Source organism: Streptosporangium canum (genome assembly GCF_900113865.1).
Taxonomy (GTDB): Bacteria; Actinomycetota; Actinomycetes; order Streptosporangiales; family Streptosporangiaceae; genus Streptosporangium; species Streptosporangium canum.
In genome coordinates, this window is sequence record NZ_FOQY01000050.1 from 1 (window position 1) to 48,121 (window position 48,121).

The 48,121-nt window shown below is 67.5% G+C and carries 56 protein-coding genes, 2 tRNA genes and 1 pseudogene; 33 read left to right on the forward strand and 26 right to left on the reverse strand.

The genetic code is table 11. From position 1 onward, the window contains the following. On the reverse strand, nt 1–261 hold a 261-nt coding region (locus BM085_RS39490; protein WP_143121285.1), incomplete at its 3' end, for a hypothetical protein. A 351-nt stretch (nt 262–612) separates the two neighbouring features. Between BM085_RS39490 and BM085_RS39495 the strand changes: the two genes are divergently transcribed. Further along, nucleotides 613–1,215, forward strand: coding sequence for a site-specific integrase (locus BM085_RS39495; protein ID WP_093891884.1), 603 nt, complete (start codon nt 613–615; stop codon nt 1,213–1,215). A gap of 115 nt (nt 1,216–1,330) precedes the next feature. Here BM085_RS39495 and BM085_RS39500 read toward each other — a convergent pair. Next, nucleotides 1,331–1,403, reverse strand: a tRNA-Arg gene (locus tag BM085_RS39500). Between the two features lie 746 nt (nt 1,404–2,149). After that, entirely contained in the window at nt 2,150–2,740 is a 591-nt protein-coding gene (locus BM085_RS39505) for a hypothetical protein (protein ID WP_093891927.1), read from the reverse strand. Between the two features lie 143 nt (nt 2,741–2,883). On the opposite strand from BM085_RS39505, the gene BM085_RS39510 reads away from it, so the two are divergent. Next, complete coding sequence (locus BM085_RS39510) at nt 2,884–4,014, forward strand: sensor histidine kinase (RefSeq protein ID WP_245789962.1); 1,131 nt, start codon at nt 2,884–2,886, stop codon at nt 4,012–4,014. Further along, nucleotides 4,011–4,652 (forward strand): response regulator, encoded by a 642-nt coding sequence (locus BM085_RS39515; protein WP_093891886.1) that lies wholly within the window; start codon nt 4,011–4,013, stop codon nt 4,650–4,652. The genes BM085_RS39510 and BM085_RS39515 overlap by 4 nt, the downstream gene beginning before the upstream one ends. On the opposite strand, the gene BM085_RS39520 is transcribed toward BM085_RS39515, so the two are convergent. From BM085_RS39520 to BM085_RS39530, 3 genes are read right to left on the reverse strand one after another with little or no spacing between them, the layout of a single operon-like run. Next, nucleotides 4,622–5,092: a MaoC family dehydratase gene (locus BM085_RS39520; protein WP_093891887.1), complete on the reverse strand. Its 471-nt coding sequence runs from the start codon at nt 5,090–5,092 to the stop codon at nt 4,622–4,624. The two genes, BM085_RS39515 and BM085_RS39520, sit on opposite strands and share 31 nt — an antisense overlap. Before the next feature lie 10 nt (nt 5,093–5,102). Next, entirely contained in the window at nt 5,103–6,584 is a 1,482-nt protein-coding gene (locus BM085_RS45030) for a hypothetical protein (protein WP_093891888.1), read from the reverse strand. After that, nucleotides 6,581–7,060, reverse strand: a complete 480-nt coding sequence (locus tag BM085_RS39530; protein ID WP_245789963.1) for a SigE family RNA polymerase sigma factor — start codon at nt 7,058–7,060, stop codon at nt 6,581–6,583. Before BM085_RS39530 ends, BM085_RS45030 begins: the two co-directional genes overlap by 4 nt. Nucleotides 7,061–7,884: 824 nt before the next feature. Between BM085_RS39530 and BM085_RS45570 the strand changes: the two genes are divergently transcribed. After that, nucleotides 7,885–8,058, forward strand: a complete 174-nt coding sequence (locus BM085_RS45570; RefSeq protein WP_218158964.1) for a hypothetical protein — start codon at nt 7,885–7,887, stop codon at nt 8,056–8,058. Between the two features lie 337 nt (nt 8,059–8,395). Beyond that, nucleotides 8,396–8,845, forward strand: coding sequence for a hypothetical protein (locus BM085_RS39540; RefSeq protein ID WP_143121286.1), 450 nt, complete (start codon nt 8,396–8,398; stop codon nt 8,843–8,845). Between the two features lie 48 nt (nt 8,846–8,893). On the opposite strand, the pseudogene BM085_RS47275 reads toward BM085_RS39540, so the two are convergent. Then, nucleotides 8,894–8,980, reverse strand: a pseudogene (locus BM085_RS47275) (VOC family protein); the annotation flags it as partial. A 48-nt stretch (nt 8,981–9,028) separates the two neighbouring features. On the opposite strand from BM085_RS47275, the gene BM085_RS39550 reads away from it, so the two are divergent. Together BM085_RS39550 and BM085_RS39555 are read left to right on the forward strand one after the other, a co-directional pair. After that, nucleotides 9,029–9,808 carry a MerR family transcriptional regulator gene (locus BM085_RS39550; protein WP_245789964.1) on the forward strand — a complete coding sequence of 260 codons (780 nt, stop codon included), beginning with the start codon at nt 9,029–9,031 and terminating at the stop codon, nt 9,806–9,808. After that, entirely contained in the window at nt 9,805–10,317 is a 513-nt protein-coding gene (locus BM085_RS39555; RefSeq protein ID WP_093891892.1) for a GyrI-like domain-containing protein, read from the forward strand. The genes BM085_RS39550 and BM085_RS39555 overlap by 4 nt, the downstream gene beginning before the upstream one ends. A gap of 214 nt (nt 10,318–10,531) precedes the next feature. Here the strand turns inward: BM085_RS39555 and BM085_RS39560 are convergent, their stop codons facing one another. The 4 genes from BM085_RS39560 to BM085_RS39575 form a co-directional block, all read right to left on the reverse strand. Then, on the reverse strand, nt 10,532–10,777 hold the full coding sequence (locus tag BM085_RS39560; RefSeq protein ID WP_093891893.1) for a hypothetical protein: 246 nt from the start codon (nt 10,775–10,777) through the stop codon (nt 10,532–10,534). Between the two features lie 252 nt (nt 10,778–11,029). Continuing rightward, on the reverse strand, nt 11,030–11,542 hold the full coding sequence (locus BM085_RS39565) for a DinB family protein (protein WP_093891929.1): 513 nt from the start codon (nt 11,540–11,542) through the stop codon (nt 11,030–11,032). 348 nt (nt 11,543–11,890) lie between these two features. Beyond that, nucleotides 11,891–12,436, reverse strand: a complete 546-nt coding sequence (locus tag BM085_RS39570) for a dihydrofolate reductase family protein (protein ID WP_093891894.1) — start codon at nt 12,434–12,436, stop codon at nt 11,891–11,893. Nucleotides 12,437–12,711: 275 nt separating this feature from the next. Then, nucleotides 12,712–13,329, reverse strand: coding sequence for a helix-turn-helix domain-containing protein (locus BM085_RS39575; RefSeq protein WP_218158965.1), 618 nt, complete (start codon nt 13,327–13,329; stop codon nt 12,712–12,714). Nucleotides 13,330–13,681: 352 nt separating this feature from the next. Between BM085_RS39575 and BM085_RS39580 the strand changes: the two genes are divergently transcribed. From BM085_RS39580 to BM085_RS39590, 3 genes are all read left to right on the forward strand, one after another. Beyond that, nucleotides 13,682–14,386 carry a class I SAM-dependent methyltransferase gene (locus tag BM085_RS39580; protein ID WP_093891896.1) on the forward strand — a complete coding sequence of 235 codons (705 nt, stop codon included), beginning with the start codon at nt 13,682–13,684 and terminating at the stop codon, nt 14,384–14,386. A 101-nt stretch (nt 14,387–14,487) separates the two neighbouring features. Next, nucleotides 14,488–14,940, forward strand: coding sequence for a hypothetical protein (locus BM085_RS39585; RefSeq protein ID WP_093891897.1), 453 nt, complete (start codon nt 14,488–14,490; stop codon nt 14,938–14,940). Further along, the gene (locus BM085_RS39590) at nt 14,927–15,436 is read left to right on the forward strand and encodes a DUF3995 domain-containing protein (protein WP_093891898.1); all 510 of its coding nucleotides are present in this window, start codon (nt 14,927–14,929) and stop codon (nt 15,434–15,436) included. Before BM085_RS39585 ends, BM085_RS39590 begins: the two co-directional genes overlap by 14 nt. Here the strand turns inward: BM085_RS39590 and BM085_RS39595 are convergent. Further along, nucleotides 15,431–16,630, reverse strand: a complete 1,200-nt coding sequence (locus tag BM085_RS39595) for an MFS transporter (RefSeq protein WP_093891930.1) — start codon at nt 16,628–16,630, stop codon at nt 15,431–15,433. The two genes, BM085_RS39590 and BM085_RS39595, sit on opposite strands and share 6 nt — an antisense overlap. Nucleotides 16,631–16,721: 91 nt before the next feature. Between BM085_RS39595 and BM085_RS39600 the strand changes: the two genes are divergently transcribed. Then, entirely contained in the window at nt 16,722–17,624 is a 903-nt protein-coding gene (locus BM085_RS39600; RefSeq protein ID WP_177245503.1) for a LysR family transcriptional regulator, read from the forward strand. Between the two features lie 549 nt (nt 17,625–18,173). Here BM085_RS39600 and BM085_RS39605 read toward each other — a convergent pair. The 3 genes from BM085_RS39605 to BM085_RS39615 all read right to left on the reverse strand — a co-directional run bounded on the left by BM085_RS39605 (nt 18,174) and on the right by BM085_RS39615 (nt 19,811). Then, entirely contained in the window at nt 18,174–18,419 is a 246-nt protein-coding gene (locus BM085_RS39605) for a hypothetical protein (protein WP_093891900.1), read from the reverse strand. A gap of 466 nt (nt 18,420–18,885) precedes the next feature. Further along, nucleotides 18,886–19,245, reverse strand: coding sequence for a hypothetical protein (locus BM085_RS39610; protein WP_093891901.1), 360 nt, complete (start codon nt 19,243–19,245; stop codon nt 18,886–18,888). Nucleotides 19,246–19,592: 347 nt separating this feature from the next. Further along, complete coding sequence (locus BM085_RS39615; protein WP_093891902.1) at nt 19,593–19,811, reverse strand: hypothetical protein; 219 nt, start codon at nt 19,809–19,811, stop codon at nt 19,593–19,595. A 346-nt stretch (nt 19,812–20,157) separates the two neighbouring features. Here BM085_RS39615 and cutA point away from each other — a divergent pair, with 346 nt between their 5' ends. Further along, nucleotides 20,158–20,421 carry a divalent-cation tolerance protein CutA gene (gene cutA / locus BM085_RS39620; RefSeq protein ID WP_245789965.1) on the forward strand — a complete coding sequence of 88 codons (264 nt, stop codon included), beginning with the start codon at nt 20,158–20,160 and terminating at the stop codon, nt 20,419–20,421. On the opposite strand, the gene BM085_RS39625 is transcribed toward cutA, so the two are convergent. Then, the gene (locus tag BM085_RS39625; RefSeq protein ID WP_483883307.1) at nt 20,387–20,917 is read right to left on the reverse strand and encodes an NsdA family TPR-like regulatory protein; all 531 of its coding nucleotides are present in this window, start codon (nt 20,915–20,917) and stop codon (nt 20,387–20,389) included. The two genes, cutA and BM085_RS39625, sit on opposite strands and share 35 nt — an antisense overlap. Before the next feature lie 224 nt (nt 20,918–21,141). On the opposite strand from BM085_RS39625, the gene BM085_RS39630 reads away from it, so the two are divergent. Beyond that, nucleotides 21,142–21,825, forward strand: coding sequence for a hypothetical protein (locus tag BM085_RS39630; RefSeq protein WP_218158966.1), 684 nt, complete (start codon nt 21,142–21,144; stop codon nt 21,823–21,825). 134 nt (nt 21,826–21,959) lie between these two features. Here BM085_RS39630 and BM085_RS43940 read toward each other — a convergent pair whose 3' ends face one another. The 3 genes from BM085_RS43940 to BM085_RS39645 form a co-directional block, all read right to left on the reverse strand. Beyond that, the gene (locus tag BM085_RS43940; protein ID WP_143121288.1) at nt 21,960–22,652 is read right to left on the reverse strand and encodes a DUF6461 domain-containing protein; all 693 of its coding nucleotides are present in this window, start codon (nt 22,650–22,652) and stop codon (nt 21,960–21,962) included. Between the two features lie 975 nt (nt 22,653–23,627). Then, nucleotides 23,628–23,717: transfer RNA gene (locus BM085_RS39640), tRNA-Ser, on the reverse strand. 267 nt (nt 23,718–23,984) lie between these two features. Then, nucleotides 23,985–24,548 carry a YceI family protein gene (locus BM085_RS39645; protein ID WP_093891906.1) on the reverse strand — a complete coding sequence of 188 codons (564 nt, stop codon included), beginning with the start codon at nt 24,546–24,548 and terminating at the stop codon, nt 23,985–23,987. Between the two features lie 101 nt (nt 24,549–24,649). On the opposite strand from BM085_RS39645, the gene BM085_RS39650 reads away from it, so the two are divergent. Beyond that, a complete protein-coding gene (locus BM085_RS39650) occupies nt 24,650–25,129 on the forward strand; it encodes a MarR family winged helix-turn-helix transcriptional regulator (RefSeq protein ID WP_245789967.1) in 480 nt (159 codons plus the stop codon). A 96-nt stretch (nt 25,130–25,225) separates the two neighbouring features. Here the strand turns inward: BM085_RS39650 and BM085_RS39655 are convergent, their stop codons facing one another. Then, on the reverse strand, nt 25,226–25,795 hold the full coding sequence (locus tag BM085_RS39655) for a SigE family RNA polymerase sigma factor (protein WP_399508371.1): 570 nt from the start codon (nt 25,793–25,795) through the stop codon (nt 25,226–25,228). A gap of 247 nt (nt 25,796–26,042) precedes the next feature. On the opposite strand from BM085_RS39655, the gene BM085_RS39660 reads away from it, so the two are divergent. Both BM085_RS39660 and BM085_RS39665 read left to right on the forward strand, forming a co-directional pair. Further along, nucleotides 26,043–26,993, forward strand: coding sequence for a hypothetical protein (locus tag BM085_RS39660; RefSeq protein ID WP_093891907.1), 951 nt, complete (start codon nt 26,043–26,045; stop codon nt 26,991–26,993). 5 nt (nt 26,994–26,998) lie between these two features. Next, entirely contained in the window at nt 26,999–27,838 is an 840-nt protein-coding gene (locus tag BM085_RS39665) for a MauE/DoxX family redox-associated membrane protein (RefSeq protein WP_093891908.1), read from the forward strand. Between the two features lie 121 nt (nt 27,839–27,959). On the opposite strand, the gene BM085_RS39670 is transcribed toward BM085_RS39665, so the two are convergent. Together BM085_RS39670 and BM085_RS46555 are read right to left on the reverse strand one after the other, a co-directional pair. Further along, a complete protein-coding gene (locus tag BM085_RS39670; protein WP_086573980.1) occupies nt 27,960–29,141 on the reverse strand; it encodes an ATP-binding protein in 1,182 nt (393 codons plus the stop codon). A gap of 541 nt (nt 29,142–29,682) precedes the next feature. Then, nucleotides 29,683–29,961: a hypothetical protein gene (locus BM085_RS46555; RefSeq protein ID WP_245789968.1), complete on the reverse strand. Its 279-nt coding sequence runs from the start codon at nt 29,959–29,961 to the stop codon at nt 29,683–29,685. 1 nt (nt 29,962) lies between these two features. Between BM085_RS46555 and BM085_RS39675 the strand changes: the two genes are divergently transcribed. From BM085_RS39675 to BM085_RS39690, 4 genes are all read left to right on the forward strand, one after another. After that, a complete protein-coding gene (locus tag BM085_RS39675; RefSeq protein WP_245789969.1) occupies nt 29,963–30,511 on the forward strand; it encodes a M15 family metallopeptidase in 549 nt (182 codons plus the stop codon). A 309-nt stretch (nt 30,512–30,820) separates the two neighbouring features. Continuing rightward, nucleotides 30,821–31,684, forward strand: a complete 864-nt coding sequence (locus tag BM085_RS39680; protein WP_093891909.1) for an NUDIX hydrolase — start codon at nt 30,821–30,823, stop codon at nt 31,682–31,684. 43 nt (nt 31,685–31,727) lie between these two features. Then, on the forward strand, nt 31,728–32,759 hold the full coding sequence (locus tag BM085_RS39685) for a permease (protein WP_093891910.1): 1,032 nt from the start codon (nt 31,728–31,730) through the stop codon (nt 32,757–32,759). Continuing rightward, nucleotides 32,744–33,544: a TIGR03943 family putative permease subunit gene (locus BM085_RS39690; protein ID WP_093891911.1), complete on the forward strand. Its 801-nt coding sequence runs from the start codon at nt 32,744–32,746 to the stop codon at nt 33,542–33,544. Before BM085_RS39685 ends, BM085_RS39690 begins: the two co-directional genes overlap by 16 nt. Before the next feature lie 118 nt (nt 33,545–33,662). Here the strand turns inward: BM085_RS39690 and BM085_RS39695 are convergent, their stop codons facing one another. Both BM085_RS39695 and BM085_RS39700 read right to left on the reverse strand, forming a co-directional pair. Then, on the reverse strand, nt 33,663–34,472 hold the full coding sequence (locus tag BM085_RS39695; RefSeq protein WP_093891912.1) for a PrsW family glutamic-type intramembrane protease: 810 nt from the start codon (nt 34,470–34,472) through the stop codon (nt 33,663–33,665). A gap of 52 nt (nt 34,473–34,524) precedes the next feature. Then, complete coding sequence (locus BM085_RS39700; RefSeq protein WP_245789970.1) at nt 34,525–34,773, reverse strand: cadmium resistance transporter; 249 nt, start codon at nt 34,771–34,773, stop codon at nt 34,525–34,527. A 133-nt stretch (nt 34,774–34,906) separates the two neighbouring features. Between BM085_RS39700 and BM085_RS39705 the strand changes: the two genes are divergently transcribed. The 4 genes from BM085_RS39705 to BM085_RS39715 all read left to right on the forward strand — a co-directional run bounded on the left by BM085_RS39705 (nt 34,907) and on the right by BM085_RS39715 (nt 37,215). After that, nucleotides 34,907–35,617 (forward strand): hypothetical protein, encoded by a 711-nt coding sequence (locus tag BM085_RS39705; RefSeq protein ID WP_093891913.1) that lies wholly within the window; start codon nt 34,907–34,909, stop codon nt 35,615–35,617. A 179-nt stretch (nt 35,618–35,796) separates the two neighbouring features. Next, complete coding sequence (locus BM085_RS43945) at nt 35,797–36,219, forward strand: hypothetical protein (protein ID WP_143121289.1); 423 nt, start codon at nt 35,797–35,799, stop codon at nt 36,217–36,219. 3 nt (nt 36,220–36,222) lie between these two features. After that, a complete protein-coding gene (locus BM085_RS39710; RefSeq protein ID WP_093891914.1) occupies nt 36,223–36,609 on the forward strand; it encodes a hypothetical protein in 387 nt (128 codons plus the stop codon). 102 nt (nt 36,610–36,711) lie between these two features. Beyond that, nucleotides 36,712–37,215 (forward strand): Pycsar system effector family protein, encoded by a 504-nt coding sequence (locus BM085_RS39715; RefSeq protein WP_093891915.1) that lies wholly within the window; start codon nt 36,712–36,714, stop codon nt 37,213–37,215. A 196-nt stretch (nt 37,216–37,411) separates the two neighbouring features. On the opposite strand, the gene BM085_RS39720 is transcribed toward BM085_RS39715, so the two are convergent. Beyond that, complete coding sequence (locus BM085_RS39720) at nt 37,412–38,389, reverse strand: helix-turn-helix transcriptional regulator (RefSeq protein WP_093891916.1); 978 nt, start codon at nt 38,387–38,389, stop codon at nt 37,412–37,414. A gap of 113 nt (nt 38,390–38,502) precedes the next feature. Here BM085_RS39720 and BM085_RS39725 point away from each other — a divergent pair, with 113 nt between their 5' ends. The 9 genes from BM085_RS39725 to BM085_RS39765 all read left to right on the forward strand — a co-directional run bounded on the left by BM085_RS39725 (nt 38,503) and on the right by BM085_RS39765 (nt 47,041). After that, nucleotides 38,503–38,910 carry a VOC family protein gene (locus tag BM085_RS39725; RefSeq protein WP_093891917.1) on the forward strand — a complete coding sequence of 136 codons (408 nt, stop codon included), beginning with the start codon at nt 38,503–38,505 and terminating at the stop codon, nt 38,908–38,910. Beyond that, a complete protein-coding gene (locus BM085_RS39730; protein WP_093891918.1) occupies nt 38,907–39,575 on the forward strand; it encodes a YdeI/OmpD-associated family protein in 669 nt (222 codons plus the stop codon). Before BM085_RS39725 ends, BM085_RS39730 begins: the two co-directional genes overlap by 4 nt. Further along, nucleotides 39,472–40,332, forward strand: a complete 861-nt coding sequence (locus BM085_RS39735; protein ID WP_093891919.1) for a 3-methyladenine DNA glycosylase — start codon at nt 39,472–39,474, stop codon at nt 40,330–40,332. The genes BM085_RS39730 and BM085_RS39735 overlap by 104 nt, the downstream gene beginning before the upstream one ends. A 112-nt stretch (nt 40,333–40,444) precedes the next feature. Further along, nucleotides 40,445–41,101 (forward strand): LysE family translocator, encoded by a 657-nt coding sequence (locus tag BM085_RS39740; protein WP_093891920.1) that lies wholly within the window; start codon nt 40,445–40,447, stop codon nt 41,099–41,101. 1,057 nt (nt 41,102–42,158) lie between these two features. Then, nucleotides 42,159–42,662 (forward strand): GNAT family N-acetyltransferase, encoded by a 504-nt coding sequence (locus BM085_RS39745; RefSeq protein ID WP_093891921.1) that lies wholly within the window; start codon nt 42,159–42,161, stop codon nt 42,660–42,662. A 280-nt stretch (nt 42,663–42,942) separates the two neighbouring features. Beyond that, nucleotides 42,943–43,488, forward strand: coding sequence for an SMI1/KNR4 family protein (locus tag BM085_RS39750; RefSeq protein ID WP_093891922.1), 546 nt, complete (start codon nt 42,943–42,945; stop codon nt 43,486–43,488). Nucleotides 43,489–43,855: 367 nt separating this feature from the next. Further along, nucleotides 43,856–44,161 carry an SCO4225 family membrane protein gene (locus tag BM085_RS39755; protein WP_093891923.1) on the forward strand — a complete coding sequence of 102 codons (306 nt, stop codon included), beginning with the start codon at nt 43,856–43,858 and terminating at the stop codon, nt 44,159–44,161. 377 nt (nt 44,162–44,538) lie between these two features. After that, nucleotides 44,539–45,057: a hypothetical protein gene (locus tag BM085_RS39760; protein ID WP_093891924.1), complete on the forward strand. Its 519-nt coding sequence runs from the start codon at nt 44,539–44,541 to the stop codon at nt 45,055–45,057. 565 nt (nt 45,058–45,622) lie between these two features. Continuing rightward, a complete protein-coding gene (locus BM085_RS39765) occupies nt 45,623–47,041 on the forward strand; it encodes a WD40 repeat domain-containing protein (protein WP_177245505.1) in 1,419 nt (472 codons plus the stop codon). Between the two features lie 385 nt (nt 47,042–47,426). Here BM085_RS39765 and BM085_RS39770 read toward each other — a convergent pair whose 3' ends face one another. After that, nucleotides 47,427–47,690 (reverse strand): DUF7660 family protein, encoded by a 264-nt coding sequence (locus tag BM085_RS39770; protein WP_093891926.1) that lies wholly within the window; start codon nt 47,688–47,690, stop codon nt 47,427–47,429. Between the last annotated feature and the right edge of the window lie 431 nt (nt 47,691–48,121).

The window sequence follows — 48,121 nt, forward strand, 5'->3', positions numbered from 1 at the left end:
GGCATCGGCAGAGCGGTTCTGGATGGCCGCCGTGATGTACCCAACTGGGCCGTTCTCCGATGACTCCGCGATGTAAGCCATGGCCCCTTCCCGCGCCAGGAACGCGGCAAAATGCGGCGCCAATTCGTCAGCGGCGTGGACCAGATGGAAGGTATCCGGTCTTGCATCGACATGGAGATCATGCACGAAGCGATTCAACTGCGCCAAGATCACGACGTCGTCAGAGGTAGCTCGCCGTATCTGAACCGAAGGTGTCGCCATGGGGGGAAATGATGTCCCATGATCGACCCCGAAGACCAAGGGTTTTCAGTCCCGGCCGAGACTCGTAGTCACTCATTTAGACACGCAGAGGCCTCCCGTGATCACACGGGGGGCCTTCTGAGCTGGAGCCGCCTTGGGGAATCGAACCCCAGACCCCTACATCACGAGTCAACGGCACATCCCAGGTCGGTGGTCTCGCGCCCTGGTCAGACGGTAGATACAGGTCGGTGGCGTGTGATCGCGTAAGGCGGTGTTGCTGTACGGGGCTGCTGTACAGCACTCCTCGCCGGGCTGTGGCACGGCCGCTCGATCACCGCTCGCTGTGACTAGCTCAAGACCTTCCTACAGATCATGTCCGCGCATCGGTTGTCCGCCTTCTTCCATGTGGCTGCCTACACGGGCGCCCGACGTGGGGAACTGCTCAACCTGCGCTGGTCCGACGTCGACCTCGACGGCAAGCAGATCACCATCACCGGCTCGGCCGCATTCATCGACGGCGAGCGTATCGAGGGGACCACCAAGAGCGGCCGGAAGCGCATCGTCAGCCTTGATGACGGGACGGTCAGGGTCCTGAAGGCGCAGCGGAGCAAGCAGGCCGCCGACAAGCTGGTAGCCGGGCAGGAGTGGCGCGGAACCGATGACCACGTGTTCACGACCGGCTGGGGTGAGCCGATTCATCCCGACACGGTCAGCTCGCTCACCGCCACCATGATCCGCCGCTACAACGACCTGGTGAAGGGACCGACGCCCAAGAAGCCGCTCCCGCACGCCCGGCTTCACGACCTGCGGCACATCCACGCCACGACGCTGCTCCTGGCCGGCGTCCCCGTCCACGTCGTCGCCGCCCGGCTCGGCCACGCCGCCCCGTCCATCACCCTCCGTGTCTACGCCCACGTGATCAGGGCAGCGGAAGCCTCCGCGGCCGATGTCTTCGCCAACGCCATTGGCGAGTAGTGGGAGCCAACCGGGAGCCCCTGTTAGCAAGGGTGTTAGCAAGAACCCCGAACGATTAAGAAAAGAAGAAGGCCCCTGAGCGGATAATCCCTGCTCAGGGGCCTTCTTGCTGCTGTGCGGCCGGAGGTACTCGAAACCCCAACCTTCTGATCCGTAGTCAGATGCTCTATCCATTGAGCTACGGCCGCTCGCTGCGTAAGTAATCATAGCGGGTCTTGAGCCATGCCTCGAACCACTTAACGGACGCGTCTCTGACGGGCTCGTTGGTCCCCGCGTTCTCCGGCGTGGGCGAGCGAGTGTCTCCTGCTCACGGGATCGAGGGATCGGGGTGATCATGTAGGTGGGGCGGGGGCGGCTTGGAGGATCGAGGGAAGCATTCCCGGGAAGCGGGTCTCTGTCTCGGCCTGGCGGAGGTCGGGGCGGCGAAAGCCGCCTTCCGGGGGACGCGGAGGGATCGGCCTCGCGGAGGATCTTCACATGGGAGCTCACCGGTCACGCCGCGGACGAGACCCGGACCGCGGATCGCGGACGGGTCGGCGCGTTCGGCTCGAACGGGTCTGCGCTCTGGAGGTTCGTGCCGACCGAGCGTGCCCGTTCGCAGGGCGGGACATGGCTGGGGTCGCTCCATATGGAACGGGAGGGACCAAGGCTCTCCGCATACCGCACAGGTGATCCGCGCATACTGCACGGGCCTTCTGCATACCGCACAGGTGATCTGCGCACACTGCACGGGCCTTCTGCATACCGTACGGGTGATCCGCGCATACCGCGCAGGTCCTCTGCATACCGTACGTGTCCTCTACATACCGCCCGAGCAGGTTATGCAGGGGGTCTCCCTCTCCCCGGACTACACGATCTCCCCGGGCTACACGATTCAGTCCCTGGACTACACGATCAAGGCGGACCTCAAGCGCGTGGGGTGCCGGGGAGGAGGTCATGCGCTGGAGTCGCTGGTGACCTTCTCACCACCGTCCCGATCGCCGGGAACCTCCTTCGGGGACTTCTTCGGGAACAGGGTGTAGCTCACCGGCCAGAGCACCGCGATCAGCGGGATCTTGAGCAGGCTGCCCATGAAGGCGGTCAGAGCGGCCGTCCGCGAGGGGTCGTCGACGATGCGGATCAGACCGGACAGCAGGACGCAGGTGATGCCGTACGCGATGACGATGCGGAGCCATATGCCCCATTCGTAGCGGGCTCTGGCCATGCCGCCGGCCGGGGGTTTCCACGGTGCTGGGCCTCCGGCGAAGCGGTGGGCGAACGTGGCGTCGGCCCACTTGACGGTCCGGTGGCCGAAGACGATCGAGTAGCCGAGGTAGGCGGCGGCCAGGCCGTGGTGCCAGGCCGCCTCCGCCCCGCCGCGCATGTCGATGACGGCGGCGGTGAGCAGGACCACGTCGAGCAGCGGCACCGAGACCAGCAGGACCGTGCTGAGCCGCCGCATGCCCCAGAGGTAGCGCGAGGCGAGCCCCAGTCCGAGGAGGACCCAGAATCCAATCTCGCAACCGATGATAATCGCCAGAATCATGGTCCCAGGATCGCCGGTCACCCCGCGGCCGGGCATCGTCGAGGGTGATGAACCGGCCTACATCCTTGTGTGTACGAGGTGTGTACGGCGGCCCGTTCCCCAGCCGGATCAATCGCCCTGCCAGGGATGATGGGATGGAGGGCATGAGACGGGACGACGCGCTGTGGGCCGTGGCGTGCTTCGCCGGCGGCCTCGTCCTGCTGGCCGCCGGCGCCTATCTGCACCGGGCGACGCCCGCCTACCTGCTCGCCGTACCGCTGCTGGTCAGCTGCCTGGGCGTCGCGGTACGGCGGAGCTCGCCGATGGCCGCTCTCTGGCTGGGCCTCGTCGCCATCGTCGCGGACGGCTTCCTGGGTCCGTCCATGGGCACGATCCTGGTCTTCACCGACAACATCTACGCGGCCGTCCGGTACGGCCCGGCCAGGCTGGGCAAGTGGATGCTCGGCATCACCTCGGTCTTCGCCATCGTCGGCGGGACGGCCGCCGGGTTCGTCTTCCGGGATCTGAGCCTCCTCGCCGTGGCCGTCGTCCAGCTCGGCCTGATCGGGATCACCCCGGTCTTCACTGGAATGATCATGAAACAGCTCCACGACCGGGCCGAGTCCGAGCGGTCCAGGGCCGAGCAGGTCGCGCGGCTGGCGGAGCTGGACCGGCGGGCGGCGGTGGAATCCGAGCGGGCCAGGATGGCCAGGGAACTGCACGACATGATCGCCAACCACTTCAGTGCGATCGCCATCCAGTCCACGGCCGTGCTCTCCCGTAAGGACCTGCCCGCCGAGGCCGTACGGAACGTCCTGGAGTCCATCCGGGAGAACAGCGTCCAGGGCATGGCCGAGATGCGCACCATGATCGGGCTGCTCCGGCAGGACGGCGAGGAGGCCGAGGCCACCCGGCGGCGGGTGGCCGATGCGGAGGATCTGGCGGACCGGGCGCGGGAGGCGGGGCTGGAGGTGCGGTTCCGCGTGGACGGCGACGCCCGGGATCTGCCCGCCTCGGTGGACCTCGCCGGATACCGGATCGTCCAGGAGTCGCTGACCAACGCGCTCAAGCACGGCGGAAAGATCGCCGACCTCGCGATCGGTTACCGGCCCGGCCTGCTCACGCTGACCGTGGACAACCCGGTCAACGGCGTCGGGCGGGCACTTCCCGGCGCGGGCGCGGGACTCGTCGGCATGCGGGAACGGGCCGCCCTCGTCGGCGGCGTCATCGAGGCCGGACCACACAACGACGGCTGGCGTGTCCGCGCCGAGCTGCCCACCGGGGAGATCTCATGACCATCCGAGTCCTCGTCGCCGACGATCACGCGGCGGTCCGCGCCGGGATCGCCCTCATCCTCGAAGGTCAGGAGGACATCGAGGTCGTCGGCCAGGCCTCGGACGGGGAGCAGGCCGTCGCCATGGCCCTCGGACTACGGCCCGACGTGGTGCTGATGGACATCCGGATGCCGAAGCTGGACGGGATCTCCGCGACGCGCGAGCTGAGCGGGATCGCCGACGTCCTGATCCTGACCACGTTCGACATCGACGAATACATCTTCGGGGCGCTGCGGGCGGGGGCCGCCGGGTTCCTGCTCAAGAACACCGACGCCGACGCGCTGGTGGACGCCGTGCGGGTGGTGGCCCGGGGGGATGGGCTCATCTCACCGTCGGTCACCCGGCGACTGATCTCGGCCTTCGGCACGGCCGTCCCGGAGCGCAGGCCGCAGGAGGTGGGCGGCCTGACTCCGCGCGAGCGGGAGGTGCTGGCCTGCATCGGGCGGGGCATGTCGAACGCGGAGATCTCCGTCGAGCTGGACATGGCGGAGGCGACCACGAAGACCCATGTCAGCAGGTTGCTGAACAAGCTGGGTCTCCGCAGCCGCGTCCAGGCGGCGATCCTGGCTCAGGAGCTCTCGTCGGGGACCGGGACGTAGAGGGAGAGGGTCTCCGCGATGCAGGCCGGCCTCTTCTGTCCTTCGACCTCGATGGTCAGGCGCATGTTCGACAGGTAGCCCGAGGGGGTTCCCTTGACGTCGACGAGCTCCGCGCCCGCCCGGATCAGCGCGCCGACCGGGACCGGCGCGGGGAAACGGACCTTGTTGAGCCCGTAGTTGATCCCCATGGCCAGGCCGTCCACCCGGACCAGCTCCGTCATGAACGACGGCAGCAGCGACAGGCTCAGGTAGCCGTGGGCGATGGTCCCCCCGAACGGGCCTTCCTTCGCCTTCTCGACGTCCACGTGGATCCACTGGTGGTCGTCGGTCGCGTCGGCGAACAGATTGACCCGTTCCTGGGTGATCCGGCGCCATTCGGTGTAGCCGAGATGCTCGCCGACGGCCGCCTTGAGCTCCCTGACATCGTTGAAGATCCTCATACCTGAAACTTTATTCCGTCGAGGGGACGGCGAGAAGGTTCACCACCGTCAGCTCCTTGCCGCCGCCTTCCATCGTCGTCGTGCACGAGGTGCCCTTCCCCGTGGGGGCGGGCTCTCCCGGCGGGCGGGGGATGGAAGTGGCGTCGACCTTCCTGCACTCCTCCACCTGCCGCTGTCCCTCGTCCCAGTAGAGGACCGACGTGGGCGAGGAGGAGGTGCCGGTTCCGTAGCTCCCTCCACCGGACGGGTCCCGCCTGCCGATTCCGGCCGTGGTCCCGGTGACCGGGTCGTACACCGCGATCAGAGGCGCCTGCCCGTCCTCGATCTCCTCGCCCCGCGCGTCCCGGCCCACGACCCCGGAGACATGGAAGAGTCCGAACCCGCGGGCGAGGGAACGCTCCCCACCCCAGAGGCTCAGGTCCGGCGGGCTCTTGCGGTCCGAACCGTCCACCCGCTGCACCACGCTTGCGTCGTTCTCCTGGTCCTTCTCCTTCCCGAAGCACCAGACCGGGCCGCAGCGGAGTCCCTGGACACCGGCCGGGACGTTCACCTCGGCCGCCTGCCCCGTCTCCAGGTTGACCACCTTGGTCTGGTTCTTCTGCTCATCCTCCCCCTCTCCCCCCTTGGCGACGTCGACCGCCCACGGCCAGGACATCAGGTGGAGGCCGTCCGTCCCGGCGATCTTCTCCGGGGACCCGCCGGCCAGGGGCATGCGGTAGATCCCCCCGCCGGCCGCCGACCAGACGACGGAGTCCGCGGTGACGCCGATCCGCTCCACCTCGGAGAGGTCTCCGGTGACCTGCCCGACCTGCTTCGCCGTGCCGCCGGCCCGGGGCACCACCCAGAAGTCGGCCCATTTGTCGGAGTTGTTGGGAGTCTCACCCCACCACGCGATGTACTCCGATCCCGCCTCGACGTCCTGCACGTAATAGCCCTTGCCTCCCTCGGGGGCAGGCATGTCGGCGAGCACGGTGCTCGTGCCGGCCGCCGTGTCGTAGACCTCCAGCCGGCCGGCTTTCTCGAAGGAGGACTCGGCGACCAGCAGCAGCTCGGTGGCGCTCAACCCGGTCACCGGCCGGTATCTCCAGCCGTCCGCGGCCTTCACCGGGATCTTGGTCACCGCCGCGGGCCATACCTCGGCCGCGGGCCGTATCGCGACCCTGCGAGGCTCCGCGGCGTCGGTCGGCCCGGCGGAAGCCGTGGCGGTGGCCGTGGCCGTGGCCGTGGCCGTGGCCGTGGCCGTGGCCGTGGCCGCCGAGAGGGTCTGTCCTTCTCCGCCCCCGCTGGAGAAGAATCCCCTGGCCACCGCCGTACCGCCGCCGATCACCGCGATCACCCCGGCGACCGCGAGCGCGGACTGCACCCGCCTGCGCGTGCGCCGCCCGCGCCGCCGGTTAACCGCCGCGAGCAGGTCGCCCACCGGTGGAGGCGCGGCGTCGGCCGCCCCGGTCAGCGTGCGGGCCAGCTCCGCCTCGCTCCTGTCGTACGTCATCCCACTCGCCCCGTTTCGAGATCGGTAACCCGGATTCTGAGCTTGTCCAGCGCACGGGCCGCCTGGCTGCGCACCGTGCCCCGCGATACGCCGAGAAGCTCGGCGATCTCCTGGTCCGACAGGTCCTCGTAGTAGCGCAGGACCAGCACGGCCCGCTGTTTGGGCGGCAGGCCCTCCAGCTCCTTCCACAGGCCGACGTCGCCGTCGAGGCGATCGTCGGTGTAGGTCACCTCGGGGACCGTCGCGACCAGCCGTTCTCTGCGTAATCGCCGCCAGCGACTGACGTGCAGGCGGGCCATGGTCGTGCGGACGTATCCCTCTGGATCATCTTTTTTCCGGATCCTGGACCATGCGTCCCCAAGGCGCATCAGCGCCTCCTGCGTCAGGTCGGCCGCGTCCTCGGCGTTACCGGCGAGGACATAGCCGTACCGGTACAGCGCGTCCCCCCGTGCGGCGACGAAATCTGTGAACTCCACACCCCAAGGACGCGGGGGACCCCCGTTCTGTTGCATCCCTCTCTTCGCAATCTTGGCCATGCGCCCTCATCGCAAATTAATTCCGTCTAATTCGAGGATTCGGACCGAAGTCATAATCCGGCCCGAAACGCGGGCCATCGGAAGCGGCAGATGAGAACACTTTCCCCTCGCCGCGACACCCATTTAACCTCCGTTAACCGAATCGACGTGCCGGCACGCCTACCGATGGGTATCTCCGGGCTGTCACCACCATGGTGATTTCATATGAGTCCGATTCACCGGAACCATCGACGATACGGAACGAAATGACTTCTAACGGCACCAGGAGTGCCCTGTACCTGCGGCCCGGCAGGCGGGTTCAGGCGTGGATCGTCACGACGACGGTAATCAGTGCGTTTCTGGCCGGATCCCTCCAGGCACCGGCCGGAGCCGCCGCGGAGAAGTCGGCAACCGGCTCCCCTTACTCGATCTCCAATAATAATGGGACGATGCTGATCGGCCATTTCAGCGGTCCTTCCGGAAATTCGACGTTCCTCACACCGGGGGGCTGCAAAAACGCATACGGCAAGCAGTCCAAATGTCTGCGGGGCCCACAGGGACCACAGGGCATCCAGGGGGCCCGGGGACCCCAGGGACCTCCAGGACTGCCGGGTCCGCAGGGTCCGCGGGGGCCGCAGGGCTCCAGTGCGAGCCTCGCCACGACGTTCCAGGGCAGCCTCACGTTCATCGGAGCCGCCAGGAGCAACGGGGCGACGCTGATCCGGGACCCGCGCACGGCGCCCCGGTGGGTCGACATCTCATCTCTGGCGAACTATCCGGGCGGCGTGGTCGCCGTCTCCCTGGCGAGTATGGGCAACGACATCCATGTCACGGTGCGGAGCGCGATCGGCGAGATCGCTCACACACGGTGCGCCGTTCAGCCCACTCCCGGCACACCCGGCAACCCCGCGTGGCCGGGGAACTGCACCGCCTTCGTCAACCTGACCCCACCGAACTGAGCACCGCCGGGACCTGACGTGACGGCAGCGGGCCGGCCACCGCCGGATACGCCCCGGTGAGACGGGGCCAAGCCGGAGACCGAGACCGAGACCGAGACAGGGACGGAGACAGGGGCGGAGACCGAGACGGCGCAGTCGAGCTCGGCGGGGGCGACGTGGGCGAGGATCTCGTCCACGAGCCCGTTATGGGATGACGTCCGTACGGACACCCTGCCGACCTTCCGGCGGCGGCTGACGCCGGGATCCGGCCGGTGAGATCGCCCGCCGCTCATCCCGGAGCCGAAGTACTCCCGCCGGAGGCTTCTCCTGGCAGGGCGGCCGCTTTCATAATGGCTGGATGTCCAAGGTGCCCAGGTTGTTCTGGCTGGTGCTGGCCGCGATGACGATGGCGATGGCGGTCAAGGCTCTCAAGTGGTTCTTCGGCGCGGGCTATGACGTGCGTGAACCGCTTGACTGGGTGTTCGTTGCGACCGCCGCCCTTGCCGTGGCTCTGGCCCTGGGGGTCGGTGTGCGGGGTCTGGTCAGGGCGGGTAGGCGCCAGTACTACCCGCCCTTGCCGGGAGAGGCCCCCGACGGGCCACGGCGGCGCACGATCACCTCCTCGGCGATCATGCTCCTGATCCCCGTGATCGGGATTTCATCGATCATGACGACTCTCGCGGCAACAGATGGGAGTGACCCCTACAGAGCCGGACCGCTCGACTGGAGTGTCATCGTCATCGTGATTCTCTCCATCGTGGCGATGCTCGGATTGGGCATGTGGATCTTGACCAAGTTGAGCAAGTAGGACGCGGCCACGGGGCAGGGTTTCGGAGGGGGCGGGCCCCCGAGATCACTCGAGGTCTCCCGGTCCGTCCTCCGGATGCAGGGGACTGCCGGTCACCCCGCTCCAGAACCGGGCCAGCTCATAGGCATCCGGCAGACCTCGGGATTGGACTCTCCCCGCGGGGCAGGCCCCATGCTGAAGGGCATGGACGGAGATCTGCTGCCGATCGGGCAGTTCGCCAGGCTCGGCCGCCTCAGCGTCAAACAGCTACGCCGTTACGACGAGCTGGGGCTGCTGGTACCCGCCTACGTGGACGAGCAGACCGGCTACCGCTACTACCGGCCGGCGCAGGCGCGCGAGGCCCTGTCGATCGGGTTGCTCCGCTCTCTGGACGTGCCGCTCGCGGTCATCGGTCACGTCCTGTCGGGTGCCACGGGCGTCCTTGCGGGGGTGCGCGACGACCTGGAGGCGGAACTGGCCAGACGGCGTCGCACCATCAGGGCACTGGAACGGGTGATGGCCGAGGGGCTCCCGTCGGCACAGATCCGTCTCGTCACCGAACCGGCGCGCAGAGTCGCGATCGTCAGGGAGAGCGCGGCGGGGCCGCGGGATATCGGCCGCGCCACGTCCGCGGCCGTCGCCCGGTTGACGTCCAGCGCGTCCGGTCTCCTCCCCGTGCAGCTGATCGGGCTGTTCCCGATCGATATGGGCGAGCCGGTTCCGATCGGCGTCGCCCTGGTCACCGGCGAGCCGGTGTCCGGGGCCGAGCTGGAGATACTGCCAGGCGGTGTCTTCGCCTGCGCCACCCACATCGGCCCCTACGACCAGATCTCGCTCACCACCCACGCCCTGCTGAGCTGGTGCGCGGAGCACGGCCATCCCGCACACGGTCCGATCCGCGAGGTGTACGTGTCGGATCCCGCCAGCACGGCACCCGAGCAGCTCGTCACCCACCTGATGATTCCCCTGGAGGAGCAGTCATGACGCCACGACTTTCCGACCACGGCCCTGTCACCTGCCTGAACGTCACCGGGTGCGGTGAGCCCGGCGGCGCCGAACACGTCTCGGCGATCCAGGCCCTCCATGCGGTCGCCGCCGCGATGAACGTCCAGGTGGGTCCGTTGGAGGGCCGCTGGTGGGTGGAGGATGAGCAGCCGTGGACAGAGGTGCCGCGCGACCGGTGGCGCTGGCATCTGCTGCTGTCACTGCCCGGCGCGCCGGAGCCGGGAGCGGCCGACACCGCCAGGGAGACGGCGCGCGCCTCCGGTGCGGCGGTCGACCGGGTACAGGTGGTCACCTTCACCGAGGGACAGTGCGTGGAACTGCTGCACGAAGGCCCCTACAGCGAGGAGCACGCGTCGCTGAAGGTGATGGACGATTTCATGGCCGCCCGCGGCCTTGTCCACAATGGTCTGCATCACGAGGTGTACCTGTCGGACTTTGACCACCCAGCCCCGCGCACCCTTCTCAGGCAACCCGTAGCGCCTGCCTGAGGTACCGGCCGGCGGCGCATCCGCGGGAGCGGGCCGTACCCGGCCCTCCGCGTCAGCAGCTCGGGGCGCCATCGCCCAGGACAGTCCCACCGGGGCCGGCACCCGCCGGCGTTCCTTCTGGAACGGACGGGTGCGGCGATGAACTGCGACCCCCTGCAGGGCCTTCGCTCTGCCTTCCGTCGCAGCGTCCTACCGGAACCCATGTGTACGGACGTCACCCAGCCGACTGACGGTGTCTTTCCCTGACCTTCCGTATCACCCGCACAACGAAGACCGCGAGTGCCGACAGGACCAGCAGGAAGAGCAAGCCGATGATGCGTGGGGTGGGGTGGCCGCCCAGCGTGCCTACCAGTCCTGGCAGGTCGAACAGTGCGGAGACTCCGAAGATCACACCGAATCCGATCAGCCCTATGACTATCGTGAAGGCGGACTGTGTAGCTGTTTCCCGCAGGCGGCCCATCCGGCACCTTCCGTCGTTTCACCCGATTCTGTCGGGTAAAAGGCAAGGGTGCATGACAGTCGGCAAGCAGGTTCGTGGCCGGAACCGGCAGGGAGGAGCGCCTGCTGCGGGTGAGCAGGCCTTCTTGGCCCCTCGAAACCATGGGTCATGAGGTAGCGCCAATTCGCATCTGATGCGATACGCGGTGGTTCCGAAATGCGGCAGAAACGGGCCATACCCCGCAGGAATGCGTCTGCGACAGGTGACCGACAGTCAGTAGTAGCCCTTTTCGCCGTCGAGCAGCTCCCGGATGGCATCCACGTGACCGGCGTGCCGGGCGGTCTCCTCGACCATGTGGATCACCATCCACCGCAGGGTCGCGGCAGCGGAACGGAAGTCCGGGTGCCGGCCCACGTCATCCAGCGAATGGGCCGCGATGATCTCGTTCGACACCGCACATTGCCGGTCGTAGTCCTCAAGGAGCTGGGCGAGCGGGATGCCTTCGACCATCATGTCGGCATCCTCCTGCTCGCCCTCGAATTGGGGCCCCTCGGCCGGCCGCCCCAGGAAGAGGACCTCGAACCAGCAATGCTCGGTCCAACGCAGATGGGAGACGACACCCGCCATCGTCATAAGGGGTGAGGCCGGAAGAACGGATCGATGGGCGTCCGCGTCGGACAACCCTTCGCATTTCCAGTGAATGATCGCGCGCTGCATGTCGAGCCAGCCGACGAGCTGGGTCCGCTCGTCGGCTACGAAGGGAGGGCGATCACGGGGAGGGGTCATGAGCACCGACGTTACTTCAGCCGAGGTGACATCACACGGCATTTTCGGCCGGGGTGGGCCGACCCCCACGAGTTCGAGCAGCCGACTCGGAGTGTGGCCCGTCTCCCCTGTTCCGGCCGCCCCCGTCCACCCCTGTTCCGGCCGCCCTCGTCCACGCGAGCAGGATTCTCCGACGGAGCAGCGGGAAGCCGGCTCGGCCGTACGTCTGACGTTTGCCGAGCCTGACTTCGGTGTCGGTGCCTTCCGTACACGCCCCGGGGCGTGCCGTCGTGATCGCCATCGTGCGCCCCCCCGGGGCGTGCCGCCGTGGTTACGGGCTGAACCATGGCGGCGTCCCACGGGCATCGGTCAGCCGGCGTCCGGAACGTAGGTCAGGTTGAGCACGCCGGTCTGGAATGTTTCGGACTTGACCAGCTTCAACGGGTGGGTCGGGGTGTCCTCGAACAGCCGCCGGCCGTGCCCGACGGCGATCGGGTGGACGAGCAGGTTCAACTCGTCCAGGAGCCCGTTGGCGAGAAGCCACCGCACGGTCGTCGCGGAGCCGGACATCTGGATGTCGCCGTCGGTCTGCTCCTTGATCTCGCGCAGTCTGGCCGCGACGTCACCGGAGACAACGGTGGTGTTGTTCCAGTCCGCCTTCTCCAGGGTGTTCGACACGACGTACTTCTGGGCATTGTTGATGAACTTGGCGAAGTCCTCGTCCATGTCCGCCGTCGGCCAGTACGCCGACCACTCGTCGTACAGCTTGCGGCCCATCAGGAACGCCGCCGCGTTCTGCACGCCCGCCTCGACTGCGGCGCCCATCTCGTCGTTGAAGTACGGGAAATGCCACTGGTCCGGCGACTCGGTCACGCCGTCCAGCGAGATGAAGAAGTTGGAGACGATCTTAGCCATTGCTCTGCTCCTTTATCGTTGAGGTTACGAGGAGTGGCCCACGATCACGGCCCGGGTCGACCGGTTTCCTCACGACGACCTCCTCGGTCAGTATCGGCAGCGGAGGAGGAGCGCGCCGGTCGGCGTGCTCCGCACGGCATCCGACTCCAGCGCTCCGGCCGGCGCCCGCCGTACGTACGACGGCCACGTGGCACCGTGTCCTGGGTGCCGATGCCGGCCGCGAGATCCTCCGCCATGACGATGGCTGCGACTGGAGGCTAGATGGGAACAAGTGTTCAGGTCTTGTACAGAAGCGACAGCGGCTCCAGCGGATCCCGATCCCTCAACTGCGTGGCGGTCCGCCCGATATAACGGGTCAGCGACCGCGCCAGGTGCGGTTGGTCGAAGTATCCGAGCCGGTGGATCACGTCGTGGGCCGGCACGTCCTCCAGGATCAGGGCCGCCGCCTGCCTGGCACGATCGATCTGCCGGACGGCGCCGCGAGTAAGTCCGGTTGCCGCCACGAAGCGCCGCTGGATGGTGCGTTCGGACACGTCCGGCGACGCGCCACCGAGCACCGCGGCGACGATCGGGTCGCACTCCAGAACCCCCTCGCGCACCATCCGCCGTACGAACACCTCGGCATTGTCGTAACCGGGAAGGCGCCAGGCGGAACCCTTCAGCCAGAACGACCTGCGCGTCGTATCGGGGATCTCCGCGGAACCGTCGACGAGCCGGCCGATCGGAAGATGGGGCATCGAAGTGCCGAGTGCGAAGCTGATCCCGAAGAACGTGGCGTCTTCGGGAACGGGGGCCGGACTCGCCCGTGACCCCGGCCCTTGAACAGCGGCGTTGACCTGCCCCCGGTGCTCCCAGAAGACCAGATCCCAATGTGCTGTCGCAATCGACGTCATCCGGTCGACGTCATGACTGCTGCTCCGCCACACCCGCTCGATGTACGGCGAATCGGACGGTCGGCTTTCGACCTCCAAACCCATCCGAGTCATTCCCCCTCGCCCCATCGGCGCTGTTGGCGGCACTGAGCAGGAAGTGTGGCACGAGACCCGGTAAAACGTCGTGTCATTACCAGGACCTACGGATTGAAGATCCGGTTCGCGTTGTTCCAGAGCGTTCAGTGCGGATCAGAGGGAGTGCGCGGTCCTTCCGGCACCCCTGGGAACGCTCCTGCACGGCAACTCCGATCCCCCTGCCGGTTGACGGAGACGTCCCGGAGGCGGTTGCTGTGCCTGGGGTAGCGTGCCCGCCATGACCGACTTCATCTCTATCCCCTTCTACGACCTGTTCCACGAAAACGGGCACATACCGGGGGTCCGGGAGAAGCTTCCCCCGCTTCTGGCAGGGGTACGGCGGAGCATCCTGGAGATCGGTGCGGGAAGCGGCCTGATCACCACGTCGCTGGCCGACTGGACACCGGCCGAGATCTTCGCGCTGGAGCCCTCGCCCGGTATGCGCGGGATGTTGCTGTCCCGGCTGTGCACACGCCCGGAGCTGCTGCGGCGCGTGACCGTGCTTCCCTGTGACGCGCTGAACGTCGATCTGGATGAGCCGGTTGAAGCCATGGTGATGATCAATGTGATGTACGCCCTGGAGCCGGACTACCGCAAGCGGCTCTGGCCGGTGCTGGCGGCCCAGCTGGAACCTGGCGGCCTGCTGGTCTTCACCTGGCGCGACGGCGGCCCCCCGGCGCCGCATCATCTCCAGGAGCTGGAGTCGCGGCAGGTGGGCCGCCATATCTACACGACCCTGTTGGAGGTCCTCGAGTCGAGCGAGGAGGCGGCCAAGGTCCGCTACCTCTATCGGATCACCGAGGACGACAAGGTGATCAGCGAGGAGGAGATCGCCGGCACCGCCTACCGTCCCGTGTGGAAGACGATCGAAGGAGAACTGGTCGGGGCGGGTTTCGTCCAGGTCGACGCGCCTGACGGGTTCCTCGCCTGGCGGCTCGCCTGAGGTCAGGCGCAAGGGGAGCCGCTGCTGCTCCCTCCTGCGGGGGAGGCGCCTCCCCCGCTGTCGGGAGTGATGCCCGGCGTGCGGCCTCTACGGTCGCAGTCATGGTTGATTCTGATCGTCAACGCCGCTGGCCGGCGTACGCGGTGGCGGTGCTGTTCCTCGGTTACGCCGCCGGGAAGGCCGCCTTCGCCGTGCAGGCCCGGCTCGGGTTCCCGGGCGGCCCGCCCGTGACGGCCGCCGAGGCCGGAAGCTACTTCATGGACGCGGCCACCGCACAGTGGCTCGCGACCGCGTCCGGCGTGTTGGGGGCGTGCGTCGTCATCGCCACGGTCACGGCGCTGGGGCGCAGAGTGCCAAGACCGTTGATGCTGCTGGTACTGGCCGGGATGCTGCTGGCCGTCGGCGGCGGCGCGGGGATCATGATCGTGGACGGGTTCGTCGGTATCGGCGTGGGCTGGCAGTGGTACCACGGAGTCCTCGGGATCCTCGTGATCGGACTGTTCCTGGAGATGATCCGGTCCTACGCGGCGGCGACGCGACGTGTCGCGGGCTGATCGGGCGCGGGTGGGCGCGTACGGCGCGGCGGCGTGCGCCGCGGCCTATGGATCGATGAAGCTCGCCCAGGCGCTGGGGGCCAACGCGCTGGCCGACAAGGACCCGCTCCCTCCGGAGCTGCGCGAACTGCTGCTCGCACGTGATCCCTTGTTCGTGGCGAGCCACTGGTTGCTGGCCGGCGCCGCGGTGGTCGGTGTCATCGTCGCGCTGGCCACCGTACGGCCCTGGGGGGCGGCCGTCCCACGCCGGCTGCTGCTCACGATCGCCTGGACGCTGGGGGTCTTCATGATCGCCCGATCGATCGGGATGGTGGGGTTCGGCTTCGTCGGCGACGCGCTGCTGCTGTCCGGAGTCCGCCCGCCACCGGCCGAGCACGCCGCGCTGGCCCGCGACCTGGCGCGCTGGGATCTGCTGCTGTGGTCGCCGTTCTTCCTGCTCTGGGGTGCGTGCTGGACGATGGCGGGATGGCGGCTGGGCAGGCGCGCTCCTTCATGAACCGGTTGTCCTGCTCCTGCCCGAGACGCCGGCGACGATCGCGCTGACCACGGCGAGCGCCGCTCCCACCCACATCACCGCGGAGATCGACACTCCGTCCACGACCCGGCCGCCGGCGAACGAGCCGAGCGCGATGGAGACGTTGAAGGCGCCGACGTAGAGCGCCGTGCCCATCTCACCGCCGCCCGACCTCATGATCCAGAGCTGCAGGGTCACCCCCACGCCGCCGTAGCCCAGGCCCCACACCACGAGCATGATCAGGGGCAGGTCGATCAGGGGCAGCGCCGCCGTGGCGAGTGCCATGAGCACGGCCAGCGTGACCAGGACCGGCTTGGGGTTCTTGGCCGCCCATGCGCCTGCCACGAAGTTGCCGGCCACGCCCGCGGCGCCGTACAGGAGGAGGGCGGTGCCGACGAGGGCGGGACCGGCGTGGGAGACCTGCTCCAGGAACGGCCGGACGTAGGTGTAGGCCGCGAAGTGGCCGGACACGATCAGGACGGTCAGGACGAGGACGACCTTGAGCGGGCCGGAGAGCCACGTGAGCGCCCCCTGTGACGCGCGGGCCGGGGCCTCGTGGGGCAACGGATCGGACGCGCGGGCCCGGGATTCGCCGGGTAGCGGCGGCAGGGTGGTGGCCAGCAGCGCGAGCAGGACCAGGGCCAGCACCCCCATGGCGATGAACGCGGTCCGCCACCCCGCGAACGACGAGATGAACGTCGCTGCGGGCACCCCCAGTACCGACGCCACCGACACCCCGGCCAAGATGATCGACGTGGCCCGCCCGACGGACCCTTCGGGCACGAGCCGCGGGCCGAGGCCGGCCGCGAAGGCCCAGAATCCGCCGATGCTCACCCCGGTCAGCACCCGGGCGGCCAGCATGACGGGGTAGTTCGGTGCGAACGCGCCCGCCAGGTTGGCCACCGCCAGCAGCGCCATCAGCCCCAGCAGCATGACGCGCCGGTCGAGCCGTCGGGTGGTGATCGCCAGCACGGGCGCGGAGACGGCGGCGACCAGTCCGGGCGCCGACATCATCAGGCCGGCCGCCCCTTCGGAGACCCCGAGGGTGGCGGCGATCGAGGTCAGCAGGCCAACGGGCAGCATCTCGCTGGTCACGATGGTGAAGGTGCCCATCGCGACCGAGGACACGGCGAGCCAGCGCGCTCGGGTGGCGGCGGAAACATCGGTCATGGTCATGCCAGCCAGCTTTCTGCCGGCCACCAGCGGGAACAATGGCGAAGATCGAAGGCTTGGTTTAGGTGGACTAAGCAATCAGATGGAGGCGGAGATGGAGTTCAGGGAGCTGGAGTGCTTCATCGTGCTCACCGAGGAGCTGCACTTCGCGCGTACGGCCGAACGCCTCTACCTGTCACCTGGCCGGGTGAGTCAGCTCATGCGCTCACTGGAGACCAGGGTCGGCGGCCGGCTCTTCCACCGGACCAGCAGGCGCGTGCGCCTCACGCCCCTGGGCGAACGTTTCCTGGCCGACCTGCGCCCCTCCTACGACGGCCTCGCGAACGCGGTCAGCCGGGCCAAGGCGGCCGCCCGCGAGGTGACAGGCGTGATCAGGATCGGCTTCCTGTCCACGCCCACGGACGTCGTCACCGGCAGCGTGCGCGCCTTCGAGCACCGGTACCCGGGGTGCGAGGCGGAGCTGGTGGAGATCCCGCTCTCCGACCCCTTCGGCAAGTTGCGGGCCGGGCAGGTGGACATCGCGTTCACGCTGCTCCCGGTGGACGAGCCCGATCTGGTGACGGGTGAAGGGCTGAACCGGGTCTCGTACCAGCTCGGCCTCTCCTCGCGCCACCCGCTGGCCACCCGTGCGAGCATCGGCGCGGAGGAGCTGGCCGGCGTGCCCCTGATCGGCCTGGACGGCCCGGCTCCGCGCACGTGGCGCGAGCGGGTGGCACCGTCCGCAACCCCTTCCGGCCGTCCTATTCCCCTGGCCGCTACGGTGACCACCAGCCAGGAGGGCATGACCCAGGTGGCGCTCAACCGGGGCGGCATGTTGTTCTGCACCCCCACGGCGGCTCACCACGGACGCCCGGACGTCAGCTTCGTCCCCGTCACGGGGTTGCCTCCCTCGATCCTCGGCCTGGCTTGGGTGAAGGCGGCGGAGACGGCGACGATCCGGGCGTTCAACGAGACGGCCGTCGGGCACGCGCTCGGGGTGGCGGCCCTGGTGGCGTAAGACATGCGCGGGGTAGCGGCCCTGGTGGCTAAGACATGACGGGCGACAAAATCCCAGAAACCGCTGTGGACGTTATCGCCGAGGGCGTTGACCCGCGTGACTACGGCTCGGCCCGCTGAGGCGGGGCCTCCCACAAGGCGGCCATGAAGGCTGCTGAGCAGTTCCGACTCGGCGAGTCTTCCGTGCGGAGACCCGTCGGCGGTGTTCCCGGCGTGAGCGAAGAGTCCGCGCGTGCTACCGGGGCGACGGGTGACAACCGCAACCCCGGCGGTGTTCAGGCAGCAGAAAGGCCCTCTCCCAGAACCTTTGGAGAGGGCCTCTGACCTGCGGAGGTTCGGGGATTTGAACCTCGGATGGGCTGCAGTCCCAAACCGCATCAGCAGCTCGGTGCGCCATCGTTCAGGACAGTCCCACCTGGACCAACGTCCGTCGGCGGTCCTCCTTGAGCGGCCTGGTACGGCGGTGAACTACAACCCACACTGCAACCCCGTACAGGGTCTTCACCCTGCCTTCGGTCGCTGCGTCCTCCGGCACTCGCATGTGCGGATGTCACTCAGCCGGCTGGCGTTGCCTTTTCCCGATCTTCCGCACCAACCACACGACGAAGGCCACGAGTCCCAGTAGGGTCAGCAGGAAGAGCAGGCCGATGAACGGTGGTAGGGAGTGGCCGCCCAACACGTCCACCAGCCATGGCAGGTCGAACAGCGCGGATATTCCGAAGATCACACCGAATCCGACCAACCCTAAGACCATCGTGAAGGCGAACTCTTTAGCTGCTTCCCGCAGGCGGCCCATCCGGCACCTTTCGTCGTTTGACCCGATTCTGTCTGGTAACCCGCAGGGGCGCATGGCAGCCGGTAAACAGGTTCGTGGTCGGAACCGAACGGGAGTAGCGACCCACAGGGTCAGCAGGGCACCGGTGACCGGCGAACCGCTGAAGTACAGCACGTGCTGTGTGACGGCTCGAACTCCTGACATCCTGCCTGCGAATCGGCCCGAGCTCGGGCTGTGCGGGGTGCGAGCTGGGCGGAGGACTCCCCGCGAGTGACCGTGACTGACCGCAGTTGACCGCCCTTAATGGCCCGCTAATGGCCCGGCGGTCACCTTGGCCCTACGTGGGTGACCGCTTCTTTATCAGGACCATCCCGGCCATGATCGGCAGCTCACAACCCGGTCTTGAGCAGTGCTGGACGGGTGTGGATGTGAGCCGTCGTGTGCCTCTGTTGCAGCATTCGTTGCAGCACGCGTCCGCCGAGAACCCTCACTGCCCGAAGGAGAACCGGAGCTGGGCATTGATCAGGAAGTTGAGCCGGTGACGCAGACGATCGATCACAGCCTGTTCCGGAGCTTCCGCAGGTGTCAGTAGCGTCCAGCGCAGTGAGCACCCGCCGTCCTCGGTCGGCCGGATGTCGAACCGGATCTCGTCATCGGGCCTTTCCGGCCACAACGACGACCAGACCACGAGTTCCGGCTCCACCGCCCGGAGAATGCGCGGCTCGACTTCATCGGAGTGCAGGTCCAGCCACTGCCGTCCGCCAGGTCGCCGAGGGCCGGCCAAACTCTCCCACACGGTGTGAGGCAGCGGCGGCTGCGTACGCGCTCGCGAACTCAACTCGATCATTTCCGTAGTTTAGAAGGAGCCGGTCGGATCGGTCGTCATGCGGTCGCTGTTCACCAGTTGCGGATCAAAAGATCGACCTTGCGCCGTTCCAAGCCGTTCAATGCAGGTCAGCGACCATACCCGATCCTTCCTGAACGACCTTGAACCCCCTTGTATTGCAACGGGAAATGCAACGGAGAGGATCCCGTTACCCGGCGGACTGGGGCTGAGGCACGAAGTCCCAGACCTTCGATCGCCCCCGCCCTTGAGTGGAGATCAGCCACAGTCAGGCGATTGTCAGCCATGCATGGTGGCGGTGATGTTGCCCTGGTGTGCCGGAGCGACGGCAGGTGCAGCGATCAAGATCTCTACTTCAGCCACTCGAGCACGAAGCCTTGCCCTGCACGGTTATTCCTGGGCTGAGGCCTTCGCCTGAGCTTGAAAAACCGGCGGTACAGGGCGAAAAGAATGAGGATAAGTGCGGCGGTAATGCCAACGCTGAAGACAATCAGGCTAACGCCCATGAGCAGGCTAGCTATGGCCTCGTAGGAAAGACCGAAGAGGATGACTAACTCGTCGGAGGACATAGCGGCTCCTCATCACATAAGAGGGAAGTCGAAGGTACAGCACCATGGCGGAAGCCGCCTGATCGTATGCGGCCGCGTGGCCCACGTGCGGCGGATCGAATGGATACGGTGTGCAGGTGGTGCGGTGGGCGGCCCGTGGTCCCGCCGCCAACCGAGACCGGCGCCCACGCCGCATGTTCGGGCGGCGTTCGGGTGGCGGGCCGTGCGGCGGCGCGCCGCGCCGCCGTGCTTGATACCTATGAGAACGATTCGGCAGTGTGGCGGGATGCTCCAGAACGCTTCGGATTGCCTTGAGGTCCATGTCACTGTCGGCAGCCGCGAGGAGGCGAATCGAATCTGTTCGGCAGTGGTCGAGCAACGGCTGGCCGCTGACTGCCAGATCATCGCCCCGATCGAGTCCACCTACTGGTGGGCGGGAGAGATCCAGCGCTCCGAGGAGTGGCTGTTGCTGATGAAGACCACCGTTGAGCGGTTCGATGAGCTCGCTCGGCGGGTGCGGGAGCTGCACTCCTATGAGGTGCCGCAGATCGTCGCGGTCGCGTTGGCGGCCGGCACCGCTGACTACCTGGAGTGGATCAAGCGGGAGACGACCCCAGGCTCCGGCGCGTAGAGGTGATGTCGCCGAGGAGTTCCCGAGCGGCCTGGTCCTGTTGGATGACGAGAGCCTTCTCCAGCGCCGTGAGGTCCTGGAGTCCCCAGGTCGATCCGCTGCGCTGGGCGGTATCGAGTGCGCGGTGGGCGTAGGCGACTCCTTCGGCAACGTCGCCGATCCGGAGCTGGGCCTGGGCGATGTCGGCGTGGATGACGGCCACCTTCTTGTGGTCGGCGTCCTGGGCGACGGCCGACAGCACGGCCTGTCCGGCCTCGATCACCTGGCGCTCGTCACCGAGTCGTACGTAGGTGGACAGTTGAAAGGCGGCCATGCGGCCGGGGTCAAGGAAACGGGTCCAGGCGCGTTCGCGGTGCGGGCGGGCTCGACCGTATGCATCTTCGGCCTGCTGCAACAGGTCGACGGCGCGGCGGTCGCCGAGTGCGGCCAACTCTTCGGCTTCCCGGCTGAGCAGCCATGCCCGGGTGGCGTCGTCGCCCTGGGCACGACCGTTCAGGACGGTCCCACCTGGAACGCGCTGATACGGCGGGGAACTGCAACCCGAGCGAGCTCGTGAACCTAGGTGCGCGAGTGCCTCTCCAGCCGAATCGTTCTGTCACCGGGCTAACAGCTCCTACCGGAATGACTTTCGCTGTGCCCCTGCCCGTCTCGACGCCGGAGAACTTTTCAGCAGGGTCACGCATCTAACAGCTCATGATCGAAATGACGGGCAAGAGAGCGATGATATCGATCATCGCAACGGCGGTCATGGTGGCCTCGGCGGTCGGCGCGGCCAGTACGGCCCAGGCGGAGACCGTCAAGATCCCCAAAGGGTTTCTGCTGACCGAGGCCGAGGCGACCAAGCCCCTCACCGAGGATCAGGCGGCCGATGAGTGGTGGACGGTCAGCGACAAGCTGACCAAGCCGTTTGGGCTCAACCCCTGCCGCTCCAAGGAGAAGCCCCGCGATGGCCGCATCGCGATGCGGACCATCACCGAGGGGACCAGCGCCCCCTCGTACGCCACCGAGCAGCTCGTGCTGTATCCCAGCGCGAAGAACGCCGGGGCCGCGTTCCGCAAGCTCCGCGCCGACGTGAAAAAATGCGCCAAGGCCAAGGCTCCGCAGCCGGCGACCGTGGCCGGGAGCTTTCACCGCTACACCGGCAAGAAGGTGAACATCGCAGACGAGGCCCTGCTGGTCAAGGGGAGCTCCTACGAAAGAGGCACGGAGGAGCCCCTCAAGGGCGAGCTGTACATCTCCAGCGGAGAGCGGTACGTCGTCGTCCGCCGCGGGAGCGCCTTGGTCCTCTACACCGCCGACTCCTACTGGGCCGGCGAGGACACGACCAAGATACTCACCAACAGGGCGAAGAAGATGGCCAAGAAGGTCTGCGACCTTCCCGGTGTGTGTACTCAGCGAGGATGATTGCCGGCTCTCGGCCGATGTCCGGCAACGCTCGTGGTGGGCATCGCCGGACATCGAGTCCCTCCGCTCCCATGGAAAGAGATCCTCATAGACAGTGCGGCAGGCATTCTGTTAGGCGCTCTAGGACACCAATGTCAAGCCAGCTCTGGAAATGCGCCTTCAGGGCTTTCGTAGTAGCGGGCGATGGAGGCTCGGTGAGGTAAGGCGCCGGGCTGGAGGTGACGCGGTTCCAGCCGGACGCCGGTACGTCGTTCAGCGAGCGCCAAAGCGCCCTCGATGTAGGGCGGGAAGACCTCAGGGTCCGGGTCGAAATCCCAGATCATCCCCAGTTCTTCGAGGTCCTGTTTCAGTCGTTCAGGGTCGGTGCTGTCGCTCCAGTGGGCGAACATCGGGACCAGGCGCGCGACGATGTGGCCGTCTACGGCATGGATGAAGTGGGAGTGGTGGTTAACATTGCGCTCAACGCTGGCGATCGACGTACCTTGCGAGAGGGCATGCACCACGTCGCGCAAGATCCCGGCACGGCCGCACTCCACCATGATCGATCCACCGGGAGCGCGGCCGACTTCGATGGTGGCGAAACCTTCCTGTTCGGGATCCTCGGTGAGTCCCAGCCGGCGTAGCACCTCTTCAGGCGCGAGGTCGGCTATGAAGGTGAAACAGAACGCTGCCGGCGCCCATCCAGACTGGCTCCACCATGCGTAAACGTCCGTAGTCGCTCTGTGGTCACCAACGATGATCGGCCTCTCGGAGAGATGGCTCATTCCATCTGTTACCGGATCGACAGGAACTCGGTGACTACAGCTTTCTTCCGTCTCGTCGTACAAGGCCAGGTGCGTGGGACATGGCCACATACGACAGGTGGGACACGTCTTTACGTCATCGAATGTGCAGTCATCGCAGCCGCGGGGATATCGCCTGTGCGTGGCATGGCGAGAGCAAAGGCGCCACTGGGCGATGACGCCCAACTGGTGAAGGGCATCGACCCGAGCGACCGCCTGCACGGCCTTCTCTGAGAATTCTGGCACAGGAACCTTTCGATAGTTCCGACGAGGCGTAAGACGAGCCCTTCCGATTATCCAGGGCCACGAATGTCTACGTCATCGGCCATGACGGTGGCCAGGCCATATGTGAGAACCGCGCATGCTTCAACTCACTTACGAATTCGTGCGACTCGGCCTGTTCACGGCCATCGCTTTCTTCTCCTTCGATCTTGGTTTCGCAACCCGAAGGATCACGCGATGGCCGTCCTCATTTCACGGCGCCCCACCGACTAGCTGGGGAAACTCATACACCACCTCCGTGGACGCAACCGCACGGTTGCGACGATCCTCACGAGTGCGGCGCGGAGTGGCATCGCCGGCCGTGCAAGAAGCGGTATACCGAGCACAAACACCGTCCGGACTGCCCGAAGGCCTGCAAGCGGCACGGTCACGTCTGCCCGAAGCGGATGTGTCCGAAGGGACGCACGGTCATCCGGACCGCTGCCCCAAGCGCACAGGCGGCGGCATGATCTTTCGGCAGCGTAAGAGCCGGAGCAAGCTCACCCTTCAGTGCCCTCCCGAGCTGTTGCCCCTTCTCCGGACTCATCGCGACGTGCAGGCGGCCGAGCGGGAGAAGGCCGGAGAGCTGCGGGAGGACCACGACCGAGCGCTACACCCACGTGGCCGGCGCGCTGATGCAGGACGCGAACACGCGCATGGGGGCCGCCCTCTGGGGCGACGGGTGACAACTGCAACCCCGGCAGTGTGCAGGCAACAGAAAGGCCCTCTCCCGAAACTTGGGAGAGGGCCTTTGACCTGCGGAGGCTCGGGGATTTGAACCCCGGATGGGCTGTAGACCCAAACCGCATTAGCAGTGCGGCGCCATAGACCTGACTAGGCGAAGCCTCCTGGTTGCCGTGTGGCTCAGCACAGAGTACCGGCCATCTGCCAAGGCAGCAAAGCGATTGCCGGTCGCGTCGCCGAGAACAGAAGCAGCCGAGTTATCCACCATCTGTGGATAACTTGCTCCACACCTGTGGACAAGACCTGGATTCCGCAGGTGAGAGCGGTGGATGCCCTGGGGATTCTTGCGATGCAAGACGGACAATCTCAACCAACGGACATAGCGAAGACTCCCTCCCCGGCCGGGGAAGGAGTCCGAGTAGATCATGGAAATCAGGCGGCGGGGTTGGCTTCGCCCTCGATCTCGATCTTGATCTTCTTGCCGACCAGGACGCCACCGGTCTCCAGAGCCTGGTTCCAGGTCAGGCCGAACTCCTCGCGGTCGATCTCGGTCGTGATGGAGAAGCCCCAGAGCTCCTGGCCCCACGGGTTGGTGCCGGCGCCGCCGTACTCGACGGTGAGCTCGACCTGCTTGGTGACGTCACGGATGGTGAGGTCGCCCAGGACGGTGAACTCGCCGCTGGAGTAGCCGACCACGCGGGTGGTGCGGAAGGTGATCTCGGGGAACTTCTCCGCCGCGAGAAAGTCCTCGCTGCGCAGGTGGCCGTCACGGTCGGCGGAGCCGGTGGTGATGCTCTCCGTCCTGATCGCGATCTCGGCGGAGGAGTCCAGGGGGTTCTCGGCGATCGCGACGGTACCGGAGAAGTCGGTGAAACTACCGCGGACCTTGCTCACCATCATGTGCTTGGCCATGAAGCCGATCCGGGTGTGGGCGACGTCGAGGGCGAAGGTGCCGGGGGTGGGGAGCTGAAGGTCTTCCCAGGTCCGAGTGATCATGTCTACTCCCGATGAGGTGCTTGCCGTGCGGATGTTTGCGACAACAGATTTCTACACGAGGAATATTCCGCGCGTCAACTATCGTCGGATACAGTGTGAGCGTGATCCCCTTTGATGACTCCCGGCTGACGGCGATGGGTCTTCTGGCCGAGGCCCACACCGGCCTGTCGGCGAAGATGCATCTGTCCTTCGCCGCGGTCGGGCTCTCCGACATCGACTTCGAGACGCTGATCCGGCTGGCGCGCTCGCCCGGTCAGCGTCTGCGCATGAGCGACCTGGCCGCGCAGACCAGCCTGTCCACCAGCGGGGTGACCAGGGTCGTGGACCGGCTGGAGCGCGAAGGTCTGGTCGTACGGCAGGCGTGTGCCAGCGACCGCCGGGCCTCCTACGCGGCCATCACCGACGCGGGCGCCGACCGGCTGGGCGCGGTGCTCCCCCAGCACCTGGCGGACATCGAGACCTGGTTCACCGGCCTGCTCTCCGCCGAGCAGCTCAGCACCCTCCTGGACACACTCAGAATCATCCGCGACGCCGTACGGCCGTGCGCCACGGCGGGAGCCGAGCTCACCCCGTCCGAATGACGGAGAACCCCTCTTGACCACATCGAGCGCAGCGCTCTCCCGGCGGACACGCACGGGGAGGCGGGCGGCCGTACCCAACCTCTCAGGTCAGTACAGCTAGGCCTGCGGCTCCAGTTGCCGCTGCTCCGGGATCGTGAGGTCGCCGCGGAGCTTGGCCATCGCCCGCGAGACCGTGCTCTTGACCGTGCCGACGCTGATCCCCAGCGCCTTGGCGATCTCCGGTTCGGTCATGTCCTCGTAGTAGCGCAGCATGACCGCGGCCCGCATCCGGGTGGGCAGCCGGTCGAGGGCCTGCTCCACCCGTTCGGGCAGATAGCCGTAGCCGCCCGTGAGAACCGGTTCGGGGAGTTCCTCCGACGGGTACTCCTCCAGCTTGCGCCGCCGCCACCAGGAGATGTTGATGTTGACCATCGCCCGGCGCACGTAGGCGTCCATGGCCGCGCGCTCCTGGATCCGGTCCCAGGCGAGGTACGTCTTGACCAGTGCCGCCTGGAGGAGATCCTCGGCGTCGCTGGGGTGCCCGGTGAGCTGGTAGGCGGCGCGCAGCAGCGTGGGACCGCGAGCAACGACGTACTCGCGGAACTCCTCGTGCGTCCCGCCGGTCACCGCGATCACCAGCCTGTGGTCTGGGTGCGTCTCGTGGCCAGAATCGCAGCCGGAGCCCATAATTCGGCTGAACCGGAACCTATATTTCGTCCCCTCAACGGCAAAAACCGGCTCAGCCCCGTGATCACACATGGGCGGGCAGCAGGTACGGGTCTGTCCCGAAGTGGGAGGCAACGCGTTGTATCAGGGGTGGGAATTTTGCTACAGGGTCGGACACCTGCCGGAGTTATTGGCGCAAGCGAACAGCGAGACCCCGGCAAGCGTGTGACGCTAACGGGGAAACCTCACCGAAATATGGGGAGTGACGATGCCGTATCGCAGCGTTGACCGCCGCCGCGTTCTGGCGGCGGCCGCGCTTGGCCGGAGCCTCGACGAGCCAGGGGCGCTCCCCGGCGATGGCGAGCTCCTCCGATCGGTCATCGGCGAGATCCTCGACGTCAGCCCGCACCTGATAGTCATCGACACCCCCGATGGCCGCGAGGAACGGCTCGTCATCGCGCCGTGGGCGACAGCGTGGCGCGGCGAGGCCGTCGCTCCGGCGGACCTGCCGCCGGGCGCCCAGGTGATCATCAGGGCCCTGCGGTCCGGCCGGGTGGTGGACCGGATCTGGGCGGACATCACCCGGATCACCGGAGTGATCCAGTCCGTCGGCTCCGGCTCCGGGGACCGCACCATGGAGCTGTACTGCGGACCGCACCGGGGGCGGCGTACGGTCGTCATCCCCTATCGCGCCTCGGGCCGGTTGCGGGTCCGGCACCCGCAGTTCGAGCCCGGCTACCTGTTCGACGCCATCGGCGTCCGTGAGAACGGCGTGGCCCAGGCCCGGCTGCCGGCGACCTCGCAGCCGCCCTACCGGTGGACGGCCGTCCCCGAGCCGCCCCCCGGCTACAGCGGCGCGCAGTCACGGATCTCGGGCACCGCCACCTGGTCGGACGCCTTCGACCACGACGAGCAGGGGGCGGCCTACCCCATGTTGGAGCGCTCCGACGCCGACTGCCAGGACGCGGGGGTGTCGTGCACGGGCCTGCCCTATCTCGCGCTGGGCTCGATGCTCAACGTGCGCAACGTGTGCGCCGGGCGCACCTCGGTCCTGCCCATCGTGGCATGCGGCTGCCTGGCCGGCCGGTTCTGCGACCGGTGCCTGGAGTGCGGCACCTCGCCACGGGGCCGGATCGTGGAGCTGTCGGCGACCGCCTTCGTGGAGCTTGGCGGGGACCTGACGAAGGGGTGCTTCAATGCCCGGGTCGGATTGGGGTGACAGGGATGCTGACGACGATCGCCGCCGCGCAGTTGCCGGTGCTGGCCGCGCTGCTGGCCGCGGGCGCGCTCGCCAAGGTGCGGACGGCCGTGAACGAGTCCGAACCGGGTGCGCTGAGCAGGCTCGGACCGGCGGCGCTGGTGGTCGAACGCTGGCGCTTGCCCGCCCTGCTCGGCTGTGCGGCCGGAGAGGTGGTCCTGCTGGTCGGCCTGATGCTGACCGGCCACTCCCTGTTCCGGTGGGGCGCGGCCACGTTCTTCGCGGTGTCGACCTACGTCCTGTGGGAGCTGCGCCGCCGCCGGCCGGATGTGGGCTGCGGCTGCTTCGGCGAGGTCAGCGCCATCCCGGTGGGGCTGCGCTCGCTGGGTCGCACCATGGTGCTGACCGCCATGGCCGTGGGAACGGTCTGGACTCCGCCGGTCCCCGGCTGGGCGGTGGTGGCCGGCCTCACCTGGTCTCAGCTAGCGGCCGTGGCCGGCGGGCTGCTGGTGCTCGCCGCGCTCTCTCCGGAGATCGAGGAGGCCGCCGCCCGGCTCCGGCACCGCGCCCCCTGCGAGCAGCGCCCGCTGGACCCGTCGACCGCGCTCAGCCGCCTGCGTTCGAGCGCTGCCTGGCGGGCGCACGAGAGACTTCTGTCGAGCACGGAACCGGTCGACAGCTGGCGGGAGCTCTGCTGGCGGTTCTTCGTCTATCCGGGGCACAGTCACGCGGGCGACCCGGCGGACGTGGTCTTCGCGATCTACCTGAGCGGCCGGCACCCGGCGGTGCGAGTGGCGATGGTCGACGCCGCCGGACGGCCGATCGAGATCGGGTCTCTGCAGGAATCTATCCCCGTATCGGCATGACGCTAGAGACCCGTAGATTTTTCTAGCACGCAGGATTCGGCTCTATACGGCTCTCTAGCTTCCCCACTAGAGAGCCGTATAGAGGTCTAGGAGGCTCTCGCCCACTATATCGAACATGTGTTCAGACAGGCTGGGAACGCAGAAATTTTCCGAAGTGTGGCACGGTGAACGCGATCAGTCCGCGCTCGGCGCTGTAGATCAGGCCCTTCTTGATGAGACTGTCACGGGCCGGGGAGAGGCTGGACGGCTTGCGGCCGAGCCCCTCGGCCACGTCGGCGGTCGCCACGGGCTCGTCGCCGATGGAGGCCATCGCGTGCATGTAGTCACGCTCGGCGGGGGTGGCCCGCTCGTAACGGCTGCCGAAGAACCCGACCGCGAGCTCCTCCTCGGCCTCCGGCGAGGAGACCCGGATGTCGTCGACGGTGATCGGGCTGCGTAGCGCCAGGTCCCAGGCGACCTTGCCGTAGGCCTGGACGAAGTAGGGGTAGCCGTCGGCTGCCTCGTAGAGCGCGTCGAGGGCCTCCTGGGTGAACTCCACCCCCTCGCTCTCGGCCGGGGCGATGAGGGCCAGATCGGCCGCCTCGCGGTCGAGCCGGTCGATCCTGGCGTAGCGGAACAGCCGCTCGGAATAGCTCTTGCTGGCTGACAGGACGCTGGGCAGATGGGGCAGGCCGGCACCGACCACGATCAGCGGGCCGCCACTCTGCGAGAGCTCGTGGCAGGCCGCGCAGAGCGCCGAGACGTCGGGGGTCTGCACGTCCTGCATCTCGTCGATGAAAAGGGCGATGCCGACGCCGAGGTCGGTGGCCACCCCGGCCGCGTCGACGAACAGCTCGGTGAGGTCGATCTCCAGGTCGCCGGAGTCGGCCCGGCCGCGGGAGGCGGGCACGTCGATCCCGGGCGACCAGTGCGAGGTGCCCTTGGCCGCGGCCGGGTCGCGCATCGCGAACGCCTTGAGCACGCCGAGGAACTCCTCGATGCGCTCGGGCGCCCGGTGCCTCGGCGCCAGCTCACGGATCGCCAGGTGCAGGGCGGCGGCCACCGGACGCCGGATCGACTGGTCGGGCCGGGCCTCGATCTTGCCCGTCCCCCACAGCCGCTGCATGGCCATCGACTTGAAGGTGTTGAGGAGGACGGTCTTGCCGACGCCGCGCAGGCCGGTGACGACCATGCTGCGCTCCGGGCGGCCACGCGCCACCCGCTCCAGGACGATTTCGAACTGCTGAAGCTCACGGTCGCGCCCGGCGAGCTCTGGGGGACGCTGCCCCGCACCGGGGGCGTAGGGATTGCGCACGGGGTCCACGCTCTCGGACTTTATGACGGGATATAGCGGCCGACGTAGATTTCCGTAGAAAGCGCTACGGCGTGTCGCGTGTCGGCGGCCAGAAGTCCGCGGAGCGGGGGCGTGTGCCGTCGGCCGCGTCGCGAGCATCGCCATGACACACCCCTCACCTGGGAAGACCCGGCCCGAACCCGTGTTCGATCCAATGCCTCCGACTGTAGCGCGGCTTCGAACACAGGCGCGATATCTTTCGAAGAAAGCTCAGCTAAAGAATGCCGGCGCGCTTGCCGATGTGGCGTAAATGCGGGCGAAAGCCGCACGAGAACGGTTCGGCGATAAAGCGCCTGACTTCCGAAGGCCGGGGGGACGTCGAGCCACACGTCCCGACGGGCTGGCGGAGCGGTGGGCGATGGACGGCGGAGCAGTGGATCGGCGGACCGGCGGACCGGCGGACCGGCGGACCGGCGGAGCAGTGGATCGGCGGAAATCGGCCGCGTGGTCCGGCCGCCCGAACTCATGGCCCTCCCTGACCGGACCGCCTCTTATCACTTGAGGTAGCCGGTCAAATACAATGGGGGCTTGTCCTTTTGTCGGTCGTGGGGTGGCGACAGGTGAGCAGCTCTCCTTTGGTGACACGCATCCGGGCTGTCGTCGCGACGGCCGTCGGCTGCCTGGCGGCGGCCGCGTGCAGCGCGACCGCCACATCACAGCCCACCCAATCCGCCCCGCCCTCCCCGGCGACCTCGTCGGCCCCCGCGTCACCGTCCCCTTCAGCCGGGACGCCCACCCCGAGTCCCACCGCGAGCCCGTCTCCCACCACCCCGCCGAAGTTCTCCGCCAAGGTGACCAAGGTCGCCCGCGACCGGCTCCGATACTCCTGGCGGCCCGGATGCCCGGTCCCGGTCGGCGACCTGCGGCTGATCACGATGACCTACTGGGGCTTCGACGACAGGCCCCACACCGGCGAGATGGTCGTGAACAAGAACGCGGCCGACGACATCGTCACGGTCTTCCGGCGCCTGTACGACTGGCGCTGGCCGATCCGCAAGATGGAGCTCGTCGACGTCTACAAGGGCGACGACTTCGACTCCATCGACGCGGACAACACCTCGGCCTTCAACTGCCGCCCGGCGACCGGGTCCAGCAGCTGGTCGCAGCACGCGTACGGCAGGGCCGTCGACATCAACCCCCGGGAGAACCCCTACGTGTCCGCCGACGGCTCGGTGGCGCACAAGAACGCCCGCAAGTTCGCCAGGCGCCCCCTGGACGAGCCCGGCGTGATCAACCCCGGTGACCGGGTGGTCCGGGCCTTCGAGAGGCTCGACTGGGAGTGGGGCGGCTACTGGTCGGGCATCAAGGACTACCAGCACTTCAGCAAGGGCGGCGGCTGAGGTCCAGGCCGCCGGGCCTGCGCGGGCGCCCACCTGGGACCACACTTCCGGCCCGCTCAGGACAGCACTTCCAGCCCACCCGGGACCACGCTTCCAGCCGCTCAGGACAGCACTTCCAGCCCGCTCGGGACCACGCTTCCAGCCCGCTCGGGACAGCACTTCCGGCCCGCCCGCCCGCCGCGCTGGTCCGGTTCGACCGCCGGCCGGGGTCCACGCGGAGCGAGGGGCGGCAGGAAATCCCGATATATAAATTTTTAGCGGTACGGACCGCCCCTGAGGAGCCGGTGCCTCGTGGTGCATCATTGATCCATGGCGGCCAAGGACGGCGACGGATGGGCTCACTGTGAGCGCGGACATCGGCACTGGGGCGTGCACGGCGCGTCCGGCCTGCTCGCCGTCCACCACGACACCGCCGGAACGCCCCACGTCCTGATGCAGGAGCGTGCCGTGTGGAGCCACCACGGCGGCACCTGGGGTCTGCCCGGCGGTGCGCTCGACAGCCACGAGGACCCCATCACCGGCGCGCTCCGCGAGGCCGCAGAGGAGGCGGCCCTGACCGGCGAGGGCCTCCGGGTCCAGGGCGTCTACCTCGACGACCACGGCGGCTGGTCCTTCTCGACCGTGATCGCCGAGGCCGCCGACCTGCTGGACGCGGCCCCGGCCAACAGCGAGAGCGCCGACCTGCGCTGGCTCACTCCCGAACAGATCGCCGCCAAGAACCTGCACCCCGGCTTCGCCGAGACCTGGCCCGCGATCAGCCGGGCGCTCAGCCCTCTGGTGGTCGTCCTCGACGTCGCCAACATCGTCGGCGCCCGATCCGAGCACGGCTGGTGGAGGGACCGCGCCGGAGCCGCCGCCAAACTGGTCGCCGAGGTGAGCGCCCTCGCCACCGGCGGCCTGCGCGACATACCCGGCGAGATCCCGGACCTGGACCGGTGGTTCCCCCGTTTCGTCATGGTCGTCGAGGGGGCCGCCCGCGACGTCTCGCCGCTCCCCGGCGTCTCCGTCGTCGCCGCCCCCGGGATCGGCGACGACGCCATCGTGCAGGCCGTACGGGATGTCCCGCCCGGCGAGCGCGTCCTGGTCGTCACCGCCGACCGGGGTCTGCGCGAGCGGGTCACAGCTCTGGGTGCCATGGTCACCGGCCCCAGGTGGCTGCTGTCCCAGCTGTGATGTTCCACGTGGAACATCACACGAATCTGCCACGATATGGGGCATGTCCGAGCTTCGAACCGATCCACGGAACCCCTGGGCCGATGAGGACGGGACCGTCCCCCCGGACTCCTGGGGACGCGGCACCGGGCCGAAACACACGCTGCCGTGGGGATTCGCGCTCGTCGTCGTCCTGCTGGTCGTGGGACGGTTCACCCTCGCGCCGCATCTGACGGCCCCGGCACTCCAGACCTGGGCAACGATCTTCGTGGCGATCTGCGTGCAGGCTCTGCCGTTCCTGGTCTTCGGCGTGGCCCTGTCCGCCGCGATCACGGCCTTCGTCCCGGCGTCGTTCTGGACCAGAGCGCTGCCCAGGCATCCGGCCGCCGCCGTACCCGTCGCGGGGATGGCCGGCGCGGTGCTGCCCGGCTGCGAGTGCGCGTCCGTCCCGGTCGCGTCCGGCCTGATGGCCCGGGGGGTGCCGCCGGCCGCGGCGCTGGCCTTCCTGCTCGCCTCCCCCGCGATCAACCCGATCGTGCTGGTCGCGACCGCCGTCGCCTTCCCCGGGCAGCCGCTGATGGTCGTGTCCAGGTTCGGGGCGTCGCTGGCGGTGGCGGTCCTGGTCGGCTGGCTCTGGCTGCGGTTCGGCCGGAGCGAGTGGCTGCCGATCCCCTCCCGCCCGCACGGGGACGGGCCGAAGTGGGCGCGGTTCGGCGAGGCGATGCGGCATGACCTGCTGCACGCGGGCGGGTTCCTCATCGTCGGCGGCCTGGCCGCCGCCACGCTCAACGTCATGGTCCCCCGCGAGTGGCTGGCCGCGCTGGCCGAGGTCCCGTGGCTGGCCGTCGTGGTCATGGCCCTGCTGGCGGTGCTGCTGTCGATCTGCTCGGAGGCCGACGCGTTCGTGGCGGCCTCGATGACCGCGTTCTCCCCGACCGCGAAGCTGGCCTTCCTGGTGGTCGGGCCGATGGTGGACCTGAAGCTCATCGCGCTGCAGGCCGGCACGTTCGGCAGGGCGTTCGCGCTCAGGTTCGTCCCGCTGACCTTCGTGCTCGCCGTGCTGGTGAGCACCCTCTTCGGATGGCTGCTGCTGTGAACCGCGTGACCCAGAACCTGGTCCTGATCATGCTCGGCTGCGCCGTGCTCCGGATCTCGGCGTTCTCCACGACCTATCTGAACTATGTGAAGCCCGGTTTCCGGCCGTTCCTGATCGGCGCCGGGGCGGTGCTGATGATCCTCGGCGTCGCCGGCCTGATCCAGGCATGGCGGCCGGGGAAGGGCTCCCCCGGTGCCGAGGGACACGACCGCTCACCGGAGCACGGCCAGGGCCGGGAGCGCGCGCGGCACTCACGGGACCAGGGGCACGGGCACGACCACGCGCATGGGGGTCCCCGGGTGGCCTGGCTGATGTGCCTGCCGGTGTTCGCGATCTTCATGATCGCCCCGCCCGCCCTGGGCTCGTTCGCCGCGGCCCGGTCCGAGACGCCGCCGCCGCGCAGCCAGGCCCTCACCGCCTTCACCCCGCTGAGCGGCGACGGACCGGTGGACATGCCGATCGGCGAGTTCATCGGCCGGGCCTGGGACGACGACAGCAGGTCCCTCACCGGCCGCGCGGTCAGGCTGACGGGCTTCGTCGTCCCGTCGAAGAAGAAGGGTCAGTGGTACGTCACCCGCATGCAGATCGCCTGCTGCGCCGCGGACGCGTTCCCGCTGAAGGTCGCGGTCAAGGGGATCCAGGCGCCGCCGCCGGACACCTGGGTCGAGGTCACCGGCACCTGGATCCCGCAGACGTTCGGCAAGATGCCCAACGGGGTCGTCTATCCGCAGCTTTCCGGCACGGATCTCATGAAGGTCGACACCCCGGACGAGCCCTACGAGTAGTCCGGGACCTCTCCCCGCCCCCGTACGGACGGCCTTCTCCCCCCGCCCGTACGGCCGCGCCGCCCTCCCGTCCGTACGGCCGCCGCCCTCCCGCCAGATACGGCGTTCGCGTGGGAGGTCAGGCAGGGGACGGCGCCGGGTCCAGGACCGGCGCCGTGGTCAGGTCGCGGGTGGCCCGGTGGAACAGCCAGTAGCTCTCCGCCGCGACGACGAGGAAGAGCAGGCGGGCGGGGCCGGGGATGTCGAGGGTCAGCAGGCCGTCGTTGAGCGAGTGCAGTACGGCCGCCATCGCGAAGGCGCCGACGACGGAGAAGGTGATCACGATCCGTCCCCTGGCCTGCCAGACGCCGAAGGCGACCGCGCAGATCAGGCCGGTCCAGACGAGATGGCTGAACGGGGTGGCGAGGCCGCGCATGAACAGCACCATGCCCGCGTTGACGGCGCCTGTGTCGTCGACGCTCTTCCAGGCGTAGGACATCGATTCCATGACCGCGAACCCGGTCGCGCAGGACAGTCCCAGCGCCACACCGGCGGCCTTGGTCAGGTAGCGGCCGGTGAGCGCGATCAGGAGAAGGGGGACGCATTTGGCCGATTCCTCGATCCATCCGACCTGCAGGATCGAGGGGCCGTGCTTGTCGGGGATGAGCAGGGCGTCGAAGTATCCACCGAGCAGAAGGGCGACGCCCCCGCCGAACAGGAACATCCCCATCAACGTGACACCTGGGACGCTGGCGCCGATCCTGGTCCGATCGTGGATGGCGACCAGGAGCCCGACCGGACCGGCCGCCGCTCCGTAGAAGAAGGCCGCGGGCATGACCGCGCGGTTGCCGACCGCCTCTGTCATGGCGATGAGCGCGGCTGACAGTGCCGCCATGGCGATCCACACTTTGAACCACCGGTGCCGGTAGAACCTAAAATGTTCACGCATGCGAAGTAAATCCCCATTTGGGGTGTCGTAAATTCGGGCGAATCGCCCATCTTTACCTAAAGGCCGACTCCGCCATGATGACCGCGCCGATCACCATGAACACCACCGGGACGAGCCACCTCCCTGCGCGCTCGACCAAGCCGATGATCTTCTTGTGCGACCCGAGCCAGGAGGCCGCCGCGCACCAGACCGCGACCAGCAGGGCGAACACCACGATCGTGACGAGGCCGGCCGCCGGGCCGATCGTGCGGAACATCGGCGTGTAGACCGAGATGTTGTCGGCGCCGTTGGCGAGCGTCACGCCGGCGCCCCGCGGCCGTCCGCCACCCGCCTGCCTGTCCGGGACCGGACGGCCGACGATCACCGTGGCCAGCCGTAGGTGGCGGGCATTACGATCACGTTCATCCGTTCCCGCCAGCCCCCGGAGGCCTCGCGTGGGCTATCCGCCGCCGTACGGCCGGCCGCCGAAAGGCGAGACGGGCCGAGGGCTGGCCGTAATCGTGATCATGGCCATCGGCCTGCTCATCGGGGCGGCCCTGTCCGTGATGACGGTGCTCGACCCGGCCGCCTCGTCGAAGAGCCCTTCCGTGGCCCCGGACTCCGAGCGTTCGGAGACCACGGTCCGCCAAGCCGCCCAGGTGGGGCTCGACGCCTATTCCGGCGGATCCTACGGAGACTTCTGGGACCTGTGGAGCGCACAGGCACAGACGGCGGTCGCGCGCGAGGAGTACGTCAGGCTGTTCCAGCTGTGCCCGCAGCCCGTGCCGGACGTCCGGTTCGCCGTCACCACCGTCACGATCACCGGCGACGACGCCCGGGTCCAGGCGACCCGATCCGGCGACACGGCCGACTTCGTCTTCCGCTACGAGGGCGGCTCGTGGCGGTATGTACCGCCGCCGGAAGAACTGCAGGAGTACCGGGCCCAGGGCGTCGACCAGCTGGCCCGGCTACGACAGGCCGCGGGGACCTGCGGCACCGTCGCCGCCACCCCGCCCGCTTCCGACCCGTCCGTTCCCGTGCCGCCCACTTCTGTCCCGACGGTTCCCGATCCGGCCGTTCCCGATCCGTCCGCTTCCGTGCCGTCCGACTCCGCCCCGGTGGTTCCCGATCCGTCTGTCTCCGCCCCCGCCCCTCCGCCGGCATGATCCACCCGGACCCGGAAAGAGCTGGAGAAAGAGCCGGGAACGGAGCCGGAACGGAAAGGCGTCCGGCGATTCTTATGTGATCGCTCAATCTTCTGCCGTCTCCCGCCGGCATATTGATTGATCACCAAAGTCATGGAAAGGTACTGCCCGCTCCGGAATTCACGGCTACTGTCGGAGGTATGGCCCACTCCCTGCCGGCCTGGCGAGACGGCGCAGGTCCGGACGCACCGGAATCGACTGATCAGGATGCCGCCATGCAGGAGCCGGCTCCCGTCCCCCTGTGGCTGGCACATCTCCAGCCCAGAGAGGGACTGGAGGGAATCAGCGCCCCCACCCCCGACACCTCCATCACCATAGAGCTGGATAAAGCAGATTTTGAGGCGCTTTCTCGTAAGGCGCGATCGACGGGCAGCAGGATCGCCGATGTGGTCCACGCCGCCGTCCAACGAGAGATCGGCAACAAACCCCACGTCATCACCTTGATGCACCGCTGGAGCCTGCACCGTGAAGACCTCGACCTGGCGGCCGGCGCTCTCGGAGTCGACCCGCTCTCCGAGGCGGAATGGGGCCAGATCGGCAGCCGCCGGGTCCGGAGGTCCTGAATCATGCTTCCCGGCCGGGTGCTCGACGTCAGCGCCCTGATCGACATCGCGGTGGCGAAGACCGAATATTCGCGGAGCATCGCCGCCATGTGCCTTTACCGCGGCGGCGGGATATGCATTCCGGCGACCGGTCTGGCAGCCGTCCTGTCCATCTCCCCGATATCCACGCAGGTGGAGTTGTTCGAGCTCGTCACGACACCCGGCGTGAAGATCGACGATTTCACCCACGGAAAGGTCGGAGAGATCGCGGAGATTCTCGACGGATCACGGGACATCACCGCGGGACACGTCATCTGGTGTGCCCGGAGCACCAAATGGCCCATTTTGACAGACCGTGGCGGAGAGCTCGTCCAGTACGACCAGCACGTCAGGATCGACCCGCTGCCCTGACGTCCTCCGGCCGGCCTGGGAACCACTCACCGAGGTCACGCGTCAATATCGTTGCGACTGACCACGGCCACGGTTTCCCATAAAGGGGTTCCACTGGAGAACATGACAGCCACAGAGCGCGGCGACATGACCGGCACAGGCCGGAACGACCTCTCAAGCTCCCTGGAACTGACACGGCAGGAAATCGCGCGGGCGGACATCAAGGCGACGGCCCTGCTGACGATAACGGGGATCGGGTTCACCGCGTTCTCCGCCGCCGCGGCGGGAGCCGTCGCCGCCCCCGTGCAGGGCGCCGCCCGATGGTTGGCCATAGCCGCACTGGCCGGGGTCACGGTGGTGGTGGAGCTCCTGCTCCTGGTCCTCCGCCCGCAGATGAGCCAGGACCTTTCCAGCCGCCATTACTTCGGGCATTGGCGAAAATATCTCATGAGCCCGGATGAGTTGGCCACGGATCTGGGGGCGGATCTGAAGCAGGCCAAACTGCTTGTCCAACTCAGTGATATAGCCTGGCGGAAATATCGCCTGATACGGATTTCCGTCGACTTTCTGATGATCGCGCTTCCACTCAGCTCCGCGGCGGTAGCGGTGACCTTGATATCACACTGATTCAGCCTGACCATGTGCGGCTCCGATCCGGCCCGCCGCTCCGGGAATCACCGCGAGCCGGGCAAGGGGGCAGGGACCCGCGGAGCCGTTCCGCCGGTAGCCGCGGCGCCCTGGATGTTCATGCCGTACGGCCCGCACCGCCGTGGCGACCGGGCCCCGCCCTGACCGGCTCTCCATGGTCGCCGGAAGCGAGGCCTCACGCCTGGCTCGTGTCGGTGAACGCGCGGATGGCGCGTCCCGCCCGTCCGGCGATCGCGCGGAGGTGCCCGGCCAGCTCCGGAGGGTCGAGGAGGGTGTAGTCGACGGTCAGGAGCGTGATGCGGTAGGCCAGGTACTGCGGGGAGTCGGGGTGGGTGTGCAGCCGGCAGGAGCGCTGGTCGACCGGTTCCAGGGTCCCCTGCCAAGCGGGGACGATCTCGGCGGCCTGTTCGATGGGCACATGCAGCAGCAACCGGGCCCGGACGTCACGGGGCGGCATCGCCTGGGTCACCCAGGTCTTGGTGTCGACCCCACCGGGAAGCTCGCGGACGGGAACGCGGACGCCGGTGCGGTGTACCTCGCTGATCCGGTCCACGCGGAAGGAGCGCCACGCCGCCCGGTCCTCGTCGTAGGCCACCAGATACCAGAGGTGGCCCGAGGCCACCAGCTGACGCGGCTCCACCAGCCGCCGTGTCATCTCGCCGTGCGCCTTGGTGTAGGCGAAGCGGACCTTTTCGTGGGTCGCGCAGGCGGCGGCGAACGCGGCCAGGGTGTCGGCGTCGGCGGCCGGGCCGTCCCGTGGCGGCAGGACGACGGCCGCGTCCGACAGTGCCGTCACCCGGTGGCGCAGCCGTACGGGGAGGACCTGTTCCAGCTTGGCCAGGGCGCGTAGCGAGGTCTCCTCGATGCCGGTGACGGCGGCGGTGGCGGCGGTGCGCAGGCCGATGGCGATGGCGATCGCCTCGTCGTCGTCGAACAGCAGCGGCGGCATGGCCGCCCCGGCGGTCAGCCGGTAGCCGCCGACGTTGCCCTGGGTGGCGTGGACCGGGTAGCCGAGTTCACGCAGCCGGTCGACGTCCCGGCGGATGGTGCGAGGGGTGACGCCGAGCCGGTCGGCGAGCTCGACGCCCGGCCACTCACGCGGAGTCTGGAGCAAGGACAGCAGTTGCAGCAGCCGGCCGGATGGATCACGCATGAGTTTCATCCTGCCGCACTAATAGGACGTTCACTGACCTATTGCCCTCCTAAAGTCGGAGACATCAACCGGGACGGCAGCGGCCGGATCTCCGGCGGCGAAGGGAGCACCACATGTTGCGAGGACTGGCCACCGTCAGCTTCTGGGCCGACGACCTGGAGGCGGCCAAGAAGTGGTACGTCGAACTGCTGGGTGCCGAGCCGTACTTCGAGCGCCCGGGCAACGGGCAGCCGGCCGCCTACTACGAGTTCAGGATCGGCGACTACCAGGCCGAACTCGGCCTCATCGACCGGCGTTACGCCCCGCCGGGCGCGCCCGCCGCCCCCGGGGGCGCGGTCATCCACTGGCATGTCGACGACGTGCGGGCCACCCTGGACCGGCTGCTGTCCATGGGGGCCACGCCGTACACGCCGCTCACCGAGTACGGCCCCGGTTTCGTCACCGCGTCCGTGGCCGACCCGTTCGGCAACGTGCTGGGCATCATGTACAACCGGCACTACCTGGAGATCCTGGGCCGATGATGCACTTCGAGGACGCCGCCCGGTGGGAGTCGTGGCTGGCCGAGCACCATGGGAACGAGGGCGGCGTCTGGCTGAAGATCGCCAAGAAGGGGTCGGCGGCCCCCTTGGTCACGATCGGGCAGGCGCTGGAGATCGCGCTGTGCTACGGCTGGATCGACAGCCGGCGCAAGTCCTACGACGAGCACAGCTTCCTGCAACGCTACTCACGGCGCCGCAAGGGCAGCCCATGGTCGCGGGTGAACGTCGAGAGCGTGGCGGCACTGACCGCCGCGGGGCGCATGCGGCCGCCCGGCCTGGCGCAGGTCGCCGCCGCCCAGGCGGACGGCCGCTGGGAGGCGGCTTACACCGCCCAGCGCGACGCCGCCGTCCCGCCCGACCTGGCCGAGGCGCTGGCGGCCCATCCGGCGGCCGCCGCCGGCTTCGAGGCGCTCGGCAAGACCGGCCGCTACCTGGTGATCCTGCCGCTGCTGAAGGCCAGGACCCCGGCCGGGCGCGCGGCCCGCCTGCGGAAGGCGATCGCCGGCCTGCCGGACACCACCGGCCCGCGCATACCATTCAGCGATGGAAGTTTTGGAGCCGGAGGTGTGGCGGGCCCGGACGGAGGCTCACCGGCAACGGGTCGAGGCATGGACGGCGCCGCACCTGGCGCGCAGGGCGCGCGGTGAGACCCATCCCATCGAGGACTTCCTGTTCACCTACTACGGGCACCGGCCGGCGCGGCTGCGGCAGTGGCATCCGGGCACCGGGGTGGTGCTGAAGGGGGCACGCGACTTCGGCAGCGGCTACCTCGACACCCCCGAGGGAGCCACGCTCGACACCGCGGCGATGATGGACAGGCGCGGGCCCGCCGTCGAATGGACCGCGCGGCTGCTGGCCGCCACGGCGGCACGGCCGGCATATCTCGGCTGCTTCGGCCTGCACGAGTGGGCGATGGTCTACAAGGCCGCGGAAGTACGGCATGGCGCCTGGCCACTGCGGCTCAGCGGGGACGAGATCGCAGAGGTCGTGGAGCAGCGAGGCGTGCGGTGCGGTCATTTTGACGCGTTCCGCTTCTTCACCCCTGAGGCGCGCCCGCTCAACGCACTGCAGCCGACGCGGCAGCGGCAGCAGGAGCTGGAGCAGCCGGGCTGCCTGCACGCCAACATGGACCTGTACAAATGGGCATACAAGCTGTCACCACTGGTGAGCAGCGAGCTGGTCGCCGACTGCTTCATGCTGGCCCGTGACATCCGCGCCGTGGACATGCGGGCCAGCCCGTACGACCTGAGCTCACTCGGCTACCGGGCGATTCGGATCGAGACACCCGAGGGGCGGGCTGAGTACGCCGCCGAGCAACGGGGATTCGCCGAACGGGCGCGGCCACAGCGGCAACGCCTGCTCGACGCCTGCGAACGGCTACTCGCCGGCACCCGCTCCCCCTGATCCCGATGACAGGTCCGGGCTCACTCCCGGCATCGGATGCTCGTACACCACCTCCGCGGACGCAACCCGAACCGCGTTGAACAGACAGCATGCGATAACCATGATGAACCTCATGGACCTCGTCTCCTCTCTGCCCGCCTTCGTCCTCGCCGTGGTGCTGATCTCCGCCTCGCCGGGCCCGGCGATGGCGCTGATCCTGCGCCGCGCGGCCCTGCGCGGCTTCTCCGGCGCGGTGCCCACGGTGCTGGGCCTGGAGGCCGGCCTGTACCTGTGGGCGTTGCTCGCCGCCGCCGGGCTCGCCGCCCTGGTGGCCGCCTCGGAGGTGGCCTTCCTCGTCCTGCGCGTGGTGGGCGCGGGCTTCCTGCTGTACCTCGGGATCAAGGCCTGGCGCTCAGCGTGGCGCAGCCGCGAAACAGGCGGAGCGGCCGAGGAGAGCGCGGTCGAGGAACCGCGGCCCGGCTCGGCGCCGACCTGGTGGAGGGCGTTCGGCGAGGGAGCGGTGGTGATGCTGGCCAACCCGAAGATCGCCGCCTTCATGATCGCGTTCTATCCGCAGTTCGTGCCGGCCGACCGGCCGCTGTTCGCCACGACCGCGCTGCTCGCCGTGCTCCAGGTGGCCATCGAGATCGTCCTGTATCTGGCGCTGGCGGCCGCGGTCGGGCGGGCGGGCGCGTGGTTCCGCCGCCCGGTGATCCGGCGCCGGCTGGACGCGGTCAGCGGCACGGTCCTCGTCGCCCTGGGCCTGCGCGTGGCCGCCGAGAGCCGCTGACGCGCCGGGCCGGCTCCGCGACCACCGACCGAGAAGGGCTCAGGGTGGCGTACGGCTGCGCACCCCCAACCGGTCAACGGCGCTCCACCGGGGGGAAATCCCTGGTCAGCTGCTGTTTTGCGAGTGAGCGGAGAACGTGGGATCCGAACCCACGAGGAGCCGCAAAGCCCCCGGCGGTTTTCCAGGGCACTACGTTCCGAACAGGGCGGGAACCTCTCTTCAGGCCTCGCCCACCGAAGATCATCCCGAAATGACTAGAAGGCTCTGGCCAGAGAGCCGTCACCCCTCTTGAGCCGGATCGGCAACTATAAGATCATCGTGGAGCGAGCATCCACTTCGAGAGAAGAGTGCGGCCATCAGCGATGAGAAAGCGCCACATCTCTTGAGACGGTTCATCACGTCTGAACTTGTGCGAGGGTGGGCGGCCATGGGTGTGGGTCTTGGCGTGCTCCACATCGTGATCAAACAGGACGCTCACCCCGCAGCTTTCATCGGAGGCTGGTCGGTGTCCATCGTGGCGGTGTTCGTCATATGGATGACCACAGAATTCATTCGAAGCAAGCGTGCCGCGCGGACAAGAGACCGGAGCTGACCACCAGTCCGGATGATCTCAGCGTCAGCCCCCGTCACCTGCGGCGCTTCAGCTCAGCGGCGATCTTCCGCTACCTGCCGGTCCCCGTATTTCCTCCTGACGGCACGACGCCGGTACGCCTGCCCAGACCGCGTCAGCATCGCGGGGCGCCATCGTTCAGGACGCTCTCGCCTGGACCAATGGTGATCATCCCTTCGCGCCGGATGCCGAAAAAGTCGCCGGCCCCTGGCGCGAGCTTGGACGTACTGATCTGACCTCCACGCTGCTCACCTCCCGGTTGGAGGACTACCTCCAGGAGCTCTTCAACCGCTACGACTGACATCGCCCGACGGCACAGCCTGCGACAGGGGCGGCAAGGATCCCGGGCGGTACCGGGGTCCTTCTCTCTTGCCGATGTAACGGTTGTCCGCCGAAGCCGCCTTACCCGGATGATCTCTGGGAGGATCCGCAGGACACCATGGTCCCGTGGAATCGATCATCATGCGGCGCTTCACCGACGGCGACTCCGTGGAGGGGCTCACCACGTTCCTGCACCGCGCGTACGCGGATCACGCAGCCGCCGGACTCGTCTTCTTCGCCTCTTACCAAACCCCTGAGGACACACGGCGCCGTCTGGACAAAGGGGAGTGCTGGATCGCCCTGGAGCAGGGAACGATCATCGGTAGTGTCACGGTGGCAGGGACGTACGACACCCCACCTGGCTACCCGGCTCCCTCCGACGCCGGGTCGTTCTGGCAGCTCGCGGTGGACCCTGCCCAGCGAGGAACCGGGTTAGGACATCGTCTCCTGACCCTGGCCGAGAGTCGCATCGCCGCGCTGGGCGCCTCGAAGGCGGTGATCGACACCTCCTCACAGGCGGCCGACCTCATCGCTTGGTACGAACGTCACGGCTACACGTCGATCGGGACATGGAAGTGGGACGTCACCAACTACGACAGCGTCGTCCTGGCCAAGGACCTCGTCCCCTGAACCTGCTTCCCTGCCGCTCCACCTACCGCGGCGCCAGGCGGCACCTACCCAAACCGCATTAACAGCTCTGGTCATGCCCGTCCCGATCGGTTCTCGAACCCTGAACCTACGGACTAAAAGATCGCCCCTGGACTGTTCCAGACGGTTCAATGCGGGTCAGAGGACATGCATGGTCCATCCTGGACGGCTCTGCACGCCCCTGGATCGCAACCAGGGATGCAATCCATGACGGCTGTCCGTCGGTGAAGATCTGTCGTGAGCAGATGACAGGATCACCGTCGTGACAGACACCGATGATCTCCTTCGGCAAATATCCGCGAAGGCGAGCGCGACCACCGAGCACCTGCCTCTCCCCGCGACGGCGGAGGAAGTGGCACAGGCGGAACGCATCCTGGGCTTCCGGCTTCCTCCTGTGCTCGCGCGGCTCTACCTCGAGGTGGCCAACGGAGGCTTCGGCCCCGACTACCAGCTTCTCCCGCTCGTGGGAGAAGGACGTACCGCCGTGAACGACTACTGCGAGGAACGGGAGACCTCGGAATCCAGCAGTGACGCCCACTGGCCGGCGGACGTGCTGCCCATCCTGGACTGGGGGTGCGGCATGTACGCCGCCGTGGACTGCCGTAGTCCCCAAGGCGTCGTACTGCTCTTCGAACCGAACGGGATCAGCGGCGACTGGCACCATGCTTGGTACGTCGACTCAGAGAGCCTGACCGGTTGGCTGGAGACCTGGCTCTCGGAAACGGGCTGGTATGAGGAAGACGCCGACGAAGCCCGCGAAATGCGGCCATGGGAGTCAGCTCGGCAGCGGCTGGCAGAGGGAAGGTGACCATCCCGAAACCGCGGATTAAAAGAAGTCGGTTCGATCGGGGTCTGAGGCTCTGGCCTGCGGGCACGGCGTCCGTGGACGTTCACTGAGTTCCGGCGCCGTTCGCCCTCTTGGCGGTATTTGCGGCTGTATAGCCAAGGCACTGTCAGCTTGGGAATGATCTACTGATCTTGCCGTCCTGAGCTGGTAAAACAGGGGTTCGGGGCGGGCCGGGTGACCGTGAGGTCCAGCTGATCGCCGTAGGAACGGGCACGCACCGGTGCGATTGACCGGCATATCGCCGAGCAGTCGCATGATCGAGAAGACAAACAGGTTAAGACCGTGAGTAAACTCGGCGCTCTTGTTCAGGTCAAAACATGGAGCAAGAATGACAAAGCCCCACAGGGTCGGACCCGTCGGATGCCTTGCTCTCGCCTACTCCGGCCTCATACTGGCCCTAGGTATCTTTTCGATCGTGGTCCTGCTGACAGTCCAGGACCCGATCCTGCTGTCCGGGGTAGCGCTCATGTACCTCACGTTCCCCCTCGGCTGGTTGATCTGGCAGGCATGGGACCTGCTGCCGATCGAGTTGACGAATCCGATCGTGCTCATCCTGCTCCTCATGGGCGCGGGCTGGTTCCAGGCATGGGCGGTCTCGCGCCTCGTGCGGCAGTTGGCTCGCCGGAACGGTTGATCCATCTGATCGCACGTCGGTTACACGGAAGATCGGCAACGAGCCCAAAGAGATCAGCCAGATCGAGATCATGTCCCTGACCTAGTTTTTCTCGGTTGAAACGGGTGACGGGAATCTAGCCTGCGCTGTCAGCTTGGGAACCGGCTACTGCCCTTGGCGCGCTGAGCTGGGAAAAGCGGGCGCAGGTCAGGGCGGGTCGAGTCCCCGTGATTCCCCGTGAGTGACCGTGGTTCCCCGCCTGTTCTGGCACGGATCTGGCACTGAAGCCGCTCGAGATCCATCACTCGCGGGCAGCCCGGTGGCGCTGCCCTGATAGCCGAAATTGTCGCTGACGGACTCTACGCTTCCCGCCCATGAGCAGAGATGAGACCCCTGTCGTGCACACCAAGCAGATGGAGGTGGAGGTGGAGGACTGCAGTGCGGTCTATCTCCTGGATCGGGAGGACTACGAGGCCGGCGCTGGGTTAGATGACTCCCCGACTCACTCCATTGGGCTCATCGAAGTGGAAGGTAAAGGCATCGCCTGCCTGAATATCGCCGCTCAGTGGGGGGAGGTGCCCTTCACGGTGGCTGTCGCCGATCGGGATCCGGGTGCCCACTTTGACGGCTACGAAGACATCGTGGAGATCAGTTTCGAGTCCACGTCGGGCGAGCTCCTCCTGGCGGGATGGCAGACAGATTGGGACGATGAAAAGGCGCACAGCCTTCCTCCGTTGCCTGCCGGTCCCGGACCATACCGCTTGCGGTATCACACCCAAGGGGATATGGAGAGCTGGTCCATAGATGGCTACTACCTTCAGATATGGCCCGCGCCACAGCATGACCCCGCCGTGCTGAAAAATACGAGTCAATTCCTCCAGTATTTGCTGAACCCCAAAGCTTGGAAATCGCAATGATCACGGACTTTGGGCACCGGAGTCCCTGGTCAACGACAACCTCGGGCCAGCCATGAGTGCCCGTAGTTGACCCCTCATCACCCTGGTTAATAGCCCAAAGATGAGCTGTCTCCGACTCCGAGAGCCCCGGCCAGCGAAATGCCATAGGTGCACAGAGATAGGGAGATCGAATGCCTGATCTACAGTTTACAAGATCTCGGTACGCGACCCTCTGAGCTGCTGCTCTCAAGGTCAGGGGCAGCGTTGCCCTGTCCGTGAGTCCCCGTGATTCCCCCTTGTTCCCCGGCCTTACTGGCACGCGAGTGGCACGGCCTGCCCTTCTTATCCGTAGGTTCCCAAACAATCTCCAGGATCGTTCAGATCCGTTCGCCGCGCTGGTTGCTGAGGATCCGGCCGTTCAGATCCGTCCGGCTCAGTTCGTGATCATCCATTCGGGTGGCTCCCAGGGGGCTCCCGAAAGGCTCGCCGGATCGCCTGCTTACAAATGGTGGGCAAAGCTGATCATGTGAGGGATCATAAGCCGGAAAGTCGCCGCCATCTTCCAGCGGACGGTTTGGAGACCCAAGTGAATGACCTACCAGGAGCCCGGCAAGCGGATCCGCGCGGCAACGTCCGCTGGAGAACGTCCGCGATCGTGCTTGCCGCGTGCCTAGCCGTCTGCCTGGTCGTCGCGGGACTCGCGTGGAAGCGTGAGCACGACAGGGTGTCGGCTCAGGAGCGCGTCGCACTGGCTCATGGGCTCGCGCTCCACGCCGCGGAACTACGTGACGCCGACCACAGCACGGCTCGAAACCTCGGCCTGGCCGCAGTCAAGATCCATTCCGACGGGCAGACCCGGGCAGGGCTGATCGACACGCTGGCCAGGGAGCACAGCAGTGAATTCACGCTGGAGGCCTCCAGCGAGGTGGCGCTAAGCGGCGACGGACGGATCGCCCTGACCGGTCACGGCGACGAGGTGAGCGTATGGGACCTCACGACCTGGCTCGACCCCAAGATCGTCGAAAAACCATCCGATCGGGTCGCCGCGTTGAAAGGCCACAAGGAGAACGTGGGCGCGGTGGCGCTGTCCTTCGACGGGCGGACCGTGCTGACCGGTGACGACGACGGCACCACGATCGTGTGGGATCTCACCGATCCGGCCAAGCCGATCCGGATGGCCGCGGTGGTGAACAAGAGGGACGCTGAGTACGCCAACAGCGTGGAGGCGGTGGCACTGTCGCGCGACGGCCGTACGGCGATGATCGCCGGATCCGACGGCGACGTGACCGCGTGGGATCTGACCGACCGGTCTCGCCCAGCGCGCCTGTCGATGACAGCGCACGCCTCATCCATTCGTGACCTCGGACTCAGCGCGGACGGTGCGATCGCCGTCACCGTGGAAAACAAGGGAACGGTGACGCTCTGGGACCTCACGGCCCCCTCACCTCCGGTCAAGCCGGCCGACCTGGCCCTGCCCGCGAAGTCCGTAGCGGCGGCGATGAGCACGGACGGGCGCGTCGTCCTCGTTGGGAACGCACGTCAGGTTGGGGTCTGGAATCTCGATGACCGGTCGCGTCCGGTTAACGCGGCTGTGTTTGATGTGCCCCTTGCTGACATGTATGACATGGCCTTGACCTTCGAAGGGAAGACCGCCCTGCTCGCCGGACCGAGTGATTCCGCGATCCTCTGGGACCTCTCCGCCCCGTCCAGGCCGGCCCGGATAGCCGCGTTGAAGGGATACTCGCAGGAGATCAATTCCGTGGCTCTCAGCGCCGATGGCGGCATCGCCCTGACCGCCGGCCCCGGCGGGGTTTCCCTGTGGAATCTCAAGGATCTCTCCGAAGTCGTCGCCAACCTGGAGTATGCGGCTTGCCTCGGTCACACCGGCGCGGAGATCAGCAAGGCGGACTGGGCCCGTTACGCGGGCAGCGCGGACTGGTCGGACTACGGGGAAGAGGACTGGGACACCCTCGCCGTTTGTCTCATCAGACCGGACTCCACATAGTGCCCCGTCGGCTGGTAGGACTTAGTCAGGTGGGGACAGGTTCGGTATGTCTAGGTAACGCGCGGCGGCAAATGGGCCGGGTGCCCACCCGACAGGTCGGCAGCATTCTCATCGAGGATGTCGATGGCCAGCCGGTCACGCAAGATGGTCAGGCGCGCTGCCGCAAGGTGCGGTGGTTCAGTGAGCCGGTGTTCGGGGCGTGACTACCTGCAGGCCGAGATAGCGGGCGACGGGAATCGGACCCGCACTGTCAGCTTGGGAAGTCTCTATCGCACCTGGCCGCTGAGCTGGGGAAACGCTGACCTGCGGGGAAGCACTTCGAGTACCCGTCATTCTCCGTGAGTCCCCTTTGGTCACTCTTCTGACGGGCACGTAACGGGCACGCCTACTCGTAGATCGTTGCTGCCCCCAGTGCGTTGGCGAAGAACGACCAGGAGGCGTCATCGGGCGCAGGGCGGCCCGTGTTCGTGTAGTAGCCAGGGGAAGATTTGATCCAGCTCGCCAGCGCTCCCAGGAAACGGTCCAGGCGATCGTTCTCCCAGACCGCCCCGCTGATCAGTTCCGCATGAAGGGCCTCAACGTAGCGGGCAAGATCTTCGCGGGTCGCGACCGCTTCGGCGGCGGCAGGTGAGGTGTTGTTCTGTCCCATGGCTCCATGGTGGAGGTCTCACCACGGACATGCACCTCCCCTGCCGGATCTTCCCGTCTGCCTCTTTGGTCTGCCCCGGAGGGGCAACAGCTCGGGGACGGAGGGGCAAGGCCGTCTTCGCGTGTACATCAGCCGGTGACGTTCCTCGGTCATTGGATGCCAACGGTCACAGGCGGCCTTGATCCGGAGGAGTCGAGATGTTGGGCTTGCCTGGGACGTGGCAGGCGGGAAGATCCGGCTTCTACCTCAGCCAACTATGACTCTGCGTTCGGCAGTCTCGATCATCCCGGAGCGGAGTCCCCCGCCGGAGGCGTCAGCTTCGAAAGAGCCGAATAAGCGCGACGGCTATCACCCCGGGGATGACGACCGCTGCTACGAACACGAGAAGAAGGAAGATCCCGAACGGGGAGTAGATCACGGCCTGCTCCTGT

Excerpts from the sequence above, each read along its gene's own strand:
- BM085_RS39495 (WP_093891884.1), top strand. The coding sequence starts at position 613 with ATGTCCGCGCATCGGTTGTCCGCCTTCTTCCATGTGGCTGCCTACACG.
- BM085_RS39505 (WP_093891927.1), bottom strand. The coding sequence starts at position 2,740 with ATGATTCTGGCGATTATCATCGGTTGCGAGATTGGATTCTGGGTCCTC.
- BM085_RS39510 (WP_245789962.1), top strand. The coding sequence starts at position 2,884 with ATGAGACGGGACGACGCGCTGTGGGCCGTGGCGTGCTTCGCCGGCGGC.
- BM085_RS39515 (WP_093891886.1), top strand. The coding sequence starts at position 4,011 with ATGACCATCCGAGTCCTCGTCGCCGACGATCACGCGGCGGTCCGCGCC.
- BM085_RS39520 (WP_093891887.1), bottom strand. The coding sequence starts at position 5,092 with ATGAGGATCTTCAACGATGTCAGGGAGCTCAAGGCGGCCGTCGGCGAG.
- BM085_RS45030 (WP_093891888.1), bottom strand. The coding sequence starts at position 6,584 with ATGACGTACGACAGGAGCGAGGCGGAGCTGGCCCGCACGCTGACCGGG.
- BM085_RS39540 (WP_143121286.1), top strand. The coding sequence starts at position 8,396 with ATGTCCAAGGTGCCCAGGTTGTTCTGGCTGGTGCTGGCCGCGATGACG.
- BM085_RS39550 (WP_245789964.1), top strand. The coding sequence starts at position 9,029 with ATGGACGGAGATCTGCTGCCGATCGGGCAGTTCGCCAGGCTCGGCCGC.
- BM085_RS39555 (WP_093891892.1), top strand. The coding sequence starts at position 9,805 with ATGACGCCACGACTTTCCGACCACGGCCCTGTCACCTGCCTGAACGTC.
- BM085_RS39560 (WP_093891893.1), bottom strand. The coding sequence starts at position 10,777 with ATGGGCCGCCTGCGGGAAACAGCTACACAGTCCGCCTTCACGATAGTC.
- BM085_RS39565 (WP_093891929.1), bottom strand. The coding sequence starts at position 11,542 with ATGACCCCTCCCCGTGATCGCCCTCCCTTCGTAGCCGACGAGCGGACC.
- BM085_RS39570 (WP_093891894.1), bottom strand. The coding sequence starts at position 12,436 with ATGGCTAAGATCGTCTCCAACTTCTTCATCTCGCTGGACGGCGTGACC.
- BM085_RS39575 (WP_218158965.1), bottom strand. The coding sequence starts at position 13,329 with ATGACGTCGATTGCGACAGCACATTGGGATCTGGTCTTCTGGGAGCAC.
- BM085_RS39580 (WP_093891896.1), top strand. The coding sequence starts at position 13,682 with ATGACCGACTTCATCTCTATCCCCTTCTACGACCTGTTCCACGAAAAC.
- BM085_RS39585 (WP_093891897.1), top strand. The coding sequence starts at position 14,488 with ATGGTTGATTCTGATCGTCAACGCCGCTGGCCGGCGTACGCGGTGGCG.
- BM085_RS39595 (WP_093891930.1), bottom strand. The coding sequence starts at position 16,630 with ATGACCATGACCGATGTTTCCGCCGCCACCCGAGCGCGCTGGCTCGCC.
- BM085_RS39600 (WP_177245503.1), top strand. The coding sequence starts at position 16,722 with ATGGAGTTCAGGGAGCTGGAGTGCTTCATCGTGCTCACCGAGGAGCTG.
- BM085_RS39605 (WP_093891900.1), bottom strand. The coding sequence starts at position 18,419 with ATGGGCCGCCTGCGGGAAGCAGCTAAAGAGTTCGCCTTCACGATGGTC.
- BM085_RS39610 (WP_093891901.1), bottom strand. The coding sequence starts at position 19,245 with ATGATCGAGTTGAGTTCGCGAGCGCGTACGCAGCCGCCGCTGCCTCAC.
- BM085_RS39615 (WP_093891902.1), bottom strand. The coding sequence starts at position 19,811 with ATGTCCTCCGACGAGTTAGTCATCCTCTTCGGTCTTTCCTACGAGGCC.
- BM085_RS39630 (WP_218158966.1), top strand. The coding sequence starts at position 21,142 with ATGATATCGATCATCGCAACGGCGGTCATGGTGGCCTCGGCGGTCGGC.
- BM085_RS39645 (WP_093891906.1), bottom strand. The coding sequence starts at position 24,548 with ATGATCACTCGGACCTGGGAAGACCTTCAGCTCCCCACCCCCGGCACC.
- BM085_RS39655 (WP_399508371.1), bottom strand. The coding sequence starts at position 25,795 with ATGGGCTCCGGCTGCGATTCTGGCCACGAGACGCACCCAGACCACAGG.
- BM085_RS39660 (WP_093891907.1), top strand. The coding sequence starts at position 26,043 with ATGCCGTATCGCAGCGTTGACCGCCGCCGCGTTCTGGCGGCGGCCGCG.
- BM085_RS39665 (WP_093891908.1), top strand. The coding sequence starts at position 26,999 with ATGCTGACGACGATCGCCGCCGCGCAGTTGCCGGTGCTGGCCGCGCTG.
- BM085_RS39680 (WP_093891909.1), top strand. The coding sequence starts at position 30,821 with ATGGCGGCCAAGGACGGCGACGGATGGGCTCACTGTGAGCGCGGACAT.
- BM085_RS39685 (WP_093891910.1), top strand. The coding sequence starts at position 31,728 with ATGTCCGAGCTTCGAACCGATCCACGGAACCCCTGGGCCGATGAGGAC.
- BM085_RS39690 (WP_093891911.1), top strand. The coding sequence starts at position 32,744 with ATGGCTGCTGCTGTGAACCGCGTGACCCAGAACCTGGTCCTGATCATG.
- BM085_RS39695 (WP_093891912.1), bottom strand. The coding sequence starts at position 34,472 with ATGCGTGAACATTTTAGGTTCTACCGGCACCGGTGGTTCAAAGTGTGG.
- BM085_RS43945 (WP_143121289.1), top strand. The coding sequence starts at position 35,797 with ATGGCCCACTCCCTGCCGGCCTGGCGAGACGGCGCAGGTCCGGACGCA.
- BM085_RS39710 (WP_093891914.1), top strand. The coding sequence starts at position 36,223 with ATGCTTCCCGGCCGGGTGCTCGACGTCAGCGCCCTGATCGACATCGCG.
- BM085_RS39715 (WP_093891915.1), top strand. The coding sequence starts at position 36,712 with ATGACAGCCACAGAGCGCGGCGACATGACCGGCACAGGCCGGAACGAC.
- BM085_RS39720 (WP_093891916.1), bottom strand. The coding sequence starts at position 38,389 with ATGCGTGATCCATCCGGCCGGCTGCTGCAACTGCTGTCCTTGCTCCAG.
- BM085_RS39725 (WP_093891917.1), top strand. The coding sequence starts at position 38,503 with ATGTTGCGAGGACTGGCCACCGTCAGCTTCTGGGCCGACGACCTGGAG.
- BM085_RS39730 (WP_093891918.1), top strand. The coding sequence starts at position 38,907 with ATGATGCACTTCGAGGACGCCGCCCGGTGGGAGTCGTGGCTGGCCGAG.
- BM085_RS39735 (WP_093891919.1), top strand. The coding sequence starts at position 39,472 with ATGGAAGTTTTGGAGCCGGAGGTGTGGCGGGCCCGGACGGAGGCTCAC.
- BM085_RS39740 (WP_093891920.1), top strand. The coding sequence starts at position 40,445 with ATGGACCTCGTCTCCTCTCTGCCCGCCTTCGTCCTCGCCGTGGTGCTG.
- BM085_RS39755 (WP_093891923.1), top strand. The coding sequence starts at position 43,856 with ATGACAAAGCCCCACAGGGTCGGACCCGTCGGATGCCTTGCTCTCGCC.
- BM085_RS39770 (WP_093891926.1), bottom strand. The coding sequence starts at position 47,690 with ATGGGACAGAACAACACCTCACCTGCCGCCGCCGAAGCGGTCGCGACC.